Below are 42,222 nucleotides of genomic sequence, written 5' to 3' on the forward strand. Positions count from 1 at the left end.
GCTAGTGCCGCGTCAGGCAGCGTTTGCCCTTCAAGGAGCGGCGTCCGGTGCGTGCTCTCGGCGTGCCGGCCGCAAGCGCTCGTACTGGACGTACTTGAGCTTTCGGCCGGCACGGCGAGAGTGCGTGCCGGGCGTCGCGACGGGGCGAACGTTGCCTGACGCGGCACTAGCGGCACCACTGGACCGGGGTGTGGTTGTGGACGAAGCGCGCCGAGACCCAGCCGGGCTTGCCGTGCAGCCGGTACCAGATGTTGTTGCCCTCCACCCAGGAGCCCCTGGCCTGGCAGGACAGCTCGACCTTCGCGTTCGGGCCCAGCGTCCCGATCACCTTCGCCGACGTCGTCGGCTTGTTCCGTACGTGGAGGGGCGCGCGGGCGACCACCACGCCCTTCACGTGCGCGTCCCGGGCGCCCGCGGCAGGCGTGGCCGGTCCCGGTGCAGCCTCCGCCGCTCCCGCCGGCACCCCTGGGAGCAGCAGCGCCAGGCCCACCGCTGCCATCGCCACCGCCGCCTGCATGTTCCGCTGCCCCATGCGCTTCTCCCGATCCGTGGTGCGTGGATGCCTCGGCCTGCCGTTCGCGGCCGCCCTGCGATCGACACTGCATCGGCAACGGCCGTCCGGTCCCGGCGGCATGCCGCCCACTCACCCTTATGGCGCAGCGACTTCGCCGCCCGCCGACGCTGCGCGCGCCATGGCGAACCCCCGGCAGGACACCCGCCGCCCTGCCGGGGAGTGCGCGCGTGGGGCCCCTCACGGGGCCGCACGGGGCTGCGTCACCAGTAGTGGCTGCGGCCTCCGACCGCGTGCCCGACGGCGCCGAGCAGCCAGAGGACCAGGCCCACCACGACGAGAATCAGGCCGATCGTCCACAGAATCGAGATTCCGGTGACGAATCCTATGATCAGCAGGATCACTCCGAGGACAATCACGACAACCTCCCAGCGCCCCGGTGCTTGGGTGCACCAGGACACCCTGCGTGTACCATAAATGCCGCGTTTCATGCCTCGATGGCGCCCGTAATCGAATCCGGGAGCGCAGGCCCTGGGTGCCGTCCGTACTGCGCCGCCAGGCGACCGGCTGGAACTGGTCCACCCGGTCGCCGGTCCGGCCGCCGAACAGCTCGGCCGACGCCTGCCGGTCACGGCGCATCACGTGCTCGGCGAGGTGCGAGGCGCGACGCAACGGGCGACGCGGTACGTGGTGTGGTTGAGCGTGGACAGCCACAGCCATGAACCGCGGCGGCGCGGGGTCTCAGGATTCGGAATAGCTGAAGTCGCCCATCGTCCAGGCGCTGACGTCCTTGATCGCGATCCGGTACATGCCACCGGTCTCGGGGATGCCCACGGTGCCCTGGAGGATCCTGGCCACGTGGAAGTGCAAGTAGGAGGGGGGATGTGGTGCGCTGCGCGGGGGGACGTCCGTCTCCTCGACCCCTTCGGCATCCATGAAGAGGCTTGCGAACGGACCGAGCCGGTCCGAATCCGCCAGGACTTCGGCCACCCGCCGCCGCCATACGCTCTCGGGAGCGAGGCGGCCGGTGATCACGGCCCCGTGCACCAGGACGGTCAACGACATCTGATTGGTCTGCTGCGACTCCACCGCGGCGGCGATGGCAACGAGCAGGTCGTCAGGCTTCGACATGGGCAGGAATGCTACAAGCTCCGCCGCGGAACCCGGGCGTGTCCCCCCGTGAGCCGGGACGGGGCGCGGCGTCAGCCGGCGAAGCCGACGTGCACATGGTCGTGGTGCGTGTCGTCGGAGAAGAACGGGTTGGGCGTGGCTCCGCCCGAAACGCGTACGGGGCCGCCGACGTTGTACGAGCCCGCGGCCGCTGCCGAGCGCATGAATGCGGTGATCAGGCTGCGCGGGGTCGCGGGGTCGACGATCGGACGGCCGTCGATGCCCCAGACGTCGAAGGCCCGGCCGACCGGGTGGTCGCTCGGCCGGCTCGTGCCGAACACGTTGAGCGGGTGTCCCGACCGGACCACGCTGACCGACACCCGGTAGGTCTCGGCGAGCCGGAGCATGGCGCGCAGCACGCTCTCGTGCACCGCCCCGCTGCGGATGTCCGCGGCAGAGGCGGGCGGCAGTTCGATCCGGGGCTGGGCGAGCACCGCCCGTGCCGAGGCACCGAGCGGCGCCGCGGGCCCCGGGCGCCCGGGGTGCAGAGCGGTGACCGCCCAGCCCGCGGAGGTGCGGTCGAGGCGGACGTCGACGGTGGTTCCGCCCTCGCGGACGACCCCGCCGGTACGGGTGCTCTGGGCGCAGGGGATCAGGACGCTCGCGGTGTCCGGCAGGAGGCCCCCGTACTGCGCGTCGATCACGCGGACGACCGCTTGGTCCGCCGGGGGTGTCAACGGCCCCGCTTCGGCGGCGAGCCGGGCGGCCAGGGGCCCTGCGATGCCCAGCGCCGCGACCCGCTGCGCCGCGTTGCGCGGGCCGCCCTGGCCCGGCGGCCAGGTCCCGAGCGCCTCGACGAGCCGTACGGCGGCGAGTTTGGCCGCGGGTTCGATCTCGCCCGGCCCCGGCCGCCACGAAACCGCGGCCGGAAGACTCGCCGAGGGCGCGGGCGAGGCGGGCGAGGCTTCCGTACCCGGCGAGCAGCCTGCCGCACCGGCGCACCAGGCGGCCGTGCCCAGCAGCAGCGAACGGCGTCCGACGCCCTCGGACGGGTTCTCGCGGATCGAGGGCGGCAGGACCATGACCGGCTCCTCGAACGACCGGGAGTAATTCAGGATCAGTACGTTTACGGACACCGTTCCGGGTCAGACGCAGGAACGTCCGCAGTTCCCCTCCCAGTGGAGAATCCACCATGTCCGGAGAACAGAAGGCCAAGGCCAAGGGCGAGCAGGCCAAGGGCAAACTCAAGGAAACGGCGGGCCGGGCTGTCGGCAACGAACGGATGACCGCCGAGGGCCGCGCCGAGAAGGCGAAGGGCGACGCCCGCCAGGCCAAGGAAAAGATCAAGGACACCCTCAAGGACTGACGCCCTCAGGTATGGGCCCCGCCTCCCGAGCACCCGCGTGGTGCCGGGAGGCGTTCATGTCTCCCCGAGTCTCGATCGGGAAGAGGAGCCTCAGGTGTGGAGGCGGCCGTTGGTGCCGTCGTGGGCGTCCGCGTGCGCGTCGTCGAACCAGTAGTCGCCGGCCGCCAGGTACCGGAAAGAGTGCACCTGCTTGATCGGCAGCTTGACGGTGACGGCGCGCGAGCCGTCGGCACGCGGAGTCAGCGTGTGCGTACCCGGCTTCCAGTCGTTGAAGTCACCGACGACGCTGACCGGGCCGGGCGGCTCGTCGCCCGGCAGGACGAACGTCACCTCGGTACGGTCCTTGCGCAGCTTGCGTTCCAGCATGGACAGGCCTCCCACGAAGACACGGACGGGCATGGAGCCCGCTCCATCGTGTCGCCCCCGGGGGTTCCACACCCGGCAACACGGCCGCCACACCACTCGTGTGGCTGCTCCCTGCCTTCCGGAAGCCACTGCGGACCCGGCCGCCCGACCCGCTATCGCCTCGCCGGGGACACGTCCTCGGCGAGCAGGGCGAGCAGGCCCGCGACCTCGTGGCCGGCCTCGGCGGGGTGCCGGAACATCGCCCCATCGGCGATTTCGTACCGGTTGCGCCTGCCGTCGCGGGAGCGGGTCAGGTACCCGTCCGCTTCGAGGTCGGCGACGATCGCCTGGACCGTCCGCTCGGTGAGTCCGCAGGTCGCCGCGACATCGCGCAGCCGCACCCCGGGGTCCCGTGAGATGGCGACGAGGACCCGTGCATGGTTGGTCAGGAACGTCCACGCGGGGCGGCGCTCTGAGCTGTTTCCCATGTCTCCATCATGCGCCGCTCCATTCGCGTGAGACAAGTCGCGTAAGGCGTATCGCGTAAAGCAAGACGCGAGACAGAAGACGTGCAAGAGAAGACGCGAAATATTTTTCCCGTAATTCTTGACGCATGACAGGACGCGGCGGACGATCGAGATGACAGCGATCCGACTGGAACAAGGGAGTCGGAGATGTCCCCAGCTCGGCAAGGCGCAGCAACGGCACGGACGGACGAAGGACGGTCGACCGTCACCGTGGAACCGGATGGCGCGGGCGGCGCGGTGGTCATCCTCGCCGGAGAAATCGATCAGGACTGTGCCGCGGAGGTTCAGGACGTCCTGATGTCCGCCCTGGGCGCCCATCCCGGAGGGGTGGTGCTCGATCTGGCTGCAGTGACCTTCTGCGACTGCTCGTGCCTGAACGTCCTGCTGCACGCCCGTCTGAGAGCAGGCGCCGATCCCGGCCGGCACTTCAAGGTCCGGAACATGAGTGCCCGCGTTGCCCGCCTGCTCGCGCTGACGGACACCCTCGCGTACTTCCCGAACGGCGACGGGCCCCGGCCGTATCCGGCCGAGGTGGCGGTCGGCTCCCCCGACGGGCCCCCGGAGACCCCCTCGGGGTGAGCTCCGCCGCTGAACCGCCCGGTCGGGGCCGGTGGTCGAGGCCGCCTACGCCGACGTACCGCACCTCGTGGAACGCCTGGGCCTGTTCGTCATCATCGTGCTGGGCGAAGGCGTCATCCAGATCACCTCGGCAGCCGGGCAAGCCGTCTGGGACGCCGCCCTGATCGGCGCGGCGGCCGGTGCCTTCGCCCTGCTGATCGGCCTGTGGAGCATGTCGCTGCTGCACGGGTACGGCGGAGTCCCGAAAGGCGGACCAACGACCTTCCCGTACGCGTCACCATGGCCCTGCACTGCGCGACGACCTGCGCGATCGCGGTCCTGGCCGCGGGGCTCGGCTCGGCGATCACGCACCCGCACGGCCATACCCCCGACGGGGCGCGCTGGCTGCTGTGCGGAAGCGTGGCCGGGTACTTCGGCGTCGGCATCCTGGCCGCCGTGGTGGCCGGTGCCTCCTGGCGCCGGATCCTGCTGTGGGCGCTGCCCTGCCTGCTGCTGACGCTGCTCCTGGCCGTGTCGGCGGTCCACTTCGGCGCGGTGTGGCTGCTCTGGGGGCTGGTCGCGGCGGTGGTCTGGCAGATCGTGTGCGCGTCGGACGTGCCGGGGCGGGTGAGCGGGGGCCGTGGTGCCTGACCTGCGAGCGCCGGACGGCCAGGAGGCCGCGCTGGTCGCCGCCCTCAGGTGTGGACCGGAACGGGCTGGGCAGGCGCCCCCGGGAACCCCCGCCCCAGGGACGAAGGAGTGAAGCGCGATGATCAACGTGTGGATCTACCGCGAGACGACGGGGCGCCTGACCGGAACCGACCTGACCGGTTACAAGGTCGAGGCGCTCGACGGCAGCATCGGCAAGGTCGACAAGCACTCCGACGAGGTCGACGCCTCCTACGTCGTGGTCGACACGGGCCCGTGGATCTTCGGCAAGCACGTACTGCTGCCGGCCGGCACCGTCACCCGCATCGACATGGACGAGGGCAGGATCCACGTCGGCCTCACCAAGGACCAGATCAAGTCCGCCCCGGAGTTCGACCAGGAGAAGCACCTCGAGGATGCGGACTACCACCGCGTGCTGGGCGGCTACTACGGGGGCTTTTCGCACCGGGCCTGACCCGGCGGCCGCGGGAAACCACCGCCGGGCTGGGCACCTCGAGCCCGGGCTCGACAGCGCCTACGAGCCGCTGCCGGGCTCGGCCGCGTGCCACACCGTCGTCGCGTTGCAGAACTCGCGGATGCCGTGGCCCGACAGCTCGCGCCCGTAACCCGAGCGCTTCACCCCGCCGAAGGGCAGTGCCGGGTGGGAGGCGGTCATGCCGTTGAAGAAGATCCCGCCGGCCTCGATGTCCCGTACGAAGCGCTCCTGCTCGGCCTTGTCACGGGTCCAGACGTTCGAACTCAGGCCGAAGGGAGTGTCGTTGGCGAGCTCCACCGCCTCGTCGAGGTCCTGCACCCGGTACACGGTGGCCACCGGGCCGAACGCCTCCTCGCGGTGGATCCGCATCTCCGGGGTGATCCCGGAGAGCACGGTCGGTTCGTAGAACCAGCCCCCCGACAGGTCCTCCGGCAGGCCCTTCGGCCGCTGCCCGCCGCACAGCGCGGTGGCCCCGCGGCGTACGGCGTCCTCGACCAGCGCCTCGACGTCGGCGCGGCCCTGCTCGGTGGCGAGCGGACCGACGTCCGTGGACTCCGACAGCGGGTCGCCGACGGTCAGCGCGGCCATCCGGGCCGTGAAGCTGCGGGTGAACTCCTCGTGGACATCGGCGTGCACGAGGAAGCGCTTGGCAGCGATGCAGGACTGCCCGTTGTTCTGCACCCGGGCCGTGACGGCCACCGCTGCGGCCCGTTCCACGTCGGCCGACGGCATCACTACGAACGGGTCGCTGCCGCCCAGCTCCAGGACGGTCTTCTTCACCTCGTCACCGGCGATCGCGGCGACGGACCGGCCGGCCGGCTCGCTCCCGGTGAGAGTGGCCGCCGCGACCCTGGGGTCGCGGAGGATGCCCTCGACGGCGCGCGAGGACACCAGCAGCGTCTGGAACACCCCGGCGGGGAAGCCGGCGCGCCGGAAGAGGTCGCCCAGGTACAGCGCGGTCTGCGGCACGTTCGACGCGTGCTTGAGCAGGCCCGCGTTGCCCGCCATCAGAGCGGGCGCCGCGAAGCGGACGACCTGCCAAAGGGGGAAGTTCCAGGGCATCACGGCAAGGACCACGCCGAGGGGGCGGTAGTGGACCCGGGCGCGGGAGGCTCCGGCGTCCGCCACCTCGGCCTGGGCGGGGTGCTCGTCGGCCAGCAGTTCCTCGGCGTTGCGCGCGTACCAGCGCATGGCCTTCGCGCACTTGGCCGCTTCCGCCCGGGCGGCGGCGAGCGGCTTGCCCATCTCGAGCGTCATCGTACGGGCGATGGCGTCCTGCTCCTGGTCCAGCAGGTCGGCCGCGCGGTCGAGGAGGCGGGCGCGCTCGGCGAATTCCGTCGAGCGGTAGCTCCTGAACGCCGAGTCGGCGGCCGCCAGGCGCTGCTCGATCTGCTCGGCCCCCAGCTCGTCGAACGTCTTGAGCGTCTCGCCGTTCGCGGGGTTGACGGTTGCGATGGGCACGTCAGGCTCTCCTCGTCCTCGATGCGTCGCATCGGACCGTACCGGGCCGGCCGGGTCCGCCCGGGACGGCGCCGTGGCGTGTCAGTCCGGGAAACGCATTCACTCGATCGCCGAAGCCACCGGAACGTCTGCCCGAGCGGTTCGCACCGCCGCGGCCGCGGTCTGCGCCGGCTGAGCGGCCTTGGTGAAGTGGGGTGCGTTTCCGCGTCGTCCGGTGCGGTGCATCGCAAGGCGGAGCGGCACGCTTGTACTGGACGTACCAGGGTGCTGCGAGACCGCGGCGAAGCGCCGTGCCGGGCGGCGCAGGGGCGTGCCCCACTTCCCCGAGACCGCTTACGCGTCCGGGCCGCGCCCGACGGCGGCCAGCAGCGTACTCATGGCCAGCAGGGCCACGGCCCACAACCCGGCCGTCCAGGGTGAGTTCGCGCCCTCCGGGGCCGGGGACACCCGGTGCCGGGAGTCGTAGGCGACCCGGAGCTCCGCTCCCGCGGCAGCGATGCGCCGGTCGTCCCCGAGCTCATCGGGGTAGCCGCCGGGGCAGTTCAGCACATGGCGGTACACGGTCTTCTCCGCGGGAGCGCCCTCTCCGGCGGAGCCCTGCACCCTGGCCTGGACGTCGCGTACGACGCACAGGGCGACCTCCCCACGCGAGGCGGCCTGATCCGCGGCCGTCACGGTCAGCAGCAGCCCCAAGGCCATGAAGAGCGCCCCGAAGAGACTGCCGCTCCCGCGCACGAGCGCGAAGTACGCCACCGAGCCGCCGATGACGAGCACCGCTCCGCCCGCCAACGCGACCGTGCCGGACGGCGCCGAGGTGCCGCCGTAGCACCAGTGGGCCCAGGCGTACACGGCCGCGGCCGCCGCGACGGGCACCAGCGCGGCGAGCCGCCACACCTGCGGTTCGGCCCCTGGCATGAACACCACCCCCTCACCGCTGGGCCGCCTGCGCCGCACCGATGGTTCACGCGTTCGGTGGTTCGGCATCCCGGCAGTTCGGCGTCCCGAGGAGTTTTCCGGCGCACGGCTCCCCCGGTGTCGCGGGCGGGGCGCAGCGTACGCCGGCGCCCCGCCCGCGACGGAGTTCTCAGGGGCGGCGGATCAGCAACGCGGGCAGGCGTCGCGGATCACGCGCCAGGTGAACGTGGTGGAGGCCGTGGCGCCCGTGGCATCCTTGATGGTGACCGTCACGGTGCGGGTGCCGCTGCCGCGCAGCAGGCCGGAGATCAGCCCGGTCGACTGGTTGATCGTCAGACCGAGCGGCAGATTGCCTGCCGACCAGGTGTACGGGGTGGTGCCGCCGCCGGCCGTCATCTGCAGCCGGACGCTGTCGTACTGGTAGTTGACCTGGTTGCCCGGGAAGCCCACCACCGGTGCTGCGGCCACGGAGCTGACCGCGGGTGTGGCGGGCTGCACGGCGGCAACCGCGGCCGACGAGCCGACGGGGACGGCCAGGACGGCCGCCAAGCCCACGGCCAGGACCGCTAATCGACGCGGGACACGCTTGTTCGATCTCAACATGACCTCCGAACTCGCTTGTGGAGAAGCTGTGTTCAAAGTGCGATGGGACGTCGGAATCCTACGCACGAGTACACGTTTTCCTCTAGCACGCCGCAGAGGGCAGTTCCGGCCGACCAATGGCCGGTTCAGGGCGGGTTCAGGGCCGGTTCAGGGCAGCGTCCAGCGCGGTGAGCAGCTGGTCGATGTCGGCGCCGGTGGTGTGGAGGTGCGGGCTGATGCGGATCGCCGAGCCCCTGGCCCCGACGAACACGTTCGCCTCCTCCAGCGCGGCCACCACGCGCTGCTGGAGCCCCTCGGGGACCGTGATGCCGAGCATGTGCGGTCCCCGCGGCGCGGGGACGGGCAGGCCCCGCTCGCGGGCCGCCGAGGCGATACGGGCCGTGGTCGCCGCCAAGGTGACGGCGATGCGGGGGACGGTCCAGGCCGACAGCTGTTCGAGGGCTGCGATGGCCATGGGGGTGAGTTCGAAGGCGGTGCGGGCGCCCACGTCGAAGCGGCGGGCCCCGGGCTGGTACTCGGTGCGGTAGTCGACGAGGCGCGAGAAATCCTGGGAGTCCTTGCGCAGGATCCAGTTCTCCTCCAGCGGCCGCCCCTCCCGGTGTTCCGGAGCCACGTACAGGTAGCCGAGCCCGAAAGGGCCGAGCAGCCACTTGTAGCCGACGCTGACGAGGAAATCGGGCTGCAGCGTGCGCATGTCGATCGGGATCGCCCCGGCGGACTGGCTGGCGTCGACCACCAGGGCGGCGCCCGCGGCCCGGGTGGCCTCGGCGATCCGGTCGAGGTCGAGCAAGGCGCCGTCGGTCCAGTGCACGCGGGGAACCGAGACCACGGCCACGCCGTCGTCGTGTGCGGCGAGTGCGTCGAGGACGGCCTCGGTCCAGGTCTGGCCGGGGTCCCGGTCCACGGTGAGCATCGAGGCCCCCGTACGCTCGGCGAACCGCCACCAGGTGTAGATCCCTGACGGGTACTCGCCGGCGAGGACCAGGACCCGGCTGCCGGCCGGCGCCGTCAGGTTGGCGGCAGCCACCGCGAACCCGTAGCTGGTCGCCGGTACGAGGGCGATGCCGTCTGCGGCTGCCCCGATGAGCTCCGCGAACAGCGCTCTGCGCTCCTCGGCCGCGGTGAACCAGTCGGCGCCCTGGATCCGCCACGGCTGGGCGCGCTTGAGGAGGGCGCCCTCGCCTGCGACGAGGCCGGTGCGCAGGGTCGGTGCCAGGCTCGCGGTGTTGAAGTAGGCGATGCCGTCGGGGATGTCGAACAGCTCACGGGCGTTGGGGAGCAGCTCGCTGCCGTCAGGCGAGGTCATGTCATGCCTTTCGAGACGTGCGGCTCCGCAGAGCCGGGCCTGGGCCGGAGTCCACCACACTGCCCGGCCTCGGGGGCCGGAAACATCAGCCGCCCCGGCGGATGGGCTCACTCGCCCCACTTGGCCGACCCGTCGTAGCGGCCGCAGCGGATCGGCCGACGGTTCCGGTCCCGCGACCCTGCGCCGCGTACGGGACGGGCGCGCCGCTGCCGTCGCCCGGCCCGCCGGGCCGATAGTGGGGAGCTGTGAGCAACGGGTCAGAGGGACACATGCAAGAGGGCGGCGCCTGGTCCGGGTCTGCCGGGGCAGAGGCGTTCGCGGCGGTGGAGGCAGCCACGGACTGGCTGCTCGGCTATCCGTTCGTGTTCGAGGCCCTGGCCCGCCACCGGATCGGCGAGGACGGGGTGCTCGTGGACTACGGCTGCGGGCCCGGACGGGTGGCCGACCAGGCGGCGCGCGTGCTGGGCGCACGGGTGCTGGGGGTGGACACGTCCGCCGAGATGCTGGCGCTGGCCCGGAGCACGGCGACAGAGGTGGCGGAGTTCCACCTGGTCAGGGACGGCCGCGTGACCGGCCTGCCCGACGGATGCGCGGACGCGGTGATGTGCAATCACGTCCTGGCCTCGCTGCCGACCGAGGAGGCCGTGCTCGCGGTGCTCGCCGAGATCCGCCGCCTGCTGCGGCCCGGGGCCCCGCTCGTGCTGCTGACCACCGACCCCGCCTGTACGGGGTTGGAGTACGCCTCGCTGCGCGTGGGCACGGCGGGGGCCGCGTACCTGCCGGGCGAGGAGATGCCGCTACGGCTGCGGCGCACCGACGGTTCCTGGCAGGAGGTACGCAATCACGCCTGGCCCGTGGCCCTGCTGCCGGCCCTGCTGGAACGCGCCCGCTTCCGCGATGCCGCCCAGCGCCGGCCGACCGTGGACAAGGCCCTGGCCATCGCCGACCCGGCTCTCGTGCAGCGGTACGCGTGGGCCGCGGAGCGGGCCGAACCGCCGCTGGTGATCACCTCGGCCCTCGCCGCCTGAGCCTCCCGGAGACCACTGTGTTCCCCTCTCCTGTCCGTGTTGTTCGAGTTCCTCGGGTCGTCCGACGGGAAACAGCAGCCCTGGCCGTACTCGGCCTGTTGGGTGCGCTCGTCGCGGGTGCTCCGGCCGCGGCTCCCTCCCCTCGGGCGGCGTACGTACGAGCGGTGACCGCCGTCCCCACGGCGCCGGGAAGCGCCACGCCCCTGTCCGGGTACGCCATCCGGTCGACGGCGGAGGTCTCCGACGCGGCGGCCGTCGTCTCGGCCCCGGGCTACCGGACGACGGGCTGGCACCCGGCCGGGCCGCGTTCCACCGTGCTCGCAGCCCTGGTCGCGGACGGCAAGCACCCCGACCCCTTCTACTCCACGAACCAGCAGCGCATCCCCGCCGCCGATTTCACCGTGCCGTGGTGGTTCCGCGCCGAGTTCACCGTCGAGGACCCCTCCTCGCGCACGTACCTGGACTTCAGCGGGGTGGTCTCCGCAGCGGACGTGTTCGTCAACGGCAAGCAGGTCGCCACCGCGTCCACGGTCGCCGGCGCGTACACCCGTCACGAGCTCGACGTCACCGGTCTGGTGCGGGCCGGCGCCAATGCGGTGGCCTTCCGGATCAACCCCAACAACCCCCGCAAGAACCTGACCATGGGCTGGCTCGACTGGTTGCAGCCGCCCCCGGACGAGAACATGGGCATCGTCCGCGACGTGCTCGTACGGCGCGGCGGCCCCGTCGCCCTGCGCGATGCGCACGTGGTCACCAGCCTGGCACTGCCGTCCCTGGCCGCCGCAGACCTGACCGTCAAGGCGCAGGTACGCAACGACTCGGCCGAAGCCGTCACCGCCACGCTCTCCGGCACCATCGGCGCCACTGATCCCACCGGCCCCACCAGCACCGGCATCGCCTTCCGCCGGGACGTGCCCCTGCGCGCCCACGAGACGAAGACGGTGGCCTTCGCCCCTGCCGACGCACCGGGGCTGCACCTCGACGCACCGCGCGTGTGGTGGCCCGCCGGGATGGGCGCGCAGGAGCTGTACGCCCTCGACCTGACGGTGACGGTGCCGGTCCCAGGTGCCGGAGCCCGGTCCGGGGCCGAGTCCGGAGCCGTGTCCGACCGCTCCCGCCACGGCTTCGGCATCCGCAGCGTGCAGGCCCCGCTCAACAAGGACGGCGCCCGCCAGTACTCCGTCAACGGCCGGCCCCTGCTGATCCGGGGCGCCGGCTGGTCCCCCGACCAGCTGCTCCGCTGGGACCCGACCTACGCCGAGGACCGGCTGGCGTACGCACGCGACCTCGGCCTCAACACCCTGCGCCTGGAAGGGCACCTCGAACCGGACGAGTTCTTCGACCTCGCCGACCGGTACGGGATCCTCACCCTGCCGGGCTGGCAGTGCTGTACCAAGTGGGAGGGCGAGGTCAACGGCACCGAGGCCGGAGAGAGCTGGACCGCGGCCGACCACCCGGTCGCCAAGGCCTCCATGGCGGCCGAGGCCGCGCGCCTGCGCGATCACCCCAGTGTCATCTCCTTCCTCATCGGCAGCGACTTCGCCCCGGACGCGGAGATCGAGAAGGGCTACCTCGACGCGCTGAAGGCCGCCGACTGGCCCACCCCGGTGATCCCCGCCGCCTCCGCCAAGTCGGCACCTCTCAGCGGCCCTTCGGGGATGCGGATGCCCGGCCCCTACGACTGGGTGCCGCCCGGCTACTGGTACGACAAACGGGAGGGCGGAGCCACCGGCTTCAACTCCGAGACCAGCGCCGGCCCCGATGTCCCCACCCTCGACACCCTGCGCCGCATGATGTCCCCCGCGGAGCTGACCGCCCTCTGGAAGGACCCGGCCGCGCCGCAGTACCACCGTTCCCCCTCCCGCACCTACGCCACGCTCAAGCTGTACGACGATGCGCTGACCGCCCGGTACGGCGCCCCGCGCAGCCTCGATGACTACGTCGCCAAGGCGCAGCTCGCCCAGTACGAGAACGTCCGCGCGCAGTTCGAGGCGTACGCGCGCAATGCCACCGACGCCTCGAAGCCCTCGACGGGGGTGATCTACTGGATGTTCAACAGCGGCTGGACCTCGCTGCACTGGCAGCTCGTGGACCGCTTCCTCGACCAGGGCGGCGCCTACTTCGGCGCGAAGAAGGCGAACGAGCCCCTGCACATCCAGTACTCCTACGACGACCGCACGGTGGCCGTCGTCAACCGCCGCCGGGCGGCGGTGTCGGGGCTGACCGCGCGGGTCTCCCTCTTCAACACGGACGGGACGCAGAAGTACGACCGGACCGTGACCGGTCTCGGCGTCGGCGGGGACGGCGCGAAGGCCACCGCGCTGACCCTTCCGGCCTCGGTGGAGGGGCTGTCCACCACCCATCTCGCACGGCTGATCCTGACGGACTCCGCCGGCAGCGAGGTGAGCCGCAACGTGTACTGGCTCTCCACCCGCCGGGATGTCTCCGACTACGACGAGAGCGACTGGTACCACACCCCGACCACGGCCTACGCCGACCTCACCGGGCTGCGGTCCATGGCGCAGGCCTCCCTGTCCGCCACGGCGACGACGGCCGTGGGCGCCGATGCGCCGACAACGTCCACGACCACGACCACGACCACGACCACCGTCACGCTACGCAACACCGGCACCGGGAACACGCCGGCCCTGCTCACCGACCTCCATCTGGTGGACGGCAAGGACGTCCCCGTCCTGCCCGTCCAGTGGTCCGACAATCAGATCAGCCTCTGGCCCGGTGAGTCGGCGACCCTGACGGCGACGTACCGCACCGCCGATCTGCACGGGTCCGCGCCCCGGATCAGGGTCTCGGGCTGGAACACGCCGACGGCCACGGTCCCGGCCGCCGGGCGCCGGTAGGCCGGCCGGCCCGGACCGGGGCAGCGGACACCGGCCCGCCTGCAGTGGTCCCCTGCCCATGGGGCAGGATGGCAGCCCGTTCCGGAATGCGTACATGCGCCCGAACGAGGCTCCATGCACGACAAACTGACAGGTGACAAGGTGACGACACACCTCATACGACGACCCGCAGCGCCCGTCGCCGCTCCCCCGGTCCGGCGCGAAGCGGAGGGCGTCCGTTGAACCGGGAACTCGTCCTGCACGACTGGCTGGTGGCCGGAATCGCGATCGCCGCGGGCGCCCTGGCAGGGCTGCTGCTGCGCGCCCTGATGCGCTGGCTGGGCCGGCACGCCGAGCGGACACGGTGGAGCGGGGACGACATCATCGTCGACGCGCTGCGCACGCTCGCACCCTGGGCGGCGGTCATCGCCGGCGCCGCGGTGGCCGCCTCGACCCTGCCGCTTCACGCGCGGGTCCTGGGGTTCGTGAACCAGTCCCTGACCGCTCTGCTCATCCTCATCGCCACGCTCAGTGCCGCCCGGGTCATCTCCGGGCTCGTCCAGTCGGTGGCGGGGGCGCGGACCGGAGTGGCCGGATCGGCGACCATCTTCGTGAACATCACGCGGATCGTGGTGCTCGTGATGGGCGTGCTCGTCGCACTCGAAACCATGGGCGTGTCGATCGCACCGCTGGTCACGGCCCTCGGTGTAGGCGGTCTGGCGGTGGCCCTGGCATTGCAGGACACGCTCGCCAACCTCTTCGCGGGCGTCCACATCCTCGCCTCGAAGACCGTGCAGCCCGGTGACTACATCCGCCTCAGCAGTGGTGAGGAGGGGTACGTCGTCGACATCAACTGGCGCAACACCGTCGTCCGCAACCTGTCGAACAACCTGGTGATCATCCCCAACGGGCGTCTCGCGCGGACGAACATGACCAACTTCACCCAGCCCGAGCAGCAGTTGTCGATCTCGGTCCAGGTGGGTGTGGGCTACGAGAGCGATCTGGAGCAGGTCGAGCGGGCGACCCTCGAGGTGGTCGACGGCGTGATGGCCGACATCAACGGCGCGGTCCCCGACCACGAAGGGGCCGTCCGGTTCCACACGTTCGCGGACTCCAGGATCAACTTCACGGTGATCCTCGGGGTCGGCGAGTTCAGCGACCAATACCGGATCAAGCACGAGTTCATCAAGCGCCTGCACCAGCGGTTCCGGGCGGAGGGAATCTCGATACCCGCCCCCACCCGGACGGTCGCACTCCACCGGGACGACCTCCAGGCGTCGACGCCTCCCCCGGTCCCGCACCAGCGCGAGGCCCCGACGCGCTCGCCGGCCACCACCGGCTGAACCGCGCTCCTACGGGTGGTACAGCTCCTCGGCGCGGGCCGGGTCGACGGGGCCGTCCTGTGGCAGGTGGAGGAAGTGCTCCACCTGCCACGCCTGCGCCCGCCCGGCCTGGCGGTTGGCGGTGGTCACCCACGGCGGGTAGACGCGGAAGCCGCGCTTCCCGCCGGAACCGTCCACCGATACGACGCCGTTTCGGCGCAGCGCGTCCATCGGGAGGACGAACTGGCCGAAGCCGTCGTCGTCGCGGCTGCTGATGACGAAGAGGTCGACGGGATCCGCGGCGTCGAAAGGCTCGATGGGCCCGCGCGCGGACCTCTTCCACACGGTGACGAACTGGCCGACCTTGGTGGGCGTCGTCTTCGCTGCACGGAACCGGACGCGCCGGCCGTCGAGGGTGAACGCATGCGCAGCGTATTCGGCGCTCTCGGCCTCGGGCACCGGCTGCGAGCAGGTGAATCCGCAGGGGTCGTAGACGCGCGACTTCGCCGCGAGGAGGTCGCCGGGGACCCCGACCGTGTCCGACCACGGTTCGGGTCCGGTACGGGGGTGGTGAGGGACAGGGCTCTCGCGGTGTTTCGTCACCCGACCACCTTGTCACGGATCCCCGAATATTCGAACATTTGGACGGGCGGCGGTCGGGTCCGGGTTCGTTCTTGCGGATCCACGACGTCCGGCCGGGTGAGTGCCTCCTGGGCCGCGGGGCGGCATAGCGTCGGATCATGCGCGTACTTGTGACTGGAGGAGCGGGCTTCATCGGCTCACGCATCGTCTCCGAACTGGCCGGCCGGGGGCACGACCCGGTGGTGTTCGACCTGGCGGAGGACGGCAGGGACGTACGGGATCCCGGCCAGGTGCGGGAGGCCCTGGCCGGCGTCGACGCGGTCTGCCATCAGGCGGCGAAGGTCGGCCTGGGCAAGGATTTCGGGGACGCACCCGGTTGCGTTTTCGCGTCGTCCGGTGCGGTGCATCGCAAGGCGGAGCGGCACGCTTGTACCGGACGTACCAGGATGCTGCGACAACGCGGCGAGGCGCCGTGCCGGGCGGCGCGGGGGCGTGCCCCACTTCCCCGAGGCCGCTCAGGCGGGTGCCGGGAGGGTCAGTTCGAAACGGCAGCCGCCGGCGACGTTGCGGACGTGAGCGTGCCCGTCATGGGCCTCCACGATGCCCCGGACGATCGCCAGGCCCAGGCCCGCACCTCCCGGAGGCGTGCGGGCCTGCGTGCCGCGCCAGCCGGTGTCGAACACGCGCGTGAGGTCCTCCTCGGGAATGCCGCCGCAGGCGTCGGTGACCGACAGCACCACCGCTCCCTCACGGGATTCGGCCGCGATCGCGACCGTACCGTCGGCCGGGGTATGGCGGATGGCGTTGACCAGCAGGTTCGACAGGACGCGGGTCATCTCCTTGCCGTCCACCTCCACCGGGAGCGGTGCGATGCCGTCGCCGACCAGCCGTACGCCGTGCTCGCGGGCGAGGGCGTCGGTTCCGGCCAGGGCGTCGCCCACCAGGTCGTAGAGGGACATCCGGGTGGGGCTGAGACTCAGGGCGCCCGCGTGGATGCGGGAGAGCTCGAAGAGGTCACCGACCATGGAGTTGAGGCGGTCGACCTCGGTGCGCATCTGCCGGTGGTAGCGCGCGGGGTCGGCGGCCATGCCGTCCTCCAGCGCCTCCGACATGGCGCGCAGACCGGCCAGCGGGGTACGCAGATCGTGCGAGATCCAGGCGACCAGTTCACGGCGTGAGGTTTCCAGGGCCCGCTCGCGCTCCCGGGACTCTTCCAGGCGCTCGCTGGTCAGGGCCAGTTCGCGGCTGAGCGCGGTGAGTTCGGCGGGGGCGGGCACGGTGGGCGTGGTGAACGTACCCTCCTCGCCGAAGACCCGTGCGGCGGCGACGAGTTCGCGGCAGCGCAGTACGACCTGCCGGCCCAGCAGCAGGGCGGTGCCCAGGGAGACGGCGGCCGCCACCGCGACGACCGTGGTCATCACAGTCAGGTCGTGGGTGGAGAGGAACATCGCCCAGGCCACCGTCAGCGTTCCGGCGAGCATCGCGGACACGGCGACGGCGGTCACGACGGCGAGGGAGACGGCGATGCTGCGCCGCCGCAGTGTCCGCAGGGCGACGGCGCCCAGCGCGCCGGCGCCGCCCGCGCCGAGGAGCGCGTACAGGGCGATCAGCAGCAGGTCCAGGTCACGCATGTCCGTTCTCCGTCCGGGGGTCCGTCGCGGGGGCCGCCGGGGCGGGGTGGGCGTCGAAGCGGTAGCCGGCGCCCCAGACGGTCTGGATCAGCCGGGGGCTCGCCGGGTCGTCCTCGATCTTTCCGCGGAGCCTGCGGACGTGGACCGTGACGGTGGACAGGTCTCCGAAGTCCCAGCCCCAGACCTCGTGCATGAGCCGCTCCCGGTCGCAGACCTGTCCGGGGTGGCGCAGGAAGTAGGCGAGGAGGTCGAACTCCCGCAGGGTGAGGGCGAGCTCCTGGCCGTCCTTGCTCACCCGGCGGGCCGCCGGGTCCAGGCTCAGGCCCGCCGCGGTGAGCAGGGGGCCGGCGGCCGGCGGGGCGGGGACGGCCCTGCGCAGCACCGACTGCACGCGCAGGACGAGCTCGCGCGGGCTGAAGGGCTTGGTCACGTAGTCGTCCGCGCCGACTTCCAGGCCCAGGATCCGGTCGTCCTCGTCGCCGCGTGCGGTGAGCATGATGACCGGGACGGGCGGGAGGGGCGGGGTGCCGCCCTGACCGCCGCGCGGGTCGGCGCCGCGCTCGCGCGCCCGCAGCCGCCGGCAGACCTCCAGCCCGTCCATGCCCGGGAGCATGAGGTCGAGGACCACCAGGTCCGGGCGCTGCTCCTCGGCGGCGCGGAGCGCGGCCGGTCCGTCGGCAGCCCGGCGCACGGCGAAGCCGGCCCGGTCGAGGTATCCGGCCACCACCTCCGAGACGGTCGGGTCGTCCTCCACGACCAGGACGCTGCCCATGGACCGCTCCGGGGTACCCGCCCCGCCGGGGCCGACGGCGTGCAGGCCCTCGTCCGTACTCTGCGTATTGCTGACTGCCATGGCCCCAGCCTGACATCCGCCCCGGGCCGCGTGGAATGCGACCTCCCCCGACCGCGCACGGCGTCCGCGTTTCGTAAGGACTCAAAGCTCCTTTCGTCCGCGTCCGCTTCCTACGGTGTGGACCGTGACCGATTCTGCTTGTGTGCCGCCCCGGGCGGACCTCGTACTGCCGTGCCTCGACGAGGCGGAGGCGCTCCCCTGGGTGCTGGCGCGGGTGCCGGCCGGCTGGCGGGCCATCGTCGTCGACAACGGCTCCACCGACGGCTCCGCCGACATCGCCCGCAGCCTGGGGGCGACCGTGGTGCGCGAACCCCGGCGCGGCTTCGGCGCCGCCTGCCACGCCGGACTGCTCGCCGCGAGCGCCGACCTCGTCTGCTTCTGCGACTGCGACGCCTCCCTCGACCCCGCCCTGCTCGCTCCCATGGCGGCGCGGGTCGCGGCCGGCGAGGCCGACCTGCTGCTCGGCCGGCGCCGCCCGCAGGGCCGCGGAGCGTGGGCCGCGCACGCCCGCGCCGGGAACCTCGCGCTGGCGCGGATGCTGCGCCGCCGTACGGGGCTGCGGCTGCACGACCTCGGACCGATGCGGGTCGCGCGCCGCGAGGCACTGCTGGGCCTGGACCTGACCGACCGGCGCAGCGGCTACCCGCTGCAGATGGTCGTACGGGCCGCCGACGCAGGCTGGCGGGTGGCCGAGACGGACGTCCCGTACCTGCCGCGCTCCGGGAAGTCGAAGGTCACCGGCACCTGGCGGGGCACCTGGCATGCGGTACGGGACATGCAGCGGGTGCTGGCCGAGGCGCCCGGCACCCGGTCCGCACCGGCCGGCGGGGTCTCCGCATGAGTACTTTCGAGAGCAACCACGACAACGACGAGGGCACTCTCCTCGTCGTCGCCAAGGCCCCGGTACCAGGCCGGGTCAAGACGCGGCTGACCCCGCACTTCACCCCGCAGCAGGCCGCCGCCCTGGCCCGCGCCGCGCTCCAGGACACCCTGGCCGCCGTCCTCGCCACGCCGGCCCGGCGACGCGTCCTCTACCTCGACGGGGCGCCGAGGCACTGGCTGCCCGACGGCATCGAGGTGGTCCCGCAGTGCGCGGGCGGGCTCGACGCCCGGCTGGCCGCGGCCTTCGGCCTGTACGAAGGTCCCGCGCTCCTGATCGGCATGGACACCCCCCAGGTCACTCCGGAACTCCTCGCCCAGGGCCTCGACTTCACCCGGACCAACGCGTGGTTCGGCCCGGCCCTGGACGGCGGATTCTGGGCCCTCGGACTCGCCGAACCCGATCCGGCGCTGCTGCTCGGCGTCCCCATGTCCGTAACGCACACCGGGGAGGTGCAGCGCCGGCGGCTGACCGCGTCCGGGCGGGCCGTACGGGACCTGCCGGCGCTCCGCGACGTCGACACCCCGGACGATGCGGCGCTGGTCGCTGCCGCCGCGCCGGGGACCCGCTTCGCCGCCCTGCACGCCGAGCTGTGCGCGGCCGTCCGATGACCGCGCAACTGGCGGAGCCCGCCGCCCAGGCCTGGCGGGCCGATCCGTACTCCGACGCCCTGCGCACCGGCCAGGGCCCTCTCTACCTGCGCCGCAGCGACGGCTGGCTACTGCCGCTGGACGTGGAGCGCTGGTGCGCAGAGCCCGACACCGCCGACGCCACCGTCCTGTCCCGCTGCGACGGCCCGGTCCTGGACATAGGCTGCGGACCGGGCCGCCTGGTCGCCGCCCTCGCCCGCCGCGGGCACCCCGCGCTGGGCGTGGACGTCACCCCGGAGGCGGTGGCCCGTACCGTACGCGCGGGCGGCAGCGCCCTGTGCCGGTCCGTGTTCGACCCGCTGCCCAGCGAGGGCCGGTGGGGCACGGTCCTGCTGATCGACGGCAACATCGGCATCGGCGGCGACCCCGGCGCCCTGCTGCGCCGCGCCGCGCGGCTCGCGGCGCCCGGCGGCTCGCTGCTGGTCGAGGTGGCCGCCGTGGACGTCGACGAGCGCGTCGAGGTCCATGTCGACGACGGTCACGGCGGCCGCGGGGCGCCGTTCCCGTGGGCCCGGCTCGGTACCCGTGCGCTCCGCGTCGAGGCGGCCACAGCGGGCTGGACCCGAGCGGTGACCTGGCATGCCGCGGGCCGCGCGTTCGTACAGCTGCGACGCTGACCGCAGACCGGGACGTACGAGAGCGGCTGACGCGAAACCGCGTCAGCCGCTCTCGTACGTCCCGTCGCTCAAGACTGTCGGCGCATGCCGCCCAGCGCCGCGCGCGTCCCGGCCCACAGGCCCGCGGCCACTGCGATGGCCGCCATCGCGAGCAGCCAGTTGCGCGGGTAGTCCAGCGGCACGACCGTCGGGTTGGCCGCGCCGCCCGGGCGCAGGAGCGACGGGAGGGCGATCGCCGTCAGGGAGCCCGCGACGATCAGGGCCGCGCGCGGGATCCCGCGCAGGCGCAGGCCGAGGGCGCCGGTGAGCGCGGCGACGGCGATCACGAGGGGCGCGATCAGCCCGTCGTGCACGACGACCGCGCCCGCGAGCCACAGCGCGATCCGCCAGGGCGAGGGCTGCTGGATCAGCAGGGCGCCGCCCAGGCCCATCAGGGCCAGTCCGAGGCCCGCCACCAGGTACCGGTACGCCATCACGCCACCTCCAGTCGGCCGACCCACTTGGTCTGGAGCACGCCGGGGCGGTTCGGGGCGATGATCCGCGCCGGGTAGCCGTGGTCCGGGGACAGTTCCTCCGTCCGTGGAGCGGCGCGCTGTTGGTGACAAGGTGGGCGTTCGCGCTGCTCACGCCGGGGTATTCGTGGTACGCCCTGCTGCTGGTCGCGCTCGTGGCGCTGGACGGACGCTGGGAGTGGCTGGGCATCGCCGTCGCGGGCCCCGCCGTGTACGTCACGGGCCAGGCGTTCGGCTCGCGCGAAGCGGTGAGCGCCACGGCGTACGGCCTCGCGGTGCTCCTGGTGCCGGCGGTCACCGCGGTACGCCGGCGCGGCCTCCGCACGGCTGATCGCCGCTGTTGACCCGTCAGGGCTGCACGTGCGGATGCGTGATCCTGCTCGGTGGGACGGGGTTTCGAGCAGGTATTGACATGCATCCCGCACTGCGCTGCACTTTGGCCGACTCTATGAACTCCCCTTCCCTCCCATGACTTGGGGACTTGCCATGCGTCTGCTCAGATTGCTGATCGCCGCCGTCTGCGCGGTGGCCGCGCTCTCCTTACCCGGTGTCGCCGCCGCCGGACCCGTGCCCGCACAGGCCGCCGCCGGGCCGCCCCTGACCGTTCCGGCGCTGCGGCAGTGGACGGCCGGGACCGGTACGTACGCCTTCACCACCGCCGGCCGTATCGTCGTCGACCCCGCCTATACCGCCCAGCTCTCCGACGAGGCCGCCACACTCGCCGAGGATCTGGAAGCGCTGGCCGGGCGTCCCGTCGCCGTCGTCACCGGGAGCGCCGCCCCCGGCGACATCGCACTGAGCCTCGGTGACCCCGGCCTGCCCGCCGAGGGCTACCGGCTGACCGTCGGTCAGTCCGTCGGCATCCAGGCCGCGACCGACACCGGCGCGTTCTACGGCACCCGTACCGTGCTCCAGCTCCTGCACCAGTCGCTCTCGGTTCCCGCCGGCACGGCGGTGGACTGGCCCACCAAGGCGGAGCGCGGGCTCATGATCGACCAGGGCCGGAAGTTCTTCACCGTCGACTGGGTCAGGCAGCACATCAAGGAGCTGGCCTACCTCAAGCTCAACTACTTCCACTTCCACCTGTCGGACACGTTCGGCTTCCGCCTCGAGAGCTCCACCCACCCGGAGATCGTCTCCGCCGACCACTACTCCAAGCAGGACATCGCCGACCTGGTCGCGCTCGGGCAGAAGTACCACGTCACGATCATTCCCGAGATCGACACCCCGGGGCACATGAACGCCGTCCTGGCCGCCCACCCCGAGCTCAAGCTCAAGAACAGCTCCGGCACGGCCAGCCCCGATTTCATCGACCTCTCACTGCCGGCCTCGTACACCCTGATCAAGGACCTGGTGAACGAGTACCTGCCCTTGTTCCCGGCCCCGTACTGGCACATCGGCGCGGACGAATACGTCACCGACTACGCCAAGTACCCGCAGCTGCTCAGCTATGCCCGCGCCCACTACGGAGCGGGCGCCACCGCCAAGGACACCTACTACGGGTTCGTGAACTGGGCCGACGACCTGGTCCGGGCGGCCGGCAAGACCACCCGGATGTGGAACGACGGCATCAAGGCCGGGGACGGAACCGTCACTCCGCACGCGGGCATCCTCGTCGAGTACTGGTACAGCTACGGGCTCACCCCGCAGCAACTGGCCGCGGCCGGCCACACCGTGGCCAACGAGTCCTGGACTCCGACCTATTACGTGCTCGGCGGCGCCAAACCCGACACCAAGTGGATGTACGAGACCTGGACCCCCGACCGCTTCGAGGGCGGGGTCACCCTCACCGACCCCTCGAAGAACCCCGGTTCGCTGATCCACGTGTGGTGCGACAACCCGACCGCCGAGACGGAGGACCAGATCGCGGCGGGCATCATGTACCCGCTGCGCGCCCTGGCCCAGCAGACCTGGGGTTCCCCGAAGTCGGCGAGCACCTACGCCGCCTTCACCCCCATCGCGGCCGCGGTCGGACACAACCCCGCCTGGCCGGGCCTCGCCCAGCCCGGCAACCTCGCCCGCAACCGGCCGACCACCGCCTCCAGCACCGAGACCGCCAACTTCCCGGCCTCCTCGGCCACCGACGGCGACCCCGGAACCCGCTGGTCCAGCGCCTACAGCGACCCGCAGTGGCTCCAGGTGGACCTCGGCTCGAGCCAGGCCGTGAGCCGGGTGATGCTGCGCTGGGAGGCGGCGTACGGAAAGGCCTTCCAGATCCAGCTCTCCGACGACGCGACCACCTGGCGCACCGTGTTCTCCACCACGACCGGCACGGGCGGGGTGCAGGAGCTCACCGGCCTGTCCGGATCCGGCCGCTACATCCGCGTGTACGGGACCCGGCGCGGCACCGCGTACGGCTATTCGCTGTACGAGTTCGAGGTGTACGGAGGCCAGTTGAGCGGCACCCGGACCCTCGGCTCAGCCGGCAAGGCCCTCGACGATCCGGCGAGTTCCAACGTCTCCGGCACCCAGCTGATCACCTGGACACCGCACGGCAGCCCCAACCAGCAGTGGCAACTGGCGCTCGACGCCGACGGCTCCTACTCCATGGTCAACGGCTCGTCCAGGCTCTGCGCGGACGTCTCGGGCGGGTCCACCGCGCCCGGTGCAGCCGTCGTCCAGGCCACGCGCAGCGGCGGCGACAGCCAGCGCTGGCTGATCACCGCCCTCGGCGGGGGCGAGTACGCGGTGGCCAACAAGAAGAGCACCCTCCTGCTGACCACCGCATCGGGTACGGACGGCGCCCTGGTCACGCAGCAGCCGAGTTCCGGTTCAGGCTACCAGCGGTGGCAGATCACCTGACGGGAGGGCAGCTCGTGGACGTCTCCCGGCTACGGCCCGTGCCGGGGGACGTTCAGCCTTCCGCCCGGTGTGGCCGGTCCGCCCGGTCCGCCCGGTCCGCCCGGTCCGCCCGGTCCGCCCGGTGCGCTCGCCATTCCGGGGCGAGGACCGACCAGACCTCTTCGTCGTGCCGCTTCCCGCGGTACAGGTAACTCTCCCGCAGCACGCCGTCCTTGGTCATCCCGAGCCGCCGGGCCACGGCGATGCTGGGCTCGTTCCCGACCGAGACCACCCACTCCACGCGGTGGATGCCCCGCTCCTCGACGGCCCAGTCGATGATCGCGCGCACGGCCCGGGTCACCAGCCCCTTGCCCACCGCGGACGGCTCCAGCCAGCAGCCCGCCTCGGCCACGCCCTGCGCCACGTCGAACCTGCGGAAGAGGACCGCTCCGACCAGCTTGCCGTCGGTCCGGATGCCGTAGAGCCGCCCGGCGTCGGCCGCGGTCTTCTCCGCGTACGCCTGGAGGAGCGCCCGGCTGGAGTCCAGGTCCGTGACGACGTCGGGGAGTCCGTTGAACTGCCCTATGAACTCCCGCCCCCGGTCCACGTGGGCCAGGAACTCCTCGGCCTGCCAGGGTTCGAGCGGGCGCAGCTCCGCGCCGTCGTCGCCCAGGGATATCGCGAACATCGTCACCTTCCACGGTCGGAACCAGCGCACACCACGTTGTCGGGCCGCGGCGAAAGGATCTTCTCACGGCGCCCTCGGGTGCATCCGTGTCACACGCGTCGCACCGGGCACGGCCCGCGTCGACAGCTGCCGTCGCTCGTGGAACACCTTGCCCACCACGCGCGTTGTGCGGGAGATGGAGGATCGTCCTACCGCCACGACCGTCCCGAAGGAGTCCCGCGTGAATCGCCCCACCGCCCCGCTCGTCCTCGACCCCGCAGGCACCGACCGGCACGCCGAGCACCGGCTGCTGCGCGCCCAGGGGCCCGCAGCCCGCGTCGACGTCCTCGGCGTGACGGCCTGGTCCGTCACCGACCCTGTCCTCCTCAAGAAGTTGCTGACGAGCCCGGACGTGTCCAAGGACGCCCGCGCGCACTGGCCCGAGTTCGAACAGGCCGTACAGACGTGGCCGCTCGCCCTCTGGGTGGCCGTGAACAACATGTTCACCGCCTACGGAGCCGACCACCGCCGGCTGCGACGGATGGTGGCTCCCGCGTTCGGCGCGCGCCGTGTCTCCCTGCTCCGCGACACCGTCGAGGCCATCGTCACCGGCCTCCTGGACGAGCTCGCCGCCCTGCCTCCCGGTGAGGCGGCAGATTTGCGCGAACAGCTCGCCTACCCGCTGCCCATCGCGGTCATCGGCCACCTCTTGGGCCTCCCCGAGGACCGGCGCGGTGAGTTCCGTTCCGTGGTGGACGGGGTCTTCGACACGACCCTCACCCCCGAACAGGCCGCCGCGAACGCGGTTCGGGCCTACGAAATCCTCGGCCAGCTCATCGCCACCAAGCGCGCCGTGCCCGGCGACGACATGATCTCGCTCCTCATCGCCGCCCGCGACGAGGAGGGCGACGGCTCCGCGCTCTCCGACACCGAACTGGCCGACACCCTGTTCCTGATGATCAGTGCCGGGTACGAGACGACCGTCAACGTCATCGACCAGGCGGTCACCGCCCTGCTCACCCACCCCGAGCAGCTCGGCCACGTCCGCGCCGGCCGCAGCAGCTGGAGTGACGTCGTCGAGGAGACCCTGCGCCACGAGTCGGCCGTGAAACACCTGCCGATGCGCTTCGCTCTGGCCGACATACACCTGCCCGACGGACGGACCATCGCCAAGGGGGAGGCGATCCTCGCCTCGTACGCCGCCGCCAACCGGCATCCCGACTGGCACGGCCCGGATGCCGACGCCTTCGACGTCACGAGGGTCACGAAGGACCACCTCGCCTTCGGGCACGGCGTCCACTTCTGCCTCGGCGCCCCGCTGGCACGGCTCGAGGTCGCGGCAGCGCTCGAGGCCCTCTTCGACCGGTTCCCGGCCCTCGAACTGGAGGTTCCCGCCGATGAGCTGGTGCCCGTCGCCTCCCTGATCAGCAACGGCCACCGGACCCTGCCCGTCCGCCTCGGCCCCTCGGCATGACCCACTGAGAGGTCGGAACGACCCTCGACGTTCACTTCCCCGACGCCTCCCGCAGGCCGATCATCGGCCACGTCCACCCTAGGCTGCCGCCATGGCTGAGGTGGGGGTCACGGTCCGGGGTTGCCGGCTGCTCGGAACGCTCGGGTCGGTACTGCTGGCGGCCGGGAGCTGGTCGGCCGGCGCACTGCCTTTCGGGGTTCCCGACGGGGTGTGGGCCCAGCGGAGCCCCGCCCACACGGTGCTGGGAGCTGCGGCGTCGTACGCCGGGCTGGTGCTGCTCGTGATCGCCTGGTGGCGGCTGGGCGGGCTGCTGCGGAGCGGGGAGCCCGTCGGCCGCGGACAGCTGCGCTCCGTACTGTGGTCCTGGGTTCTGCCCCTCGTACCGGGGCCGCTGCTGTTCAGCAACGACGCGTACAGCTATGTCGCGCAGGGCGCGCTGGCGGGCCGGGGCTGGGACGTGTACCGGCTGGGGCCGTCGGCGCTCGGCGGTCCGCTCGCGGACAACGTGCCGGAGATGTGGCAGGAAGCACCGGCGCCCTACGGGCCGCTGGCCGTCGCGGCGACGCGGGCCGTGGTGGCCGTCACGGGCGAACACCACACGGTGGCGGCGGTGCTGGGGATGCGGCTGGTGGCCCTGGTGGGGCTGGGGCTGATCGTGTGGGGCATGAGCCGTCTCGCGTCCGAGTGGGGCGTCGGGGAGTCCGGGGCGCTGTGGGCGGCGGTGCTCAACCCGCTGGCCCTGGTGCATCTGGTCGGCGGGGCCCACAACGAGGCGCTGATGATCGGGCTGATGGTGGCGGGGCTGGTGGCCTTCCGCCGGGGCCGCTGGGTGCTGGGCACCGTCGTCCTCACGTCGGCCGCGCTGGTCAAGGTTCCCGCCGCGGTGGCTCTGCTGTGTGCCGCCGCGTGGTCCGTCGGCGGGCGGTCGGACCGGCGTTCGGGCTGGTCGCGGGCGGCGGGGATCTCGCTGGTGACCCTCGCGGCACTGGCACTGGGCGTGGGTGTGTGCGGCCAGGGCTGGGGGTGGCTGTCGACGCTGAAGGGCCCTACGCAGGTGTACACGGTGCTCTCGCCCAGCACGGACGTGGGCCGGGTGCTCGGACTGTTCGCCGAGGGGCTCGGCGTGGGTACGGCGGCCGATGCGATCGCCGCCGCGCGGTCGGTGGGGATGCTGCTGGGCGTGTGCGCGGTGGCCTTCTGCGCGTGGCGTGCCCCGCGTACGGGTCCCGAGTACGCGACCGGCATGGCGCTACTGGGACTGGTGGTGACCGCTCCGGTCGTACAGCCCTGGTACGTGCTGTGGGGAATGATGCCGCTCGCGGCGGTCGCCTGGGGGCTGCTGGAGGACACCAGGGCGAGGCTGGCGATGCTGGGGCTGCTGGTGATCGTGCTGCCCAGCGGGACGGCGCCCACCTGGCCCTACGCGCTCGCGGCCGTCACGGGGGCGTCGGCAGCCGTGGCCGCGCTCGTGGCGTGGGGTCCGCTGCGGCTGGGGGCGGTGCCCCGCCTTCTCCTGCAGGAGCGCGCGTGGGTGCGCGCAGCGGCCAGAACGCGCCGGTGAGCGCGGCGAGGAAACCGGGTTGTCCCGGCCCGTGGTGATCACTACGGTTGGCCGTGTGACTGCCGGGTCGGCCTTGGGCCATGTACGAGTAGGGTTCCCGGCCTCGGCGTGAGCACGGGGCGGGCCAGGCGCCCGCCGCTTCTCCGCGTTTTGTTCCCGGGCGCCCGTGTGTGGCGCCGTTCCAGCGGATCCCGAAACCGGAGACACACCACTCATGCAGAACACCCAGCAGTATCCGAACGCCGTCCAGTTGAACCACACCGTCGTGCATGCCAGGGACCGGCAGCTGTCGGCCGAGTTCCTCGCCGTGATCCTGGGACTGGAGGTCGGCGCTCCGTTCGGGCCGTTCCTGCCCGTCGACCTCGGCAACGGCGTGACGCTCGACTACTACGCGATGACAGCCGAGCCGATCCAGCCGCAGCACTACGCGTTCCTCGTGCCCGACGAGCGGTTCGACACCATGATCGTCCGGCTGGAGGCGGTCGGGGTCACCTACTACGCCGACCCCCACCACACCGAACCCGGGTACATCAACCGCCTGTTCGGCGGCCGCGGCGCGTACTTCGCCGACCCGGACGGCCACAACATGGAGATCATGACCCGGCCCTACGTCCGTCCGTAGCCGGTACGCGGGCCTCAGCCTTGGCTGCCGGTGAGCTTGCCGTCGGGGGTCAGGGTGAAGGTGGTGCGCTCCATGCCGGAAGTGTCGCGGTCCTCATCGCCGTACGCCCGGAGGCTGATCTGCTCGGCCTTGCCCCAATGGATCTCGGCTTCGGCGGCATGGGCCCAGCGGTTGACCCGGATGTGCGCCGACCAGTCGGCGACCTCTTCCTGCCGCCAGGCGCCCCAACTGCTCTCCGGCAGCAGGCCGGGCGCCGCGCCCCGGTAGACGCTGAAGGCCGTGAACGCGAGCAAGGAGGCGGCCACGGCGAAGAGGAGTACGGCCGCGCGGGGGAGGCGTAAGGGGGACACAGCGTGCTCCTGATCGGTGGGGACGGGGCAGGCCGGCCATGGCGGCCGGCCCTGTTCCTTGCCGGTCAGGTAGACGGGTGTCGGCGCCCTTGCGTTCCAAGTCGGCGGCGCAAGGGCGGAGGCCGGCCCGGCGGGCAGACCTCAGTACGCCTCGCTCGCCTTGGCGCGGAAGGTCTGCCGGTAGGCCAGCGGCGCCACCCCGATCGCCTGCGCCATGTGCCGCCGCAGCGAGGCGCCCGTGCCCAGTCCCGCCTCGTCCGCGATCCGGTCCACGGGCAGGTCGGTCACCTCCAGCAGCCGCCGCGCGTGCTCGATGCGCTGCCGGGTCAGCCACTGGCCCGGGGTCATGCCGACCTCGTCGCGGAACCGGCGCGAGAAGGTCCGCACGCTCATCCCCGCGTGCCGGGCCAGCTCCGCCAGCGCGATGGGCCGGCCCAGCCGGTCCAGTGCCCAGTCGCGGGTCGCAGCGGTGCTCGCCTGCGAGGCGCGCATACGGGCCGCGCTCGCTGCGCACCCTGCACCCAGCCCGTGCCGCTCTCCGCCGACCGCTAACCGTGTGACCCGACCCGGTGCGGCTGCGCAACCCGGGCCGCCCAGGCGTGCAGGTCGTCGGCCGAGGCTTCGACCAGGTCGGTGGCGGAGCCGGCCCAGGCTATGTAGCCGTCCGGGCGGACCAGGTACAAGCCGCGTCCGTACGCCTCGTACGGACCTATCTGTGCGGTGCGCAGGCCCGGGAGGGGCGGCAGTCGGTCCGGCAGCGGGGTGTCGACCGCGAGCAGGGTGAAGTGGGGGCCTCGGTAGAGGTCGAAGAGCCGCACGCCGTCGCGGTTGCCATCGGGCGCACGGTCTCCCGCGGTGAGGGCGTCCGCGGCCAGACCCGTGCGTGTCTCGCAGGTGAGCGACGAGTCCCGCTGGTCGAGGCCGAGTTGGCGGGTGGCGGCGCCACGCCGCTCCTCGCCGCGGTGGATGCGGGTGGACAGCCCCAGCATGGCGGCGGCGTTGGGCAGGCGCTCCTCCTCGTACGTGTCCAGCAGTGGCTCGGGGGCTCCGTCGAGCAGAACGGCGGCGAGCTTCCAGCTCAGGTTGCAGGCGTCCTGGACGCTGGTGTTGAGTCCCTGGCCGCCTGCCGGTGAGTGGATGTGGGCGGCATCGCCTGCGAGGAAGACCCTGCCGTCGCGGAAGCGATCGGCGAGGGCGGCGTTCACGGTGAAGTCCGATGCCCAGCGAACCTCGGTGACCTCCTCGGCCGGTATGTGGGTGAACGCGGCAACCAGAGCCCGCACATCCTCCACCGCGATCTCGTTGCCGACCGGCGCCGGCTGTGCGACGAACTGGAATTCCCGCGAATGCGGCAAGGGACACAGGGCCGCGAAGCCCGTACCGCCCCCGGCGGGCGGGAAGATGTGCCAGTTCTCCCGATCGAGCGTCGGGATGACCACGTCGGCCACGAGCATCGGGGCGGGGTCGACGCGCTCGCCGGTCATCTTGATGCCGACGAGCCGGCGGACCGTGGACCGGCCGCCGTCGGCGGCGACGGCGTACCCCGCACGGACGGTCACCGGACTCCCGCCTCCCGTCGGTATGAGCGTGGCCGTGACGGCCTCGGCGTCCTGGGTGAGCCCGGTCAGCTCGACGCCGAACACGACGTCGCCGCCCAGTTCGCGGAGCCGGTCGAGCAGGATCCGCTGGGTGCGCCACTGGGGCAGGATCCAGGGCCCCGTATAGGGCGCGTCCTCGGTCGACTCGGCTTCGTCGAACATGCGGTACTCGCCCGCGCGGGTGCCGCCCTGCCACGTCATGCCGATCGGCGCGTAGCCGCCCCACTTCAGGATCTCCTCGAGGATGCCCAAGTCGTGGAAGACCTCCAGGGTCCGCGGCTGGATGCCCTTGCCGCGGGAACCGGGGAACAGTTCCGGCGACCGCTCGACGACCAGCGCGCGCACGCCGCGCCGGGCGAGGTCACAGGCCAGAACCAGGCCGGTGGGGCCGGCGCCCACGATCAGGACATCGCTCCGCCGGTCCCCCAGGGCCGCGATCCCCACGGCGGCGCCCCGCTGCTGCTCGGCCTCGTGCTCGTGCCGACTCTCGTGCTCGTGCTGCGTCATCGATCTCCCCCTTCACATAGCAAGACTTCTCCTTAACAGCGTTAAGGAGGCTCGTACCGCAAGAGTGCCCTTAACGTTGTTAAGCTGTCAACCCTCGAACGAGTGCACCGCCCCGGGAGACAGGCAGACGATGAACGCCAAGCCGCAGCAGACACCCCCTCGCGTCCCGCCGCTGAGTCGCCTGACCGTCGCCGAGACCGCGCTGCGGCTCCTCAACGAGGGCGGGCTCGACAAGCTCACGCTCCGCGCCATCGCGCAGGAGCTGGACGTGAAGGCGCCGGCGCTGTACTGGCACTTCAAGAACAAACAAGAGCTGATCGACGAGATGGCCACCGAGATGTTCCGGCGCATGGCCACGAGCCCGGCGGAACCCGGGTCGGACGCCCCCTCGACACCGTGGCGCGAGCGGATGCTGGTCGCCAATCACGGTCTGCGCCGCGCCCTGCTCGCCTATCGCGACGGAGCCCGAGTGTTCACCGGGTCACGCTTCACCGGAACCGAGCACGCGGAACAGTCCGAGGCCTATCTGCGGGCCCTGCTGGCCCAGGGGTTCGAGCTGCCGCAGGCCGTACGCGCCATGACGACCGCGTTCTCGTACACGCTCGGTTTCGTGATCGAGGAACAGGGCGTCAACCCCGTCCCGGGCGAGCGCCGGGACGGTTACGACGTGGCGGAGCGCAGCGAGCGCCTGGCCGACTACCCGCTCGCGGCGGCCGCCGGCGCGCACCTCTTCCAGGAGTACGACGAGCACTTCGAAGAGGGCCTGCAGATCGTCATCGACGGCATCGCCGCGCGGTACGGCATCCGCTGAGCCGCGGGCCGAGCCGTGAGCGCCGTCCGCTACGGGACGTTGGTCGTGGTCTCGCAGCGGACGGCCACGTCGCTCCCGTCATTGCCGTCGCAGGTGTCCTTCACGTCGGCGCCCCCGTCCATGACGTCATTGCCGCTTGCCGCCGCCTCCGCCGGGGAGAGCGGCGTCGGCGCGCTCTGAGCGGGCTTCGCCGAGGTCGGGCGGCTCTGGCGGCCCGGGCGGGCAGGCTTCGGAGCCACCCCGTTCTCGCCCTTCCCGTGCGCGGCGTGGCCCGAGTTGCTGTCGCCGATGATGGCATCGACACCGGGCCCGCCCATGAGTACGTCGGCGCCGTGGCCGGCCGCGCTGGCCTCGGCGGAGGAGTCGCCGGTGATGCTGTCGTCACCGGGCCCACCGTCGATGACGTCCCTGCCGCCGCCCGTCGCGTTGATGCCACCGCGGCTGTCGCCGATGATGGCGTCGTTGCCGTCCTCGCCGAACAGCACGTCGTTGCCCCCGCCGGACGCGCTGGAGCCGAAGGCCATGCTGTCCCCGCCCATGCGGTCGTCACCCGGCCCGCCGAAGAGGACGTCGTCGCCCCCACCGTCGACGGAGGCTCCGGTGGCGATCAGGTCGCCGCGGAGGAGATCCGCGCCTTCGCCACCGTCCACCTGGTCGTTGCCCAGGCCTCCGGCGATCGTGTCGTTGCCGGCCAGGCCGCAGATCAGGTCGTCCCCGCCGAGCCCGTCGATGGTGTCCGCACCCGCCGACCCGATGATGACGTCGTCGCCCTCCGTCCCGGCGATCTTGCCTGCCCCGGTCATGGTCGCCGCGCGGCCGAAGCAGGTGGCCTCGGGCGCGTCGGCGGCCGCTGCCGGGACTCCGAAGGAGAGCAGCGCGGCTGCGGTCAGCAGGGTGAGTGACTTACGACAAGGCATTCAGACCTCCGGTGGGAGTGGTCACAGCTGCCCGGCCGTCCGAGGGACCAGGCTCGAATCCGTCGGGAACATATGGCGTGAAAGCCTCGAAGGCAATGAAATGCATAGCCTTTTGTATGTCTTACGCTCGGTTGGCCCCTCCGCGGAGAGGGCCGGGCACCCGGACGGGTCCGCTCCGCCTCGAGGGAGCGGGTTCCCGGACGGTCGCCTACCGTCGAGGTATGAGCGGGATCATCGTGGTGCACGAGCTCGACACGCCGGCGCCGACCCGAGCCGGCAAGGCGGCGGCCCCGGGGGCCGAGGCACCCGTCCGCCAGGTGCATGCCGCGCCTGCGGCGCCGGGTACGACCACCGAGCCGGGGCCGCGCACGCTCTGCGGCAAGGACACGTTCGCGATGGAACCGGCCCGCTGGACCCCGTCCGGGCAGCCGGGCTCCCCGTGGTACCCGCCGCAGGAGACGAGCCTGGTGTGCTCCTCCTGCGATGCGGCGATGGAAGACAGCTGATCGGGCACCGTTCGACGCCGCCGAGCCCGTCTGCAGCCGCGTAGCGGATCGACGCCGCAGTCACCGGCGACCGGTCGACCGGTGCGTCCGGTCAAGGACCCGGCAAGGCACGCGGCAAAGGGAGTTCGCGCCCTCCTCGAGCGCCTCCCGCGTCGGGTGCAGCCACCGGTGGTGCACGCCATGGCCCGTCGACCCCGGCGCGGCCCGCAAACCCGGCCGACGGAAGCCCGGCCCTGCTCCATGCAGCTGCCCACCCCGAGCGGCGGTGCTCTTCCCGGACGCCCGGCTGACCATCCAGCCGTACGCCGGCCACTGCCCCTGGCTGGACGATCCGCACGCCTTCACCGCGGCCGTCACCGGCTTCCCCGCGTCCGGACGGGGTGCAGAACGCGCCGGTGGCGGCACACCGCATGCGCACGCGGTGCGCTCACGTGAAGCTTGAGACCAGCTGACACGCACCACCCCGCACGTACCAGGTCGTGGCGACCGCGCCCAAGGAAAGGTCTGTCCTCATGCCGCTCACCCATCGCAAGGATCTCGGACTGCTCGCCCTGCGCCTGGGAGCAGGCGGTGTGCTGATCGCACACGGAGCGCAGAAGCTCTTCGGCTGGTTCGGCGGAGCCGGTATCGAGGGCACGGCCCGGGGCATGGAGCACATGGGATTCACCCCGGGACGGGAGAGCGCGATCGCAGCCGGGCTCGGCGAGGCCGGCGGCGGCGCGCTTCTCGCGCTGGGGCTTGCGACCCCGGCGGCCGGCGCCGCCGCGGCGGGCGCCATGGCCGGCGCCGCCGCGGTGCACGCGCCTGCCGGGTTCTTCGCCCAGGGCGGCGGCTTCGAGTACCCGGCCTTCCTCGGCTTCGTCGCGGCCTGCCTCGGCCTTTCGGGGCCCGGCTGCTTCTCGCTCGACCATCTCACCCGGCACCGGCTGGACCGGCCGGCCACGGTGGTGATGGCCTTCACGCTCAGCGTGGCCGCGGCCACCGTCGTCCTCAACCGGCGGGCCGCAACGCTCGCCGCCGCCGAAGCGTCCGGCCCGGGCCCGGACGCCGACAGGCAGACGGCGTAGCCGCCATCGCCGGCTCGCAGGGACTACCAGCCGAAGCGGCGGTCGACCTCCCGGGCGAACTCCTCGAACGTCAGCACGTTGTCGCCGTTCTTGTCGGCGGCGTCGAAGAGCGCGGACGAGGCGTCGATGTCACCCAGGCCCCAGAACGGCAGGTCGCCGTTGGCGGCCAGGGTCGGGCCCTTCGTCCGCAGGGCGGTGATCACTTCCAGGCGGGTCAGGGTGCCGTCATGGTTGAGATCGAGCGCCTCGAACAGCTTGCGGGCCTTCGCACTCATCACGTACGTCCTTCCGGGAGGAGTCGGCAGGGGCTGCCTGCCGCCAGCCTACGGCGCCGCCCACCCCGGATGACGGGCGCGGGTCCCGCGGAGCGCGAGGGGCGGCGGACGCCCGGTCCGGGCACGGGTCGTGGGGCCGACCGGCCGGGCCGCGGCATCTTCCCCGGCGGGATCCGAACCTTTCGGCGTACGAGGCCGTACCCCCATCCCAGGCAACGACGCGCACAGCCGGCGCAAGCCGACCCAGCAGCCGGAGGAATCACGCGGATGAGCGAGACAACACCCGAGCACGCCGCCGCGGAGCAGGCCGTGACCGTCCTGATGGCGGTGGTGCCGTGCGGCTCCGACACCGCGCGCCGGATCCTGGCGGACACGGCGCGGGCCGCCGGAGTCGCCCTGCTCGAGACGGCCGAGGCCGTGCTCGCCCTGGGCGGCTGCCGCGCACTGCCGGCCTCGCTCGGCACGGCCCTGCAGGCCGCGATGGACGGGGCCAGGTCCGCCACCGCCCCGCCCGTGGCGCAGCCGTACACGCGGCTGCTCCCCGATCCGCAGACCATCGGCGAGTTGCTGAAGCGGCACCGCGGCCTGCGCCGCCGCGCCCTGGCCGCGCCGCACGACCTCGCCGTGCGCAACGAGCTCGACGACGCCACCTACACCCTGTGCATCCTGATGGGCCAGCGGAACGCCTGCACCGCACTCCGCTCGGCCGAACTGCTTGTCGGCGCCGAGTGGCTCGGCACCACGGTGAGGGGGAGGGTCCGGGACGCGTCAACGGAGCGCCACGGATTGTGACGTCCCGTAGTCGAACTGCTACCTTTCGTGATCGCCGATGGAAGTGATCATGCGTAGAGGGGTGCGTCCCATGAAGACGGTCAGGAATACGACCCGTGCACTGACGTGCGCGGTGGTGAGCCTGCTGGCGGCGGCAACCGTGTCGGCCGGGCAGGTCTCCGCCGCGACGGAGCAGGCGGCGGCGTGCCGCAACATCGGAACGGCGTTCACGGACAAGCTGATCCCCGGGCAGTGCATCAGCAACGGCGGCTATCGCCTCGACATGCAGTACGACGGCAACCTGGTTCTCTACTCGGGCGATCGCGCCTGCTGGGCGAGCGGCACGGACGGAACCGACGGTGTCTACGCCGAGTTCTCCGGCGACTGGCGGCCCGACTCCCCCTACCTGTCCCTGGAATCGCAGTTCGGGCAGCTCAGGAAGTACCGCGGGAAGTACACCGGACTGCACAAGACCGGCAACGTGAGCATCAACAGCAAGGGTGAGGTCTGGATCGCCTACGGCAAGCTCGCGGGCTGCTGACCGATGGGGATCACCCGGACCTTGGCGCGCGGTGCGAGCGCGCTCGTCCTCGCGTGCGGCGTCCTGCTCGGGGCACCGGCGGCCGGGCTGGCCGCCGTACCGGTGCAGCCGTCGGATGCCTGCGTGGCGAGCGAGAACCTGGGCGAGATCGCGAACAACTTCATCTCGCGGTGCCGCAAGGGGTCCATCCGGCAGGCGTTCCCCGGGGAGCACTACGGGGATTCACTCGGGTACATCCGGGGGTGCGGGCTCAAGTCCTGCCAGACGGCGTGGAAGCTGCTGAACGACAACCGGTTCAAGAAGTAGCGTGCGCCGATGAGGACTTACGTCGCGGTTCTGGTCTGTGTCGCCACGGCCACGGCCGGCGGGCAGGCACCCCTGTACCGGGAGAGCTTCGTCCTGCTGTCGGCCCGGACCGAGGACGAGGCCAGGTCCAAGGCCCAGGCCCACGGCGAAGCCCTCGAGACAAGCTACCGGAACGAGAAGGGCGAGCGGATCACCTGGACGTTCCGGCAGCTCGTGGACGTCGCCGAGGTACCCGAGGACCCGCTCGGCGACGGCGCGGAGATCTACACCCGCCACTTCCGCAACTTCGCCGCCTACACGGCCTTCGAACCCCTGTTGTCCGGCGAGGACCTCTGAGCTCCGGCCCGCGACCGGCCGGAGTTCCGCCGAACTGCTGAAACGGCACCGGCGGAGGCGTCGCTGCGGCGCCGAGGGGGCACGGAGGACGGGTGAGACCTCTCGAGCTGCGCCCCGCGGCTGCGCGCCGCACCACCACGTCGCGTCGGGCGCTGCTCGCCGGTTCGGTCGGCAATCTCGTCGAGTGGTACGAGTTCGGTGTCTACGGCTGCCTGGCCACCGTCATCGCCGCGAACTTCTTCCGGTACGAGGGGAGCAGCGGCGCCGAGGCGCTGGTGGCCACGTACGCCTCGTTCGCACTCGCGTTCTTCTTCCGGCCCGTCGGCGCCCTGCTGTTCGGGCGGCTCGGCGACCGCCTCGGGCGGCGGCCCACCCTCATCGTGGTCGTCGGCCTCATGACCCTCGCCACCGCAATGATCGGCCTCCTTCCGACCCGCGCCGCCATCGGCGGCGCCGCCCCCTGGCTCCTGACGCTCCTGCGCGTACTGCAAGGGCTTTCCGCGGGCGGCGAGTTCGGCGGGGCCGTCTCCCTCATGACCGAGTACGCGCCCGCCGGCCGCCGCGGCCTCTACGGGGCGTGGCAGTCCTTCACCGTCGCGCTCGGCCTGCTCACCGGGGCAGGTACGGCGGCCGCCCTGGCGACAGCGCTGCCCGCCGAGGCCCTGTACGCGTGGGGCTGGCGGATCCCGTTCCTGCTGGCCCTGCCGCTGGGCGCGGTGGCGCTGTGGTTGCGTACGGCGCTGGAGGAGCCGCCCGGGGCTCCCCCGGGAGACGGCCGGGACGGTCCGGTCGGTGGCCGGGAGCTCGCGCGCGCCGTCGTACTCGGGATCGGGCGGATCATGGGCTGGTCTGCGGCCGGGTACACCTTCCTCGTCGTCCTGCCGTCCTATCTCCAGGCGACGCTCGGTGCCTCCCTCCGCGAGGCCCTGCTCGTCACCGCCCTCGCCAATGCAGGGTTCGCGGCGTCGATCCTGCCCGCCGGGGCGCTCAGCGACCGGATCGGCCGGCGCCCGGTGATGCTGTGCGGCGCCCTCGGTGTCGTGATGCTCGCTCTCCCCCTCGTCCACCTGCTCCAGTCCCCCGGCGCATCGCCGTGGGCCAGAGCCGGTGCCGTGCTGCTCGCGGGTGCGCTGGTCGGCCTGCTGGCCGGGCCCGGACCGGCGATGCTCGCCGAGATGTTCCCGCGCAGGGTCCGCTGTACGGGGCTCGGGCTGGCCTACTCCCTGGCCAACGCGGTGTTCTCCGGCTGCGCCGGACTCGTCATCACCGCCCTGATCGCCCGGACGGGAGATCCCGCCGTGCCCGCCTACTACGCCGCCGGCGCCTGTGCCCTCAGCTGTCCCGCGCTGCTGGCCCTGCGCGGGCGCGCCCACCGGGAGCCGCTGCGATGAGGGTGATCGGGCTGATGTCGGGGACCTCGTACGACGCCGTCGACGCCGCGGCCGCCGACCTCGAACTGTCCGCCTACGACGGCACGCTGCACCTCGTGCCGCTCGGCATGGTCAGCGAGCCGTACGCGCCCGACGTACGGGAGGCCCTCGCCGCCGCCCTGCCGCCCGCGGCGACCACCCTGGCCGACGTCTGCCGCCTCGACACCCGGATCGGCCAGGCCTTCGCGACCGTCGCCGCCCGCGCCGACCGGGAACTGTGCGCAGGGCGCGCCGAGTTGGTCGCCTCGCACGGGCAGACGGTGTACCACTGGGCCGAGAACGGCCGGGTGCACGGCACCCTTCAGCTCGGCGAACCGGCCTGGATCGCGGAGCGCAGCGGCTGCCCGGTCGTCTCCGGCTTCCGGACGCGGGACGTGGCGGCGGGCGGGCAGGGGGCTCCGCTGGTCAGCCTGATCGACCTGATGCTCCTGCGCGGGCGCCCCGGCGTGCCCGCGGCCCTGAACATCGGGGGGATCGCCAACGTCACCGTGCTGCCGGCGGGCGCCGATCCCGTGGCGTTCGACACCGGCCCGGGCAACGCGCTGATCGACGCCGCGGTCCGTGAACTGAGCGCCGGGCGGCGCGCGTACGACGAGGACGGCGTGCTGGCCGCCGCCGGGCACGTCCACGAGGGGCTGCTCGACCGGCTGCTGTCCGGGGAGCCGTACTACCGGATGCCGGCGCCCCGGACGACGGGCAAGGAGCTGTTCCACGCGGGCTACCTCCGGGCGCGGCTCGCGGGGTGCGGCGAGCTCCGGCCGCAGGACCTCGTCGCCACGCTGACGCGCCTGACCGCCCGTACGGTGGCCGATGCGCTGCGCCCCCTCGCAACCACCGAGGTCTTCGTGTCGGGCGGAGGGGTGCGCAACCCGACGCTGATGGCGATGCTCCGCGACGAGCTGGCGGGCAGCACTGCTGTCCGTACGTCGCAGGAGCTGGGGCTGCCCGCGGAGGCGAAGGAGGCGTACGCGTTCGCGGTGCTCGGGTACCTCACCCTGCACGGCCTCCCGGGCAATGCCCCGGGGTGCACCGGAGCAGCCGGGCCGCGCGTGCTGGGCTCGCTCACGCCGGGCAGCCGTCCGCTGCGTCTGCCCGCGCATCCGGGCGGTGCGCCGCATGCCCTGTCCGTACGGGGTCCGGCGACCGCAGGAGCAGCGGTGTGATCGGCTCGACGCCCGGAACCCGCAGCTCCGCGCCTCGTTGACCAGCCGAGGGAGGGAAGTTCTTGTGCATCGGATCTGCCGCCAGGTGGTCGCAGCACTGGTGGGGCTCGTACTCCTGCTGCCGACGGCGGGGGTGGGAGCGGCGGCGGGAAGCGGGCCCGGAAGCGGAGCCGGAGCTACCCGTGTGGCCGACAACCCGGCCCGCGTGGTCCAGGAGCAGCAGATCGACGCGCGGACGCTCGACCTCACCGTCACCTCGCCCGAGATCCCGTCACGGTGCGACTGCTGCTGCCCCCGGCCTGGTCGAAGACCGCCACCCGGACCTGGCCCGTGCTGTGGCTGCTGCACGGCGGCCCGGGCGACCACACGGACTGGACCGCCAACACCCACATCGAGGAGCTCGCGGCCCCTCGGGACGTCCTCTTCGTGCTGCCGCAGACGAGCCCGTGCAGTGGGTACAGCGACTGGTACAACTCCGGTGGCGGAGGCCCTCCGGCGTGGGAGACGTACCTGGTCGACGAACTGCGGCCGCTGCTGGAGAGCCAGTACCGGGCCGGGACCGAGCGGGCCGTCGCGGGCCTGTCCATGGGCGGGCTCGGCGCGATGAAACTCGCCGCCACGCACCCCGGCATGTTCCGCGCGGTGGCCTCGTACAGCGGGGCGGTCAGCACGCTCCACCTGTCGCTCGACGGCGGGCTCTCGGGGCCGGACCTGGGGAAGGGCGCCGGCGGCGGGTGCCACACCGACTGGCGGCGCATCTGGGGCGAGCCGGGCTTCCCGTTCGACACGGCGGACCCGACCGATCTGCGCCAGCGCAGCGTGTGGGAACGGAACGACCCGCTGCACCAGGCCGCCGGGCTGGCCGGCACCGCGCTGTACATCTCGTACGGCGACGGTACGGACGCCGCTACGGGCTGGCAGTGGGGCGACCCACCGGCGAGCCCTGCGCGCTGCACCAACCCGATCCGCGGCGGCCCGGAACCCGTCGAGCACCTCATCCACGGCATGAACCAGCAGATGGGGGTGCGCCTCGCCCAGCTCGGCATTCCGGCCGCCGTGTGCGCATACCGAGGCGTCCATGCCTGGCCGTACTGAGAGCGCGAACTGGTCTTCTCCTTCCCCGGGCTGATGGCGGCCATCGGCGCCTGACACCGGCGGCGGGGAGGGCAGCGGGCCACGAGGTCAGGACGTCAGCCGGCGGACCACCGCGACCAACGCTGCCCGCTGCGCGTCCGGTCCCGCGTCCAGGTCCTCCGGCACGAGGATGCGGGCGAGCTGCGGCAGCGTGAACCACGAGGCGACCATCGACATCACCGTGTGCAGCAGCCGTGCCGGGCTGTACTCGCCGGTGAGCGCGCCGCCCTGCTGGGCCGCGGCGATCGCTGCGATCTTCTCGGCGTAGTGGTCGGTGCGCTCGCACTGGGCGGCCAGCTGGTCCTGGCACTGCAGGCCCTCCCAGGCCAGGAGCCGCATGAGGTGCGGGTGGGCGCGGTGGTAGTCGTAGACGCGGCCGGCGTAGTCACCCAGGTCGCGAGCCTGCGCCTCGGTGAGCGGGACGGCTGCCGCGACCTTCTTCAGCTCGGTCTCCAGCACCGCGCAGAACAGCTTCTCCTTGCTGCCGAAATACTGGTAGATCCGCTCCTTGTTGACGCCGGCACCGGTGGCCACGCGCGCAACCCGGGCGCCGTCGAACCCGTGCTCGGCGAACTCTTCCACCGCCGCGTCGAGCAGGAGTTGTTTGGTGCGTGCTGTGTCCCAGGCCATGGCATGCACTGTAGTGCCCTCGAGCGGAATTCCAACCTGATGGTTGGACTTAAGATCATGTCCGTGCAAGACTCCAACCGTTTGGTTGGAAATTTGACCCGCCCGTCGTAACGCATCCAGGGGGAACAGCCTCATGTCCGCAGCTCCGACGACTCCGCCCGCCCCGCCCTCCGCCCACCGCCGCGCCTTCATCACCTGGCTCGCGGTCTACCCGACGATCACCCTCACCCTCGCCCTGCTGGGCCCGTACATGAACGACCTCCCCCTGGTCCTGCGCACCCTGATACTCACGGTGGTCGTGGTCCCGATCGTGGCCTACTGGCTGATCCCGACCCTGATGAAGGCGACGGCATCGCTCCCCCGCCGGTCCGCGGGCGCCTGAGCCGCCGGAGGCTCGGTGCCGGTCCTCCCATGGCTGCCGGCTCCCCCTAGGCGGGGGCCTCCAGCAGTTCCGGGCCGTTGTTGCGGACACTGTTGACCGCCGTGGAGACCGCCCGTACGTCGAGGCGGCCGTCGGCCGGGGTGTGGAGGAGTGCCCGGAGGCCGTGGACGTCCTGGTGGGCGGGATCCAGCCAGGCGTCGTGGTCCTCGGGGGACACGGTCAGCGGCATGCGGGGGTGGATCCGGCCGGCCGCGTCGGCGGCCTCGGTGGTGATGATCGTGGTGGTGAGGAGCCAGGCGGCCGGGTCGTCCTCGTCGGTCACGGCAGGGTCGCGCCAGAACTCGTACAGCCCGGCCATGGCCATCACCCCGGCGTCGTCGGGGGCGATGAAGTACGGCTGCTTGTACGCCTTCGCCGTGGCCGTGGCGGCCACGGACTGCCACTCGTAGAAGCCGTCCGCAGGCAGCAGGCACCGGCGCCGGGTGAAGGCACGGCGGTACGCCGGCTTCTCGTGCACCGTCTCGACCCGCGCGTTGATCATCCGGGCGCCCCCGTTCGGGTCCTTCGCCCAGGAAGGGACCAGGCCCCACCGAAGCGTACGGAGCCTGCGCTCCACCTCCCCGGTCCCGCGGTCGGGGCGTTCGAGGACGGCCCAGACCTGGTCGGTGGGGGCAACGTTCCAGCTCGGCGCCAGCGTCTCCCGGGGATCCCAGCGGGCCTCGAACAGGCCGACCAGGTCTTCGGGGGCTCGGCTGGAGGCATATCGACCGCACATGGCATCCACTCTCCCACCGCGACGGCTCCCCCGGCCGCCGGGCCGGCGCCGCGGGCGCGGGATTCAAGGAGGGGTACGTGCCCGCAGCCACCGGGGCGGCCGCCCGGGCCGCTCACCGCGGACGGCCGCCGTCTCCAGCGTAGGCCGCAGTGCCGCCGCCCCGCTCAGTGACGGGCCCGCTCGGCACCTACGAAACGAACTCCTCGTCCCCGTAGCGCACCTTCGCGGTGTTCCAGTCGACCCCGAGCTCGGCCGTGAGCCGGCGGGCCAGGGGGAGGTCGGCGATCGGGGTGATCAGGATGAGGCGGCCGCCCAGGGTGACCGAGCCGCCGCCGAGGCGTTCGCGGGCCTCGGGGTTCGCGAGCAGCGCTTCGCGGAGCCGGGCCGCGGAGACGCCGGGGGCCTGGATCTCCACCGCGTCGGTGTCCGGTGACGTGCGCGGCAGGCAGCGGAAGGTGAGCACCGACTCCTGGTGGTACTGCTTGCGGACGACGTCGGCGATGTGGTGGAGCCCGTCGGCGCCGACCTTGTCGACGTCGAACTCCCGCGAGCGCTCGTACGTGGTCTGCTTCAGGTCGCCGGACCAGAAGACCCCGTCCAGCAGGGTCGACGCCGCCGGCCTGGCACCGCTGGTACGGATGATCTCGCGCACCTCGTGGTCGAAGCGCGTCAGCCGGGTCCGCAGCCGTGCGTCGTCGGGGTCCGTGATGACCGCGGTGTTGTTGGTGGCGAAGATCTCCCCGGCCGGGCAGCCATGCGTATCGGCACCGAGAGGGCGGAGGCGTAGAAGAGCCAGTCGGGGACGTGCGCGACGATCAGCACGCCGGTGCCGCACGCGAGGAATGCCCGCAACAGGTTGC

General features: G+C 72.3%; 48 protein-coding genes and 5 pseudogenes. 29 read left to right on the plus strand and 24 right to left on the minus strand.

The genetic code is table 11. The features are described from left to right. Positions 1 to 166 precede the first annotated feature (166 nt). The 4 genes from AB0M76_RS40575 to AB0M76_RS40590 form a co-directional block, all read right to left on the minus strand. A complete protein-coding gene (locus AB0M76_RS40575) occupies positions 167 to 532 on the minus strand; it encodes an SH3 domain-containing protein (protein ID WP_365957776.1) in 366 nt (121 codons plus the stop codon). Positions 533 to 774: 242 nt separating this feature from the next. Then, on the minus strand, positions 775 to 930 hold the full coding sequence (locus AB0M76_RS40580) for a DUF6131 family protein (RefSeq protein WP_365957777.1): 156 nt from the start codon (positions 928 to 930) through the stop codon (positions 775 to 777). 322 nt (positions 931 to 1,252) lie between these two features. After that, positions 1,253 to 1,642 (minus strand): hypothetical protein, encoded by a 390-nt coding sequence (locus tag AB0M76_RS40585; RefSeq protein ID WP_365957778.1) that lies wholly within the window; start codon positions 1,640 to 1,642, stop codon positions 1,253 to 1,255. Positions 1,643 to 1,713: 71 nt separating this feature from the next. Next, positions 1,714 to 2,703, minus strand: a complete 990-nt coding sequence (locus AB0M76_RS40590; protein WP_365957779.1) for a hypothetical protein — start codon at positions 2,701 to 2,703, stop codon at positions 1,714 to 1,716. 110 nt (positions 2,704 to 2,813) lie between these two features. Here AB0M76_RS40590 and AB0M76_RS40595 point away from each other — a divergent pair, with 110 nt between their 5' ends. Then, positions 2,814 to 2,987, plus strand: a complete 174-nt coding sequence (locus tag AB0M76_RS40595; protein ID WP_365957780.1) for a CsbD family protein — start codon at positions 2,814 to 2,816, stop codon at positions 2,985 to 2,987. A 90-nt stretch (positions 2,988 to 3,077) separates the two neighbouring features. Here the strand turns inward: AB0M76_RS40595 and AB0M76_RS40600 are convergent, their stop codons facing one another. Both AB0M76_RS40600 and AB0M76_RS40605 read right to left on the minus strand, forming a co-directional pair. After that, positions 3,078 to 3,353, minus strand: a complete 276-nt coding sequence (locus AB0M76_RS40600; protein WP_266672437.1) for an isoamylase early set domain-containing protein — start codon at positions 3,351 to 3,353, stop codon at positions 3,078 to 3,080. A 152-nt stretch (positions 3,354 to 3,505) separates the two neighbouring features. Then, positions 3,506 to 3,820, minus strand: coding sequence for a helix-turn-helix domain-containing protein (locus tag AB0M76_RS40605; protein ID WP_365957781.1), 315 nt, complete (start codon positions 3,818 to 3,820; stop codon positions 3,506 to 3,508). Positions 3,821 to 4,069: 249 nt separating this feature from the next. On the opposite strand from AB0M76_RS40605, the gene AB0M76_RS40610 reads away from it, so the two are divergent. The 4 genes and pseudogenes from AB0M76_RS40610 to AB0M76_RS40625 all read left to right on the plus strand — a co-directional run bounded on the left by AB0M76_RS40610 (position 4,070) and on the right by AB0M76_RS40625 (position 5,540). Then, on the plus strand, positions 4,070 to 4,438 hold the full coding sequence (locus AB0M76_RS40610; RefSeq protein WP_365957782.1) for an STAS domain-containing protein: 369 nt from the start codon (positions 4,070 to 4,072) through the stop codon (positions 4,436 to 4,438). A gap of 97 nt (positions 4,439 to 4,535) precedes the next feature. Next, a pseudogene (locus AB0M76_RS40615) lies at positions 4,536 to 4,589 on the plus strand (hypothetical protein); the annotation flags it as partial. Between the two features lie 128 nt (positions 4,590 to 4,717). Further along, on the plus strand, positions 4,718 to 5,068 hold the full coding sequence (locus AB0M76_RS40620) for a hypothetical protein (RefSeq protein ID WP_365957826.1): 351 nt from the start codon (positions 4,718 to 4,720) through the stop codon (positions 5,066 to 5,068). Positions 5,069 to 5,186: 118 nt separating this feature from the next. Then, complete coding sequence (locus tag AB0M76_RS40625; protein ID WP_365957783.1) at positions 5,187 to 5,540, plus strand: PRC-barrel domain containing protein; 354 nt, start codon at positions 5,187 to 5,189, stop codon at positions 5,538 to 5,540. Positions 5,541 to 5,600: 60 nt separating this feature from the next. Here AB0M76_RS40625 and AB0M76_RS40630 read toward each other — a convergent pair whose 3' ends face one another. From AB0M76_RS40630 to AB0M76_RS40645, 4 genes are all read right to left on the minus strand, one after another. Further along, positions 5,601 to 7,022 carry an NADP-dependent succinic semialdehyde dehydrogenase gene (locus AB0M76_RS40630; RefSeq protein ID WP_365957784.1) on the minus strand — a complete coding sequence of 474 codons (1,422 nt, stop codon included), beginning with the start codon at positions 7,020 to 7,022 and terminating at the stop codon, positions 5,601 to 5,603. A 333-nt stretch (positions 7,023 to 7,355) separates the two neighbouring features. Then, complete coding sequence (locus AB0M76_RS40635; RefSeq protein ID WP_365957785.1) at positions 7,356 to 7,937, minus strand: hypothetical protein; 582 nt, start codon at positions 7,935 to 7,937, stop codon at positions 7,356 to 7,358. Positions 7,938 to 8,120: 183 nt separating this feature from the next. Beyond that, positions 8,121 to 8,540, minus strand: a complete 420-nt coding sequence (locus AB0M76_RS40640) for an Ig domain-containing protein (protein ID WP_365957786.1) — start codon at positions 8,538 to 8,540, stop codon at positions 8,121 to 8,123. Between the two features lie 136 nt (positions 8,541 to 8,676). Beyond that, positions 8,677 to 9,846: an aminotransferase class V-fold PLP-dependent enzyme gene (locus AB0M76_RS40645; RefSeq protein WP_365957787.1), complete on the minus strand. Its 1,170-nt coding sequence runs from the start codon at positions 9,844 to 9,846 to the stop codon at positions 8,677 to 8,679. Between the two features lie 245 nt (positions 9,847 to 10,091). On the opposite strand from AB0M76_RS40645, the gene AB0M76_RS40650 reads away from it, so the two are divergent. The 3 genes from AB0M76_RS40650 to AB0M76_RS40660 all read left to right on the plus strand — a co-directional run bounded on the left by AB0M76_RS40650 (position 10,092) and on the right by AB0M76_RS40660 (position 15,054). Then, a complete protein-coding gene (locus tag AB0M76_RS40650) occupies positions 10,092 to 10,874 on the plus strand; it encodes a class I SAM-dependent methyltransferase (protein ID WP_365957789.1) in 783 nt (260 codons plus the stop codon). Positions 10,875 to 11,038: 164 nt separating this feature from the next. Next, on the plus strand, positions 11,039 to 13,732 hold the full coding sequence (locus AB0M76_RS40655) for an exo-beta-D-glucosaminidase (RefSeq protein ID WP_365957790.1): 2,694 nt from the start codon (positions 11,039 to 11,041) through the stop codon (positions 13,730 to 13,732). Between the two features lie 218 nt (positions 13,733 to 13,950). Continuing rightward, on the plus strand, positions 13,951 to 15,054 hold the full coding sequence (locus AB0M76_RS40660) for a mechanosensitive ion channel family protein (RefSeq protein WP_365957791.1): 1,104 nt from the start codon (positions 13,951 to 13,953) through the stop codon (positions 15,052 to 15,054). Between the two features lie 9 nt (positions 15,055 to 15,063). On the opposite strand, the gene AB0M76_RS40665 is transcribed toward AB0M76_RS40660, so the two are convergent. Then, a complete protein-coding gene (locus AB0M76_RS40665) occupies positions 15,064 to 15,636 on the minus strand; it encodes a MepB family protein (protein ID WP_365957792.1) in 573 nt (190 codons plus the stop codon). A 137-nt stretch (positions 15,637 to 15,773) separates the two neighbouring features. On the opposite strand from AB0M76_RS40665, the pseudogene AB0M76_RS40670 reads away from it, so the two are divergent. Then, positions 15,774 to 15,911, plus strand: a pseudogene (locus AB0M76_RS40670) (NAD-dependent epimerase/dehydratase family protein); the annotation flags it as partial. A gap of 219 nt (positions 15,912 to 16,130) precedes the next feature. Here AB0M76_RS40670 and AB0M76_RS40675 read toward each other — a convergent pair. Continuing rightward, positions 16,131 to 17,246, minus strand: a complete 1,116-nt coding sequence (locus AB0M76_RS40675; RefSeq protein WP_365957793.1) for a HAMP domain-containing sensor histidine kinase — start codon at positions 17,244 to 17,246, stop codon at positions 16,131 to 16,133. Then, on the minus strand, positions 17,239 to 18,018 hold the full coding sequence (locus AB0M76_RS40680) for a response regulator transcription factor (protein WP_365957824.1): 780 nt from the start codon (positions 18,016 to 18,018) through the stop codon (positions 17,239 to 17,241). Before AB0M76_RS40680 ends, AB0M76_RS40675 begins: the two co-directional genes overlap by 8 nt. Positions 18,019 to 18,214: 196 nt before the next feature. Here AB0M76_RS40680 and AB0M76_RS40685 point away from each other — a divergent pair, with 196 nt between their 5' ends. The 3 genes from AB0M76_RS40685 to AB0M76_RS40695 are packed head-to-tail and all read left to right on the plus strand — an operon-like array spanning position 18,215 to position 20,246. Further along, positions 18,215 to 18,940, plus strand: a complete 726-nt coding sequence (locus AB0M76_RS40685) for a glycosyltransferase family 2 protein (protein WP_365957794.1) — start codon at positions 18,215 to 18,217, stop codon at positions 18,938 to 18,940. Next, positions 18,937 to 19,590, plus strand: a complete 654-nt coding sequence (locus AB0M76_RS40690; RefSeq protein ID WP_365957796.1) for a DUF2064 domain-containing protein — start codon at positions 18,937 to 18,939, stop codon at positions 19,588 to 19,590. The genes AB0M76_RS40685 and AB0M76_RS40690 overlap by 4 nt, the downstream gene beginning before the upstream one ends. After that, positions 19,587 to 20,246: a methyltransferase domain-containing protein gene (locus AB0M76_RS40695; protein ID WP_365957797.1), complete on the plus strand. Its 660-nt coding sequence runs from the start codon at positions 19,587 to 19,589 to the stop codon at positions 20,244 to 20,246. The genes AB0M76_RS40690 and AB0M76_RS40695 overlap by 4 nt, the downstream gene beginning before the upstream one ends. Before the next feature lie 68 nt (positions 20,247 to 20,314). Here the strand turns inward: AB0M76_RS40695 and AB0M76_RS40700 are convergent, their stop codons facing one another. Both AB0M76_RS40700 and AB0M76_RS40705 read right to left on the minus strand, forming a co-directional pair. Further along, positions 20,315 to 20,719, minus strand: coding sequence for a hypothetical protein (locus AB0M76_RS40700; RefSeq protein WP_365957798.1), 405 nt, complete (start codon positions 20,717 to 20,719; stop codon positions 20,315 to 20,317). After that, positions 20,719 to 20,820: pseudogene (locus AB0M76_RS40705) on the minus strand (molybdopterin-dependent oxidoreductase); the annotation flags it as partial. The pseudogene AB0M76_RS40705 and the gene AB0M76_RS40700, both read right to left, overlap by 1 nt. 21 nt (positions 20,821 to 20,841) lie before the next feature. Here AB0M76_RS40705 and AB0M76_RS40710 point away from each other — a divergent pair. Then, on the plus strand, positions 20,842 to 21,102 hold the full coding sequence (locus AB0M76_RS40710; RefSeq protein ID WP_365957827.1) for a hypothetical protein: 261 nt from the start codon (positions 20,842 to 20,844) through the stop codon (positions 21,100 to 21,102). 142 nt (positions 21,103 to 21,244) lie between these two features. Then, complete coding sequence (locus tag AB0M76_RS40715; protein ID WP_365957799.1) at positions 21,245 to 23,560, plus strand: family 20 glycosylhydrolase; 2,316 nt, start codon at positions 21,245 to 21,247, stop codon at positions 23,558 to 23,560. Positions 23,561 to 23,612: 52 nt separating this feature from the next. Here the strand turns inward: AB0M76_RS40715 and AB0M76_RS40720 are convergent, their stop codons facing one another. Further along, positions 23,613 to 24,227: a GNAT family protein gene (locus AB0M76_RS40720; RefSeq protein WP_365957801.1), complete on the minus strand. Its 615-nt coding sequence runs from the start codon at positions 24,225 to 24,227 to the stop codon at positions 23,613 to 23,615. A 175-nt stretch (positions 24,228 to 24,402) separates the two neighbouring features. Between AB0M76_RS40720 and AB0M76_RS40725 the strand changes: the two genes are divergently transcribed. The 3 genes from AB0M76_RS40725 (at position 24,403) to AB0M76_RS40735 (ending at position 27,863) form a co-directional block, all read left to right on the plus strand. Beyond that, entirely contained in the window at positions 24,403 to 25,680 is a 1,278-nt protein-coding gene (locus tag AB0M76_RS40725; protein ID WP_365957802.1) for a cytochrome P450, read from the plus strand. A gap of 91 nt (positions 25,681 to 25,771) precedes the next feature. After that, positions 25,772 to 27,241 (plus strand): polyprenol phosphomannose-dependent alpha 1,6 mannosyltransferase MptB, encoded by a 1,470-nt coding sequence (gene mptB / locus AB0M76_RS40730; RefSeq protein ID WP_365957803.1) that lies wholly within the window; start codon positions 25,772 to 25,774, stop codon positions 27,239 to 27,241. A 214-nt stretch (positions 27,242 to 27,455) separates the two neighbouring features. Continuing rightward, positions 27,456 to 27,863 carry a VOC family protein gene (locus tag AB0M76_RS40735; protein WP_365957805.1) on the plus strand — a complete coding sequence of 136 codons (408 nt, stop codon included), beginning with the start codon at positions 27,456 to 27,458 and terminating at the stop codon, positions 27,861 to 27,863. A gap of 14 nt (positions 27,864 to 27,877) precedes the next feature. Here AB0M76_RS40735 and AB0M76_RS40740 read toward each other — a convergent pair whose 3' ends face one another. The 3 genes and pseudogenes from AB0M76_RS40740 to AB0M76_RS40750 form a co-directional block, all read right to left on the minus strand. Further along, positions 27,878 to 28,213 (minus strand): hypothetical protein, encoded by a 336-nt coding sequence (locus tag AB0M76_RS40740; protein ID WP_365957806.1) that lies wholly within the window; start codon positions 28,211 to 28,213, stop codon positions 27,878 to 27,880. Between the two features lie 141 nt (positions 28,214 to 28,354). Continuing rightward, a pseudogene (locus tag AB0M76_RS40745) lies at positions 28,355 to 28,690 on the minus strand (helix-turn-helix domain-containing protein); the annotation flags it as partial. 71 nt (positions 28,691 to 28,761) lie between these two features. Beyond that, entirely contained in the window at positions 28,762 to 30,318 is a 1,557-nt protein-coding gene (locus tag AB0M76_RS40750) for an FAD-dependent monooxygenase (protein WP_365957807.1), read from the minus strand. Positions 30,319 to 30,448: 130 nt separating this feature from the next. On the opposite strand from AB0M76_RS40750, the gene AB0M76_RS40755 reads away from it, so the two are divergent. Next, positions 30,449 to 31,129 carry a TetR/AcrR family transcriptional regulator gene (locus AB0M76_RS40755; RefSeq protein ID WP_365957809.1) on the plus strand — a complete coding sequence of 227 codons (681 nt, stop codon included), beginning with the start codon at positions 30,449 to 30,451 and terminating at the stop codon, positions 31,127 to 31,129. A gap of 29 nt (positions 31,130 to 31,158) precedes the next feature. Here AB0M76_RS40755 and AB0M76_RS40760 read toward each other — a convergent pair whose 3' ends face one another. Beyond that, a complete protein-coding gene (locus AB0M76_RS40760) occupies positions 31,159 to 32,046 on the minus strand; it encodes a calcium-binding protein (RefSeq protein ID WP_365957810.1) in 888 nt (295 codons plus the stop codon). A gap of 221 nt (positions 32,047 to 32,267) precedes the next feature. On the opposite strand from AB0M76_RS40760, the gene AB0M76_RS40765 reads away from it, so the two are divergent. The 3 genes and pseudogenes from AB0M76_RS40765 to AB0M76_RS40775 all read left to right on the plus strand — a co-directional run bounded on the left by AB0M76_RS40765 (position 32,268) and on the right by AB0M76_RS40775 (position 33,619). Next, positions 32,268 to 32,552, plus strand: coding sequence for a hypothetical protein (locus tag AB0M76_RS40765; protein ID WP_365957811.1), 285 nt, complete (start codon positions 32,268 to 32,270; stop codon positions 32,550 to 32,552). 262 nt (positions 32,553 to 32,814) lie between these two features. Next, a pseudogene (locus AB0M76_RS40770) lies at positions 32,815 to 32,994 on the plus strand (hypothetical protein); the annotation flags it as partial. A 70-nt stretch (positions 32,995 to 33,064) separates the two neighbouring features. Continuing rightward, positions 33,065 to 33,619, plus strand: coding sequence for a DoxX family membrane protein (locus AB0M76_RS40775; RefSeq protein ID WP_365957812.1), 555 nt, complete (start codon positions 33,065 to 33,067; stop codon positions 33,617 to 33,619). A 23-nt stretch (positions 33,620 to 33,642) separates the two neighbouring features. Here AB0M76_RS40775 and AB0M76_RS40780 read toward each other — a convergent pair whose 3' ends face one another. Further along, entirely contained in the window at positions 33,643 to 33,894 is a 252-nt protein-coding gene (locus AB0M76_RS40780; protein ID WP_352212679.1) for an EF-hand domain-containing protein, read from the minus strand. A 267-nt stretch (positions 33,895 to 34,161) separates the two neighbouring features. Between AB0M76_RS40780 and AB0M76_RS40785 the strand changes: the two genes are divergently transcribed. The 7 genes from AB0M76_RS40785 to AB0M76_RS40815 all read left to right on the plus strand — a co-directional run bounded on the left by AB0M76_RS40785 (position 34,162) and on the right by AB0M76_RS40815 (position 39,536). Beyond that, the gene (locus tag AB0M76_RS40785; protein ID WP_365957813.1) at positions 34,162 to 34,686 is read left to right on the plus strand and encodes a DUF5133 domain-containing protein; all 525 of its coding nucleotides are present in this window, start codon (positions 34,162 to 34,164) and stop codon (positions 34,684 to 34,686) included. 70 nt (positions 34,687 to 34,756) lie between these two features. Next, positions 34,757 to 35,206, plus strand: coding sequence for a hypothetical protein (locus tag AB0M76_RS40790; protein ID WP_328619214.1), 450 nt, complete (start codon positions 34,757 to 34,759; stop codon positions 35,204 to 35,206). Positions 35,207 to 35,209: 3 nt separating this feature from the next. Then, positions 35,210 to 35,512 (plus strand): hypothetical protein, encoded by a 303-nt coding sequence (locus AB0M76_RS40795; RefSeq protein ID WP_365957814.1) that lies wholly within the window; start codon positions 35,210 to 35,212, stop codon positions 35,510 to 35,512. A 9-nt stretch (positions 35,513 to 35,521) separates the two neighbouring features. Beyond that, a complete protein-coding gene (locus AB0M76_RS40800; protein WP_365957816.1) occupies positions 35,522 to 35,848 on the plus strand; it encodes a DUF4288 domain-containing protein in 327 nt (108 codons plus the stop codon). A gap of 92 nt (positions 35,849 to 35,940) precedes the next feature. Then, the gene (locus AB0M76_RS40805; RefSeq protein WP_365957817.1) at positions 35,941 to 37,239 is read left to right on the plus strand and encodes an MFS transporter; all 1,299 of its coding nucleotides are present in this window, start codon (positions 35,941 to 35,943) and stop codon (positions 37,237 to 37,239) included. Continuing rightward, on the plus strand, positions 37,236 to 38,441 hold the full coding sequence (locus tag AB0M76_RS40810; protein WP_365957818.1) for an anhydro-N-acetylmuramic acid kinase: 1,206 nt from the start codon (positions 37,236 to 37,238) through the stop codon (positions 38,439 to 38,441). Before AB0M76_RS40805 ends, AB0M76_RS40810 begins: the two co-directional genes overlap by 4 nt. A gap of 276 nt (positions 38,442 to 38,717) precedes the next feature. Beyond that, positions 38,718 to 39,536 carry an alpha/beta hydrolase family protein gene (locus AB0M76_RS40815; RefSeq protein WP_365957819.1) on the plus strand — a complete coding sequence of 273 codons (819 nt, stop codon included), beginning with the start codon at positions 38,718 to 38,720 and terminating at the stop codon, positions 39,534 to 39,536. 87 nt (positions 39,537 to 39,623) lie between these two features. Here the strand turns inward: AB0M76_RS40815 and AB0M76_RS40820 are convergent, their stop codons facing one another. After that, the gene (locus tag AB0M76_RS40820; RefSeq protein ID WP_365957820.1) at positions 39,624 to 40,205 is read right to left on the minus strand and encodes a TetR family transcriptional regulator; all 582 of its coding nucleotides are present in this window, start codon (positions 40,203 to 40,205) and stop codon (positions 39,624 to 39,626) included. Positions 40,206 to 40,338: 133 nt separating this feature from the next. On the opposite strand from AB0M76_RS40820, the gene AB0M76_RS40825 reads away from it, so the two are divergent. Then, positions 40,339 to 40,587 carry a hypothetical protein gene (locus AB0M76_RS40825; protein ID WP_365957821.1) on the plus strand — a complete coding sequence of 83 codons (249 nt, stop codon included), beginning with the start codon at positions 40,339 to 40,341 and terminating at the stop codon, positions 40,585 to 40,587. 46 nt (positions 40,588 to 40,633) lie between these two features. Here AB0M76_RS40825 and AB0M76_RS40830 read toward each other — a convergent pair whose 3' ends face one another. Both AB0M76_RS40830 and AB0M76_RS40835 read right to left on the minus strand, forming a co-directional pair. Next, positions 40,634 to 41,362, minus strand: a complete 729-nt coding sequence (locus tag AB0M76_RS40830; protein ID WP_365957823.1) for an SOS response-associated peptidase — start codon at positions 41,360 to 41,362, stop codon at positions 40,634 to 40,636. Positions 41,363 to 41,549: 187 nt separating this feature from the next. Next, positions 41,550 to 42,158, minus strand: a complete 609-nt coding sequence (locus AB0M76_RS40835) for a hypothetical protein (RefSeq protein WP_365957825.1) — start codon at positions 42,156 to 42,158, stop codon at positions 41,550 to 41,552. Positions 42,159 to 42,222: the final 64 nt, after the last annotated feature.

This window comes from Streptomyces sp. NPDC051364 (assembly GCF_040682115.1).
In the GTDB taxonomy this organism is placed as follows: domain Bacteria; phylum Actinomycetota; class Actinomycetes; order Streptomycetales; family Streptomycetaceae; genus Streptomyces.

What these genes read in the sequence shown, in the direction of transcription:
- AB0M76_RS40575 (WP_365957776.1), bottom strand. Translation starts at nt 532, where the DNA reads ATGGGGCAGCGGAACATGCAGGCGGCGGTGGCGATGGCAGCGGTGGGC.
- AB0M76_RS40585 (WP_365957778.1), bottom strand. Translation starts at nt 1,642, where the DNA reads ATGTCGAAGCCTGACGACCTGCTCGTTGCCATCGCCGCCGCGGTGGAG.
- AB0M76_RS40590 (WP_365957779.1), bottom strand. Translation starts at nt 2,703, where the DNA reads ATGGTCCTGCCGCCCTCGATCCGCGAGAACCCGTCCGAGGGCGTCGGA.
- AB0M76_RS40595 (WP_365957780.1), top strand. Translation starts at nt 2,814, where the DNA reads ATGTCCGGAGAACAGAAGGCCAAGGCCAAGGGCGAGCAGGCCAAGGGC.
- AB0M76_RS40600 (WP_266672437.1), bottom strand. Translation starts at nt 3,353, where the DNA reads ATGCTGGAACGCAAGCTGCGCAAGGACCGTACCGAGGTGACGTTCGTC.
- AB0M76_RS40605 (WP_365957781.1), bottom strand. Translation starts at nt 3,820, where the DNA reads ATGGGAAACAGCTCAGAGCGCCGCCCCGCGTGGACGTTCCTGACCAAC.
- AB0M76_RS40620 (WP_365957826.1), top strand. Translation starts at nt 4,718, where the DNA reads ATGGCCCTGCACTGCGCGACGACCTGCGCGATCGCGGTCCTGGCCGCG.
- AB0M76_RS40625 (WP_365957783.1), top strand. Translation starts at nt 5,187, where the DNA reads ATGATCAACGTGTGGATCTACCGCGAGACGACGGGGCGCCTGACCGGA.
- AB0M76_RS40635 (WP_365957785.1), bottom strand. Translation starts at nt 7,937, where the DNA reads ATGCCAGGGGCCGAACCGCAGGTGTGGCGGCTCGCCGCGCTGGTGCCC.
- AB0M76_RS40640 (WP_365957786.1), bottom strand. Translation starts at nt 8,540, where the DNA reads ATGTTGAGATCGAACAAGCGTGTCCCGCGTCGATTAGCGGTCCTGGCC.
- AB0M76_RS40645 (WP_365957787.1), bottom strand. Translation starts at nt 9,846, where the DNA reads ATGACCTCGCCTGACGGCAGCGAGCTGCTCCCCAACGCCCGTGAGCTG.
- AB0M76_RS40675 (WP_365957793.1), bottom strand. Translation starts at nt 17,246, where the DNA reads ATGCGTGACCTGGACCTGCTGCTGATCGCCCTGTACGCGCTCCTCGGC.
- AB0M76_RS40680 (WP_365957824.1), bottom strand. Translation starts at nt 18,018, where the DNA reads ATGGGCAGCGTCCTGGTCGTGGAGGACGACCCGACCGTCTCGGAGGTG.
- AB0M76_RS40690 (WP_365957796.1), top strand. Translation starts at nt 18,937, where the DNA reads ATGAGTACTTTCGAGAGCAACCACGACAACGACGAGGGCACTCTCCTC.
- AB0M76_RS40695 (WP_365957797.1), top strand. Translation starts at nt 19,587, where the DNA reads ATGACCGCGCAACTGGCGGAGCCCGCCGCCCAGGCCTGGCGGGCCGAT.
- AB0M76_RS40700 (WP_365957798.1), bottom strand. Translation starts at nt 20,719, where the DNA reads ATGGCGTACCGGTACCTGGTGGCGGGCCTCGGACTGGCCCTGATGGGC.
- AB0M76_RS40715 (WP_365957799.1), top strand. Translation starts at nt 21,245, where the DNA reads ATGCGTCTGCTCAGATTGCTGATCGCCGCCGTCTGCGCGGTGGCCGCG.
- AB0M76_RS40720 (WP_365957801.1), bottom strand. Translation starts at nt 24,227, where the DNA reads ATGTTCGCGATATCCCTGGGCGACGACGGCGCGGAGCTGCGCCCGCTC.
- AB0M76_RS40725 (WP_365957802.1), top strand. Translation starts at nt 24,403, where the DNA reads ATGGAGGATCGTCCTACCGCCACGACCGTCCCGAAGGAGTCCCGCGTG.
- mptB (WP_365957803.1), top strand. Translation starts at nt 25,772, where the DNA reads ATGGCTGAGGTGGGGGTCACGGTCCGGGGTTGCCGGCTGCTCGGAACG.
- AB0M76_RS40735 (WP_365957805.1), top strand. Translation starts at nt 27,456, where the DNA reads ATGCAGAACACCCAGCAGTATCCGAACGCCGTCCAGTTGAACCACACC.
- AB0M76_RS40750 (WP_365957807.1), bottom strand. Translation starts at nt 30,318, where the DNA reads ATGACGCAGCACGAGCACGAGAGTCGGCACGAGCACGAGGCCGAGCAG.
- AB0M76_RS40755 (WP_365957809.1), top strand. Translation starts at nt 30,449, where the DNA reads ATGAACGCCAAGCCGCAGCAGACACCCCCTCGCGTCCCGCCGCTGAGT.
- AB0M76_RS40760 (WP_365957810.1), bottom strand. Translation starts at nt 32,046, where the DNA reads ATGCCTTGTCGTAAGTCACTCACCCTGCTGACCGCAGCCGCGCTGCTC.
- AB0M76_RS40765 (WP_365957811.1), top strand. Translation starts at nt 32,268, where the DNA reads ATGAGCGGGATCATCGTGGTGCACGAGCTCGACACGCCGGCGCCGACC.
- AB0M76_RS40775 (WP_365957812.1), top strand. Translation starts at nt 33,065, where the DNA reads ATGCCGCTCACCCATCGCAAGGATCTCGGACTGCTCGCCCTGCGCCTG.
- AB0M76_RS40780 (WP_352212679.1), bottom strand. Translation starts at nt 33,894, where the DNA reads ATGAGTGCGAAGGCCCGCAAGCTGTTCGAGGCGCTCGATCTCAACCAT.
- AB0M76_RS40785 (WP_365957813.1), top strand. Translation starts at nt 34,162, where the DNA reads ATGAGCGAGACAACACCCGAGCACGCCGCCGCGGAGCAGGCCGTGACC.
- AB0M76_RS40790 (WP_328619214.1), top strand. Translation starts at nt 34,757, where the DNA reads ATGAAGACGGTCAGGAATACGACCCGTGCACTGACGTGCGCGGTGGTG.
- AB0M76_RS40795 (WP_365957814.1), top strand. Translation starts at nt 35,210, where the DNA reads ATGGGGATCACCCGGACCTTGGCGCGCGGTGCGAGCGCGCTCGTCCTC.
- AB0M76_RS40800 (WP_365957816.1), top strand. Translation starts at nt 35,522, where the DNA reads ATGAGGACTTACGTCGCGGTTCTGGTCTGTGTCGCCACGGCCACGGCC.
- AB0M76_RS40810 (WP_365957818.1), top strand. Translation starts at nt 37,236, where the DNA reads ATGAGGGTGATCGGGCTGATGTCGGGGACCTCGTACGACGCCGTCGAC.
- AB0M76_RS40820 (WP_365957820.1), bottom strand. Translation starts at nt 40,205, where the DNA reads ATGGCCTGGGACACAGCACGCACCAAACAACTCCTGCTCGACGCGGCG.
- AB0M76_RS40825 (WP_365957821.1), top strand. Translation starts at nt 40,339, where the DNA reads ATGTCCGCAGCTCCGACGACTCCGCCCGCCCCGCCCTCCGCCCACCGC.
- AB0M76_RS40830 (WP_365957823.1), bottom strand. Translation starts at nt 41,362, where the DNA reads ATGTGCGGTCGATATGCCTCCAGCCGAGCCCCCGAAGACCTGGTCGGC.